The organism is Paraburkholderia sp. HC6.4b, from assembly GCF_014200875.1.
Lineage (GTDB): Bacteria > Pseudomonadota > Gammaproteobacteria > Burkholderiales > Burkholderiaceae > Paraburkholderia > Paraburkholderia tuberum.
Map to the genome: position 1 here is coordinate 1 of NZ_JACHDC010000028.1, position 56952 is coordinate 56952.

Annotated in this window: 48 protein-coding genes and 2 pseudogenes (1 of these 50 only partly in view); 24 read left to right on the forward strand and 26 right to left on the reverse strand. The window is 63.6% G+C overall.

The genetic code is table 11. The features are described from left to right. Positions 1–286: 286 nt before the first annotated feature. The gene (locus tag HDG34_RS33815; RefSeq protein ID WP_184066965.1) at positions 287–3703 is read right to left on the reverse strand and encodes an alpha/beta fold hydrolase; all 3417 of its coding nucleotides are present in this window, start codon (positions 3701–3703) and stop codon (positions 287–289) included. Positions 3704–3954: 251 nt separating this feature from the next. Continuing rightward, positions 3955–4746, reverse strand: coding sequence for a hypothetical protein (locus HDG34_RS33820; protein WP_184066968.1), 792 nt, complete (start codon positions 4744–4746; stop codon positions 3955–3957). Between the two features lie 564 nt (positions 4747–5310). On the opposite strand from HDG34_RS33820, the gene HDG34_RS33825 reads away from it, so the two are divergent. Then, entirely contained in the window at positions 5311–6324 is a 1014-nt protein-coding gene (locus HDG34_RS33825) for a DUF2515 family protein (RefSeq protein ID WP_184066971.1), read from the forward strand. A 2-nt stretch (positions 6325–6326) separates the two neighbouring features. Beyond that, entirely contained in the window at positions 6327–6944 is a 618-nt protein-coding gene (locus HDG34_RS33830) for a flagellar biosynthesis sigma factor (protein ID WP_184066974.1), read from the forward strand. A 7-nt stretch (positions 6945–6951) separates the two neighbouring features. Here HDG34_RS33830 and HDG34_RS33835 read toward each other — a convergent pair whose 3' ends face one another. Together HDG34_RS33835 and HDG34_RS33840 are read right to left on the reverse strand one after the other, a co-directional pair. Continuing rightward, positions 6952–7185 carry a hypothetical protein gene (locus tag HDG34_RS33835; RefSeq protein ID WP_184066977.1) on the reverse strand — a complete coding sequence of 78 codons (234 nt, stop codon included), beginning with the start codon at positions 7183–7185 and terminating at the stop codon, positions 6952–6954. Then, the gene (locus HDG34_RS33840) at positions 7155–8108 is read right to left on the reverse strand and encodes an integrase arm-type DNA-binding domain-containing protein (protein WP_409259689.1); all 954 of its coding nucleotides are present in this window, start codon (positions 8106–8108) and stop codon (positions 7155–7157) included. The genes HDG34_RS33835 and HDG34_RS33840 overlap by 31 nt, the downstream gene beginning before the upstream one ends. A gap of 413 nt (positions 8109–8521) precedes the next feature. Here HDG34_RS33840 and HDG34_RS33845 point away from each other — a divergent pair, with 413 nt between their 5' ends. Beyond that, a complete protein-coding gene (locus HDG34_RS33845; RefSeq protein ID WP_184066983.1) occupies positions 8522–10414 on the forward strand; it encodes a hybrid sensor histidine kinase/response regulator in 1893 nt (630 codons plus the stop codon). A 46-nt stretch (positions 10415–10460) separates the two neighbouring features. Here HDG34_RS33845 and HDG34_RS33850 read toward each other — a convergent pair whose 3' ends face one another. From HDG34_RS33850 to HDG34_RS33865, 4 genes are all read right to left on the reverse strand, one after another. Further along, positions 10461–11228: a response regulator transcription factor gene (locus HDG34_RS33850; protein ID WP_184066994.1), complete on the reverse strand. Its 768-nt coding sequence runs from the start codon at positions 11226–11228 to the stop codon at positions 10461–10463. Between the two features lie 256 nt (positions 11229–11484). Beyond that, positions 11485–11682: a hypothetical protein gene (locus HDG34_RS33855; protein ID WP_184067254.1), complete on the reverse strand. Its 198-nt coding sequence runs from the start codon at positions 11680–11682 to the stop codon at positions 11485–11487. Then, positions 11657–12661 carry a cytochrome d ubiquinol oxidase subunit II gene (gene cydB / locus HDG34_RS33860; protein ID WP_184066997.1) on the reverse strand — a complete coding sequence of 335 codons (1005 nt, stop codon included), beginning with the start codon at positions 12659–12661 and terminating at the stop codon, positions 11657–11659. The genes HDG34_RS33855 and cydB overlap by 26 nt, the downstream gene beginning before the upstream one ends. 24 nt (positions 12662–12685) lie before the next feature. Beyond that, entirely contained in the window at positions 12686–14110 is a 1425-nt protein-coding gene (locus HDG34_RS33865) for a cytochrome ubiquinol oxidase subunit I (protein WP_184067000.1), read from the reverse strand. Between the two features lie 624 nt (positions 14111–14734). On the opposite strand from HDG34_RS33865, the gene HDG34_RS33870 reads away from it, so the two are divergent. The 3 genes from HDG34_RS33870 to HDG34_RS33880 all read left to right on the forward strand — a co-directional run bounded on the left by HDG34_RS33870 (position 14735) and on the right by HDG34_RS33880 (position 18054). Beyond that, the gene (locus HDG34_RS33870; RefSeq protein ID WP_184067002.1) at positions 14735–15556 is read left to right on the forward strand and encodes an alpha/beta fold hydrolase; all 822 of its coding nucleotides are present in this window, start codon (positions 14735–14737) and stop codon (positions 15554–15556) included. Between the two features lie 359 nt (positions 15557–15915). After that, positions 15916–16710 (forward strand): NAD(P)-dependent oxidoreductase, encoded by a 795-nt coding sequence (locus HDG34_RS33875; protein ID WP_184067005.1) that lies wholly within the window; start codon positions 15916–15918, stop codon positions 16708–16710. Positions 16711–16755: 45 nt separating this feature from the next. Continuing rightward, complete coding sequence (locus HDG34_RS33880; protein ID WP_184067008.1) at positions 16756–18054, forward strand: MFS transporter; 1299 nt, start codon at positions 16756–16758, stop codon at positions 18052–18054. Between the two features lie 138 nt (positions 18055–18192). Here the strand turns inward: HDG34_RS33880 and HDG34_RS33885 are convergent, their stop codons facing one another. Both HDG34_RS33885 and HDG34_RS33890 read right to left on the reverse strand, forming a co-directional pair. Then, entirely contained in the window at positions 18193–18483 is a 291-nt protein-coding gene (locus HDG34_RS33885) for a contact-dependent growth inhibition system immunity protein (RefSeq protein ID WP_260321424.1), read from the reverse strand. After that, a complete protein-coding gene (locus tag HDG34_RS33890; RefSeq protein ID WP_184067047.1) occupies positions 18483–19316 on the reverse strand; it encodes an RNase A-like domain-containing protein in 834 nt (277 codons plus the stop codon). Before HDG34_RS33890 ends, HDG34_RS33885 begins: the two co-directional genes overlap by 1 nt. A 290-nt stretch (positions 19317–19606) precedes the next feature. Between HDG34_RS33890 and HDG34_RS39645 the strand changes: the two are divergent. Continuing rightward, positions 19607–19776: pseudogene (locus tag HDG34_RS39645) on the forward strand (IS5/IS1182 family transposase); the annotation flags it as partial. Between the two features lie 28 nt (positions 19777–19804). Here the strand turns inward: HDG34_RS39645 and HDG34_RS33895 are convergent. Together HDG34_RS33895 and garL are read right to left on the reverse strand one after the other, a co-directional pair. Next, the gene (locus HDG34_RS33895; protein ID WP_260321425.1) at positions 19805–20734 is read right to left on the reverse strand and encodes a 2-hydroxy-3-oxopropionate reductase; all 930 of its coding nucleotides are present in this window, start codon (positions 20732–20734) and stop codon (positions 19805–19807) included. Continuing rightward, complete coding sequence (gene garL, locus HDG34_RS33900; protein ID WP_184067053.1) at positions 20731–21531, reverse strand: 2-dehydro-3-deoxyglucarate aldolase; 801 nt, start codon at positions 21529–21531, stop codon at positions 20731–20733. Before garL ends, HDG34_RS33895 begins: the two co-directional genes overlap by 4 nt. A 232-nt stretch (positions 21532–21763) precedes the next feature. Here garL and HDG34_RS33905 point away from each other — a divergent pair, with 232 nt between their 5' ends. Beyond that, positions 21764–23347, forward strand: a complete 1584-nt coding sequence (locus HDG34_RS33905; protein WP_184067056.1) for an aldehyde dehydrogenase (NADP(+)) — start codon at positions 21764–21766, stop codon at positions 23345–23347. A 142-nt stretch (positions 23348–23489) separates the two neighbouring features. On the opposite strand, the gene HDG34_RS33910 is transcribed toward HDG34_RS33905, so the two are convergent. The 3 genes from HDG34_RS33910 to kdgD all read right to left on the reverse strand — a co-directional run bounded on the left by HDG34_RS33910 (position 23490) and on the right by kdgD (position 26921). Further along, on the reverse strand, positions 23490–24233 hold the full coding sequence (locus HDG34_RS33910) for a FadR/GntR family transcriptional regulator (protein WP_090806091.1): 744 nt from the start codon (positions 24231–24233) through the stop codon (positions 23490–23492). Between the two features lie 221 nt (positions 24234–24454). Next, positions 24455–25813, reverse strand: a complete 1359-nt coding sequence (locus tag HDG34_RS33915) for an MFS transporter (protein ID WP_184067059.1) — start codon at positions 25811–25813, stop codon at positions 24455–24457. Between the two features lie 190 nt (positions 25814–26003). Continuing rightward, positions 26004–26921 (reverse strand): 5-dehydro-4-deoxyglucarate dehydratase, encoded by a 918-nt coding sequence (gene kdgD / locus HDG34_RS33920; protein WP_090806087.1) that lies wholly within the window; start codon positions 26919–26921, stop codon positions 26004–26006. 255 nt (positions 26922–27176) lie between these two features. Between kdgD and garD the strand changes: the two genes are divergently transcribed. From garD to HDG34_RS33960, 8 genes are all read left to right on the forward strand, one after another. Next, entirely contained in the window at positions 27177–28766 is a 1590-nt protein-coding gene (gene garD / locus HDG34_RS33925) for a galactarate dehydratase (RefSeq protein WP_184067062.1), read from the forward strand. 100 nt (positions 28767–28866) lie between these two features. Continuing rightward, on the forward strand, positions 28867–29733 hold the full coding sequence (locus HDG34_RS33930; protein ID WP_184067065.1) for an NAD(P)-dependent oxidoreductase: 867 nt from the start codon (positions 28867–28869) through the stop codon (positions 29731–29733). Further along, a complete protein-coding gene (locus HDG34_RS33935; protein WP_184067068.1) occupies positions 29730–30659 on the forward strand; it encodes an SMP-30/gluconolactonase/LRE family protein in 930 nt (309 codons plus the stop codon). The genes HDG34_RS33930 and HDG34_RS33935 overlap by 4 nt, the downstream gene beginning before the upstream one ends. A gap of 612 nt (positions 30660–31271) precedes the next feature. Further along, positions 31272–32264: a TRAP transporter substrate-binding protein gene (locus HDG34_RS33940; protein ID WP_184067071.1), complete on the forward strand. Its 993-nt coding sequence runs from the start codon at positions 31272–31274 to the stop codon at positions 32262–32264. A gap of 177 nt (positions 32265–32441) precedes the next feature. Next, the gene (locus tag HDG34_RS33945) at positions 32442–32951 is read left to right on the forward strand and encodes a TRAP transporter small permease (RefSeq protein WP_035470962.1); all 510 of its coding nucleotides are present in this window, start codon (positions 32442–32444) and stop codon (positions 32949–32951) included. A 13-nt stretch (positions 32952–32964) separates the two neighbouring features. Next, positions 32965–34317 carry a TRAP transporter large permease gene (locus HDG34_RS33950; RefSeq protein WP_184067074.1) on the forward strand — a complete coding sequence of 451 codons (1353 nt, stop codon included), beginning with the start codon at positions 32965–32967 and terminating at the stop codon, positions 34315–34317. A 77-nt stretch (positions 34318–34394) separates the two neighbouring features. Continuing rightward, entirely contained in the window at positions 34395–35606 is a 1212-nt protein-coding gene (locus HDG34_RS33955; protein WP_184067077.1) for a porin, read from the forward strand. Between the two features lie 249 nt (positions 35607–35855). Beyond that, complete coding sequence (locus tag HDG34_RS33960; protein ID WP_184067080.1) at positions 35856–36410, forward strand: putative glycolipid-binding domain-containing protein; 555 nt, start codon at positions 35856–35858, stop codon at positions 36408–36410. Here HDG34_RS33960 and HDG34_RS33965 read toward each other — a convergent pair. From HDG34_RS33965 to HDG34_RS33975, 3 genes and pseudogenes are all read right to left on the reverse strand, one after another. Next, positions 36407–36994: a GNAT family N-acetyltransferase gene (locus tag HDG34_RS33965; RefSeq protein WP_184067082.1), complete on the reverse strand. Its 588-nt coding sequence runs from the start codon at positions 36992–36994 to the stop codon at positions 36407–36409. The two genes, HDG34_RS33960 and HDG34_RS33965, sit on opposite strands and share 4 nt — an antisense overlap. Positions 36995–37070: 76 nt before the next feature. Beyond that, positions 37071–37439: pseudogene (locus tag HDG34_RS33970) on the reverse strand (hypothetical protein); the annotation flags it as partial. 156 nt (positions 37440–37595) lie between these two features. Further along, a complete protein-coding gene (locus HDG34_RS33975) occupies positions 37596–38483 on the reverse strand; it encodes a DMT family transporter (protein ID WP_184008450.1) in 888 nt (295 codons plus the stop codon). A gap of 111 nt (positions 38484–38594) precedes the next feature. Between HDG34_RS33975 and HDG34_RS33980 the strand changes: the two genes are divergently transcribed. Then, complete coding sequence (locus HDG34_RS33980) at positions 38595–40034, forward strand: PLP-dependent aminotransferase family protein (protein ID WP_184067241.1); 1440 nt, start codon at positions 38595–38597, stop codon at positions 40032–40034. Positions 40035–40079: 45 nt separating this feature from the next. Here the strand turns inward: HDG34_RS33980 and HDG34_RS33985 are convergent, their stop codons facing one another. From HDG34_RS33985 to HDG34_RS33995, 3 genes are all read right to left on the reverse strand, one after another. After that, positions 40080–41153, reverse strand: coding sequence for a TAXI family TRAP transporter solute-binding subunit (locus tag HDG34_RS33985; RefSeq protein WP_184067085.1), 1074 nt, complete (start codon positions 41151–41153; stop codon positions 40080–40082). Between the two features lie 256 nt (positions 41154–41409). Then, a complete protein-coding gene (locus HDG34_RS33990) occupies positions 41410–42600 on the reverse strand; it encodes a hypothetical protein (RefSeq protein ID WP_184067088.1) in 1191 nt (396 codons plus the stop codon). Between the two features lie 431 nt (positions 42601–43031). Then, entirely contained in the window at positions 43032–44543 is a 1512-nt protein-coding gene (locus tag HDG34_RS33995; RefSeq protein WP_184067091.1) for an MDR family MFS transporter, read from the reverse strand. A 75-nt stretch (positions 44544–44618) separates the two neighbouring features. Between HDG34_RS33995 and HDG34_RS34000 the strand changes: the two genes are divergently transcribed. Continuing rightward, positions 44619–45431 carry a TetR/AcrR family transcriptional regulator gene (locus tag HDG34_RS34000; RefSeq protein ID WP_184067094.1) on the forward strand — a complete coding sequence of 271 codons (813 nt, stop codon included), beginning with the start codon at positions 44619–44621 and terminating at the stop codon, positions 45429–45431. 47 nt (positions 45432–45478) lie between these two features. Here the strand turns inward: HDG34_RS34000 and HDG34_RS34005 are convergent, their stop codons facing one another. Next, positions 45479–46210 (reverse strand): ribonuclease activity regulator RraA, encoded by a 732-nt coding sequence (locus tag HDG34_RS34005; RefSeq protein WP_184067097.1) that lies wholly within the window; start codon positions 46208–46210, stop codon positions 45479–45481. 515 nt (positions 46211–46725) lie between these two features. On the opposite strand from HDG34_RS34005, the gene HDG34_RS34010 reads away from it, so the two are divergent. After that, positions 46726–47250, forward strand: a complete 525-nt coding sequence (locus HDG34_RS34010; protein WP_184067100.1) for a response regulator — start codon at positions 46726–46728, stop codon at positions 47248–47250. Between the two features lie 148 nt (positions 47251–47398). Here HDG34_RS34010 and HDG34_RS34015 read toward each other — a convergent pair whose 3' ends face one another. After that, positions 47399–47998: a Fur family transcriptional regulator gene (locus tag HDG34_RS34015; RefSeq protein WP_184067103.1), complete on the reverse strand. Its 600-nt coding sequence runs from the start codon at positions 47996–47998 to the stop codon at positions 47399–47401. 260 nt (positions 47999–48258) lie between these two features. Between HDG34_RS34015 and HDG34_RS34020 the strand changes: the two genes are divergently transcribed. Both HDG34_RS34020 and HDG34_RS34025 read left to right on the forward strand, forming a co-directional pair. Beyond that, complete coding sequence (locus tag HDG34_RS34020; protein ID WP_260321426.1) at positions 48259–49500, forward strand: TrkH family potassium uptake protein; 1242 nt, start codon at positions 48259–48261, stop codon at positions 49498–49500. Beyond that, a complete protein-coding gene (locus tag HDG34_RS34025) occupies positions 49493–50185 on the forward strand; it encodes a TrkA family potassium uptake protein (protein WP_184067110.1) in 693 nt (230 codons plus the stop codon). The genes HDG34_RS34020 and HDG34_RS34025 overlap by 8 nt, the downstream gene beginning before the upstream one ends. Before the next feature lie 26 nt (positions 50186–50211). Here the strand turns inward: HDG34_RS34025 and HDG34_RS34030 are convergent, their stop codons facing one another. Continuing rightward, entirely contained in the window at positions 50212–50838 is a 627-nt protein-coding gene (locus HDG34_RS34030) for a glutathione S-transferase family protein (protein ID WP_018420840.1), read from the reverse strand. Between the two features lie 182 nt (positions 50839–51020). Here HDG34_RS34030 and HDG34_RS34035 point away from each other — a divergent pair, with 182 nt between their 5' ends. Then, entirely contained in the window at positions 51021–52688 is a 1668-nt protein-coding gene (locus tag HDG34_RS34035) for an ATP-binding domain-containing protein (protein WP_184067112.1), read from the forward strand. 40 nt (positions 52689–52728) lie between these two features. Here HDG34_RS34035 and HDG34_RS34040 read toward each other — a convergent pair whose 3' ends face one another. Beyond that, entirely contained in the window at positions 52729–53676 is a 948-nt protein-coding gene (locus HDG34_RS34040; protein ID WP_184067115.1) for a phosphoribosyltransferase, read from the reverse strand. A 270-nt stretch (positions 53677–53946) separates the two neighbouring features. Between HDG34_RS34040 and HDG34_RS34045 the strand changes: the two genes are divergently transcribed. Together HDG34_RS34045 and HDG34_RS34050 are read left to right on the forward strand one after the other, a co-directional pair. Further along, on the forward strand, positions 53947–54516 hold the full coding sequence (locus tag HDG34_RS34045; RefSeq protein WP_184067118.1) for a molybdopterin-dependent oxidoreductase: 570 nt from the start codon (positions 53947–53949) through the stop codon (positions 54514–54516). Continuing rightward, positions 54486–56333 carry a hybrid sensor histidine kinase/response regulator gene (locus HDG34_RS34050; protein WP_184067121.1) on the forward strand — a complete coding sequence of 616 codons (1848 nt, stop codon included), beginning with the start codon at positions 54486–54488 and terminating at the stop codon, positions 56331–56333. Before HDG34_RS34045 ends, HDG34_RS34050 begins: the two co-directional genes overlap by 31 nt. A 51-nt stretch (positions 56334–56384) precedes the next feature. Here the strand turns inward: HDG34_RS34050 and HDG34_RS34055 are convergent, their stop codons facing one another. After that, positions 56385–56952, reverse strand: partial view of a helix-turn-helix domain-containing protein gene (locus tag HDG34_RS34055; protein WP_184067124.1) — the 3' portion only. Its footprint extends 287 nt past the window's final position; only the last 568 of its 855 coding nucleotides appear in the window; its start codon lies off the right edge, out of view; it ends in the stop codon at positions 56385–56387.

Sequence of the window (56952 nt, forward strand, 5' to 3'; positions counted from 1 at the left end):
CGCCGCGCGTTCTTCCGCACTCAAATGCTTGTAGTTCTTCTTCATCGCAACACCCTACCTCATTCAAGGTGTTGCACTTGGAACTAGAGACTAAGGTGTAGCCCTGAACTTTGCGCCTCGGCTTTACGAGAGGGTCGATACTAACGTATTAATCGCGCCTCGTGATTTTGAGATAATGGTCGAACGAATCCACGCAATATTGCGACACGCCGGCTTCTATCAAAATCTCTTGTTTTATGCCTGGCTTTATTGTCCGAATGCGTGGCGCATCGGCAATGCAGCCGTGTCAATGCGCATTCAGATAGCCGACGATCAACGGATAAACATCGACCGCCGCGTTCTTGCCGAAGATGCAGTCGATATGCCCATACCCCGGGATCAGATGCCGCTCGTACGGCTGCTCGGGGAAGCGCTTGCGCAGCAGCTCGTAAGTGCGCGCGGTGCTGACCGGCAGATAGGTTTCGTTCTTCTCGCCGTGAATGAAGCCGATCGGCAAACGCATGCCCTCGAGTCCTTTCATGCCGTCCGCGCCGGTCAGATACACGTCGTCGCCGCGCGCATCGACGACCTGGCCCGCGCGCACCATCGTGGCCAGATGCTGGAACACGGCCATGTCGTGAATGCCGAACAGTTCCTGCAGATTCGCATGCAGCGCCTCGTTCAGCTTGTCGTGCTCGTAGAGCAGGCCATACAGGAACGTCGCGCGATGACAGATCGGATTGCCGCAGCCCTCGCCGTGATCGAGCGGATAGAGACGCAGCGCTTCGTCGAACAGATTCGCGGGCCACGAATCTTCCTGCGTATAGGCGGTGAGGTCGCGTATGCGCAGATGCTGCATCAGGTCGGGAATATGCAAGCCGGCCTTGATCCGTTGCAACGTGCCCGGCACCGGATGCGCGGACACCTGCGAAATCACCGCCGAGCGCACGCCGTCGAGTCCATGGAGAAGCGACATGCTGAGCGCGAGGCCGCCCAGGCAGTGGCCGAGTACCTGAATGTTCGGCGCGCCGGTCACTTCGCGAATCTTCGCGACGGCGGCGGGAATGTCCTCGCGCGCGACTTTGTCGACGTTGGTCGGCACGAGCACGCTCGGCAGTTCGATGCTGACGCGCAGATCGACGAGCCACACGTCGTAGCCCGACGCGTACAGATATTCGACGAGGTTGGTCGGTATCAGATCGGTCGAGAAGATGCGGCTCGATACGCCCGAGCCGTGGATCAGCAGGATCGGCTTCGCGGCTTTGCCCGCGGCCGGATCGCAGTAGCGCGTGAGCTTGAGCCGCGTGCGGTCGGGTGTGTCGAAATACGTGACCTGCGGCGCCGGCGCGCGCAGCGTGCGTTTCGCGCGCGGCGGTATGTACGGATCGTAGAACTGCAGCGGCGCGGCCACGCCGCCGTATTCGATGAACAGCACGCCCGCGAAGAACTTGCCGAACTTCAGCGTCCATTCGAGGCGCGTCTTCAGGTCGGGCGCGTGTGTGACTTCGAGCGTGCGCTGCTGCTTCAGGAAGTTTTCGGGCGTGATGATCAGCGTCGCGGTGCCGACGACGGGCGCATCGTCCTGCGCCGCGGCGCGAATCTCCGCATACAGCGTGTTGGTCTGCTCCCACAGGTTGATCGGCGACGTGCGCGTGATGATCTTCTTGCCGGTCAGATACCAGGTGTTGCCTTCGACCGCGTCGAGCGTCATCCGGTAGTTCATGTTGCGTTCGTCGAGGTCGGATTCGTCGACGACGAACAGGTTGAAGGTGCCGTCGCTGATCGTCAGCGGTTGGGCGGACAGGGCGGGGCAGGTCAGTGTGCCGGCGGTGCGCGCGAGGTGATTCGGGTTGCTCAGCATGTCGGCGAGATCGTCGGACTCGACCGTCAGCGTGAATTCGATCGGGCTCTTCGCGGCTTCGCCCGCCACGCTGGGCGTGTAGGTGCCGACCATCGTCTCGGTGAAGCGCAGGCCGATCTTCTGTGCGGGCGGCGCGGCGGCGGTGCCCTTCGACATGTAGTCGATCGACCAGTCGTGCGCTTTGGCCAGCAGCGCGCAATTGCGCTCTGCGAGCGCGGAGATGGTCAGGAGCGGATTGACGCCGAGTGACATCGGCATCACCGCGCCGTCCATCACGTAGAGGCCGTCGTGCACCGCGACGCCGGCCGTGCCGCTGAACACGCGGCCCAGATGATCGACCACGCCATGCGCGGCGTCCTCGCCCATGCCGCAGCCGCCGAGCGGATGCACGGTGACGGTGTGCCGGCCGGCGATCTTCGTCGAAATCGGGTTGCGCAGATATTTGCCGCCGAGCGGTTTGGTCGCCTCGATTAGCACGTTCTCGATGCTCTGGAAGATCGGCTGGCGTCCCGCGTTTTTCCATTCGATGCGCGCACGGCCTTTGTCGCCGACCGTGATGCGGCCGCTTTCGTCGTCGTGCGCCATCACGAGGTAGCTTTGCGTGTGATTCATCGCACCGTGGTACGGGCCGCGGATCAGGCTTTCGAGCGCACGCGCGTCATAACTCATGCGCTCGAGCAGCGACGGGGCCCCAGCCGCATCCACGCCTTCCAGCGGCGCGAGCGCGCCGAGCATGCCGACGAGCGCCTCGCCGACCGCACCGGCCAGCGAGCCTTCCTCGATCACATAGCCGTCCTTGACGTTTTTCTCGTCGGCGCGAATGTCGATCAGGCCGGTGATGGTCGGCCCGACCGGCGGAATCTGCCCCGGCTTGTGCTCGCCCCAGCCGACGCCGTTGATCGTGTCCCTGGTGTTGTACGCGAAGGCGAGCACGTCGCCGTTGCCGGTGAAATGCTGGCCGAGCATCTCCGACGTGCTCAAGCCCGCGTCGCGCGAGCGCAGCAGCAGCGCAGTCGAGCCGATCGTGCCCGCCGCGACGATGACGATATCGGCCAGCACGAACAGATCGGGCGCGTCGTAGCTTTCGCGGCCGAGCTTCACGAGCTGGAAGTTGACCTTCCATTGCTGCGTGTCGGGATCGCGCAGCACCGAATGCACGGCCGTGCCGGTGAAAATCTGCGCGCCGTGGGCGACCGCGTCCGGCAGATAGTTCATGTGGGTCGAATTCTTCGCGTCGTAGTTGCAACCGGAGTTGCAATCGCCGCAACCGACGCAGCGCTGCTGCTCGACGCCCGCCGCGTTCGGGCCGTCCTTGAACGTGACCGTGATCGGCGGACGGCTGAAGCGGTCGGCCATGCCGAGCGCCTGCGCCGATTTTTCGAGCGCCTGCAGCTTCGGCAGCGGCGGGAAGTCGTCGGGCACCGGCGACGGTGACAGCATTTTCCAGGCGAGCGCATAGCCGTCGTCGCGTCCGGCTTGGTCGGCGCGCAGCGCGGCCGGCCAGCGCGGGTCGTCCCACAGGCGCGGATCGGCCTCGAGCGCGACGTTCGCATTGATCAGCGACGTCCCGCCGAGCCCACAGCCCACCACCGCGTTGACGTCTTCGTTCACGTGCACTTCGATCAGCGCGAGCGGCGAACCGATCTGCGCCTCGGCCGTGTTGTACTGGATCTGCTCGGCGCCCTGCACGGGCGTGCGCGGATACTCGCCGGCCATGAATTCGCGGCCGCGCTCGAGCACGCACACGCGACGGCCCGCGCGCGCCATGCGGCTCGCGGCGATCGCGCCGCCGTAGCCCGAGCCGATCACGACCACCTCGTAATGCCGTTGCAGCGCCGTCGGCGCGCTCGATAAGCGGTTCATCAGGACCACCTCGTCTGTAATCGGATGCGGGAACGGAAGCTCGACTTCGGAACAAAGACGGCGTGCTGCGGGAGCTTTTTTATCGTAGGCGGAATATCGGCGCAAAAAAAGCGCGCCGTGGAGGGCGCGCCGAAGTCGTAGCGTGCGAGGTTCAGGGCGGCACGCCCGGCCGGCCGTTGCCGGGTGTACCCGGCCGTACGGGCATGCGCACTTATCGCGCTTCTTATGTGGCCTGGTGGTTATCCGAACTATTACGCGGCCACTTCATTGAATTCGCTATCGCTCGATTCCGCCGCGAGCAGATTCAGCGCAACCAGAATCGCCGCGCGATTGTCGACGTCGATCTCGATGCCGAGCGCGTCGGTGAGCCAGCGGCCGAGCTTGGTGTTGGAAAATTCCTCGGCGCCGGCCGTCTTTTTCATGGTGACGCCGAGTTTGACGGCGCGATAGTGATAAGAGGGCACCCGATGCCGAGCCGCGACCGCCGAAAGCCCGCCTTTGCCTTCGGAGCACCAGCCGAGGCTGCCGGCCAGCACGATCCGCTCGGGTTCGTCGAGCCCTTCGATGAACTCGCGCGCCGCGCGCCGCACGCGCTGTTCGTCGAGGCCGTATTGCAGCAGCACGCTTTCCACCGGGTCTTCGAGCGCGTGCGCGTGCAGATCGATTTCCTGCGCGACGCCCTCGGTCTCCATCGACACACTGCGCTGATGGCACGCGCTGCGCAGGCAGTCGATCAGATAGCGGCGGAAATACGCGCATACCGCGTAGCTGTTGGACGGTGCGCTGTCGGCGCGCGCGTTCGTTTCGGTGTGGCCGGGCGCGAGGCGCAACACCTTCGCGTAGATGAACTGAGCGACCAGTTCTTCCTTGTCCTCGCCGAGCGCCTGCAATTCGAGCGGGTGGTAGGTCCGCAACGCGCGCTTGACCAGGTCGACCATCGACACCATTTCGTCCGCTGAGAGCCGGGTGCGCCTGCGCCACAGATCGGGGAGGATCGCGTCGTCGAGTTGGCGGGCGAACTCGTAGCTCGGGACTGCGCCCATGGAAAACCTCCGTCGGTTGGCAGGGAGCGCGGCGAGCCGCGGCGCGTGGGCCGCGAGTCGAGGGAAGGTGGCTGAAATGCCGCGCTGAAACGTGAATGCAGTATGGTTCGCGGCAAGGCCGTCGCCTATATGGATTAAGTGTTAGCCGATGGGTAAACCGCCGGGTAAACCAGCCTGATTTTTAAGCGCGCGCAGAAAACCCTTGGACATCAGGCGCTTACGGCGATAGCTAGTCAGGCGAAGAACCTGAATTTCTCAGTAAATAGCGCTGGAACTGCTGCGCGCCATCGAGCCGCATCTCGACGCGGTTGTGTGTTACGCGAGCACGATGAACGAATACGAGCCAAACCGGATCGTGTACAGAATCCGGGGATTGCTTGCCATGCAACCGGAAACCTGTTCTCACGGCGAGGATTGGGATGACTGCCCTGACTGCCGTCACTGACAACTTAATTGTGATTTTTTGTTAAGTCGAACCGGTCTTGTAGACAAGTAACTTGTTGTAGGGTATTCGCATGAATGTTCGTTGTACGATTCAAATAACAAAAGGAAAGGCTGGCGAGCATGGCTAGACAGGGATGTGAAAACCCGAGATGTCCGATCTGTTACCCCAACTGGAAGGAGGAAGAGGCCGCCGCAAAAAAGCGAGCGGAAGATGACAAGCAGGACTGTATCGACTGCTGGCGCTTCTATCAGAAGCAGGCCGAAGCCATCGTTGCCGTAGACGATCCGATTGCACGCAACCGCCGTATCAACGCCGCCTATGCACAGTCGTGGCTTGATGATCATCGCTTCCAGTGGGCCGGGCTTGCTGCGTTCGCGTCGAAGCAGGTAGGTTGCGGGTTGTTGAACGCTGCCGAGTTGATTCACAAGTCCAATCAGCAGCGCAACGCCTATCAACAATGGGAACGGCAAAGCTCGCCTCTGGAAAGGCTGTCGCCATATGGATCGCCCCGCATGCCTGTGCCGGATCAGGCAACCGGCGAAGGCGCGACCAAGGTGTATCAGATGCTCGCCAAGGGCAATACGGCCTTGTTCCTCGACATCTGGCCGCTGCACATGTTCTATAAACGATTTGGGCTCCAGCGGTTCAAGCGGTGTCTCAAGGAGCGCGCGGCGCTGCGTGGCTCGGTCGTATGGCCGATTGCGGATAAAGTGCCTTTCGGCGAGCCGCAACTTGAAACCGTTCAGGGCTTTGAGGCAATTGATGCCGGTAACATCACGAAAGGTGTTGAACGGCTGGCATGGCATGAACAGGTCAATATCTTGCAGCCGGCTATGTACAACGATCCGATGTTTGCGATGCTGATGCGGGCTAATCAGTTCGCATGGGCGTTAAACATTCCGACTAGCTCGGCACGCGAGATTCAGTTGACGCTTGCGAACCAGTGCACTGTAACGGGAGCGAACGCCCAAATTGAAATTTTCAGTAAGCAGCCGCTCGCCAACCTTGCCGATCCTGGTCAGCGGATGGCGTTCGTAATGCGCGCAGCCCAGCGGTTTGACGACCTATTGCGCAACCCGACAGAGAAGCACATGGTCGAGAATTCCATCTTTCTAGCTGCGCATCCGAGATAGCTATGTCGCGTAAAAAAATCAGACGGCTCGTGTATCTGGGGTGCTTGGTGATTGGCTGCACTATCGTAGGGGGTATCTACGCGGTGACTAGACCTGCTGATGAAGTTCTACTGACGATCGGGGAGCCTTACGAACAGGTGCGCCAGCAATCGCGCTCGACCCTGCCGGCCGCCGAGCCGGGCGCGAATTGGGGCGGCGTAATCAACCGTCCGGCTAGGCTGCGTTTTACCGATCCTCAGTACGGGTTCTCGACCCCTGTTGCAAAGTTCATGGCTGTGAGCTACGACGAGCACGGTAAGGTCGATTCCGTTCGGATGTCACCACAGGTCACGATCTTGCCGCTCGACGAGACGATGGCGATTGTCTTGGACTTGCAGGAGCAGCTTCGTCGAGGCGGCTGGCGGCAGATTCTGGTTGAAGACTCCCCGCCCCTTGAGGACACGCCGACTGTGCGAGCTAAGATACGCGGATGCGCGGCCCCTACTGGCTATTGGCAGGCGGGCGACAAATATCAGCTTGGCCTGAACGTCCGTTGTTTCCGGACAGATTCTCATCCGGACTTAGAGCGTTACCTGATTACCTTGGATGTCGCTTCGCCTTGGCTGGAAGCCAATCGGTAACCAGAAATCACAGGGTGTGATCGAGTAGCAGCGTTTCGACGTCGAAGCTATCAACAGGCGTTGACAGTAGTGTGCCGAGGTAGTGCCCCAGGCGTTGCCAGGCATCGCACATTTCGTTGGCGTAGCCGTACTGCTGGTAGACGCGCACCAGTTTCGGATTGACCTCCTGTCGATCCCGCTGTGGCGCGACGTGGTTTAGACACCGCTCGATCACGACAGGGGAGATGCCGAGCGATTGCATGAAAGTTGCGCCGGTGCGTCGCAGATCGTGAGGTGTCCAGCCACCCCCGGAGAGTACGAGCGAATCCCACAGTGGAGATGGTTTGCGATCCATGTTCCGCTTGCGCGTCGATAGATCCATATTGCAGCCTCAGTGTCCTCGCCCAGCGGAGTGTGCCGCACGCGACCCCACGTTTCCCGGTCGGGAGTCTCACGGGTTGCCGCGACCTTCAAATTGAGGTCACGCACTTCGTCTTCGGAGAGGGTCCGTGTCCGCAAGGAGACGTACCCCTTGCCGAACAGGCGGTCCAGATCGATCAGTTCGGTAGGCAGCACATCGATGAGGTCACGCCACGGCTTGCCGCGCTTGCCCCATTTGAACATGTGGTGCAGCTCGCCAAAGTGAGCGAGTGCGGTCGGCTTACGACCCGATGAGATGATCGCTTGCAGCACTTCAAGGAGGATCGAATCACTTACGTCGTGTACACGTTTCTCCCCGAGTGACGGCAGGATGTTTTTCTCGAACGTGAGCTTGAGCCGCTTCTTGCATTTCCGGTTGACCCCGTGTTCCAGCCATGCGTCGCAGAGCTGGCGGAAGGTGGACCTCGTAATCTGTTCCTGTTCGACGCGGGCCGTATGCTCTGCAAGCAGCCGTTTTTCCAATGCCCGCTCGAGCGTGATCTGCTGGCGTACTGCTTGTTTTTGGCCGTTGGGATCAGCGCCAAGTGAGACACGAAGCTTGATGGCTTGATGTTTTTCGCGAATGGCGTTCAATGTGTCACGGGGCCAGGCACCCAGCGCCACTTCCTTCTGTTGCCCGTCGAACCGATAGCGATAGCGGAAGTGCACACTAATCGCGCCGGTTGCGGACACGTGAACCTTTCCTGCGACTCCATTGCCATCCCGGAGGACGCGTCCTTGGTCTATCGGCGTGAGTACGGCCAGTAGATTTTTCGGTCAATTCCCCCACAGCATTCCCCCACAGCGAACCGTTATGTCGGGGCAGTGTATAGAAGGCAGGAGTAAAACGGTAAACATGTTATTTGTTTTTAATCAACAGCTTAGTGTCTTTAAAATTGGTGCGACGCGACATAAAAACTCGCGATGGTAAACTCCCGGGTAAACCTTCCGGTGGATTGCTGACGATTCGTCTGAAGAGCGCGCATTCGCCGTAGAATAGACCGCGCGGGCGGCGCATTCGGTCGCCCGATTCGACCCGCGGTTGCCACGAAGTGCCGGAGCGCCGCCGCTTCGTCAGTGTTTCGTCTCAACGAAGTTGCCATGCCCGCGCGATAAAGCTGCGTGGGATCGGCGTAAGCGCTAAAGCGCTCACGCCGATCGACAGAGGAGACCGCCCCATGCGGGCCGACCCGATCCAGCGTGCCATCGACGAAGACCTCGTGCGCGTGCTCTACGCGCAGGATCCGATCGCGTTCTTTTCGCACTGGTTTTCGATCGCGGTGCTAGTGGCGATCTACTGGCCGCATGTGCCGGCCCCGCCGCTGTTTATCGCGTGCTTCGTTTTTTATGCGCTCGCCAATTGCGCGGGCCTGGCGCTGTGGATTTGCAATCGCCGCTATCCGCAGCTCGTCTCGCCGCGCGACTGGATCTATCTGCACGCGCTGCGCGGCGTGCTCCTCTATAGCGGGCCGGGCTTCGCGGTGTGGTTCGCGTTCCAGAGTCCGCAAACCGATCTGCCGTTATTGCATACCGTACTGCTGGTGACGCTCGCGGCCGGCGTGTTCATGTCGAATGGGTTCGATCTCCTCAATTTTTCGACCTCGATTCCGTTTCTGCTGCTGCCGTCGATCGTGCTGCATTTCGGCTCGCATACGTTCGATCGCACGATTCTCGCGATTGTGCTCGCGTTCTTCTTCTGCGCGATCAACGTCTACGCGATGAGCTATCGCAAGCTGTTTCGCCAGGTCGTGCAGGCGCGTGTCGATCAGCAATACCTCGCGGAATCGCTGGCCGCGCAAAAGCGCGTCGCCGAAGAAGCGAGCCTCGCGAAGACGCGCTTTTTCGCGGCGGCAAGCCACGATCTGCGTCAGCCGCTGCATGCGATCGGCCTGCTTGCGGCATCTCTGAACGATCCGGCGGCGACGCCCGCGCAGCACGCGAAGACGGCCGGGCACATCGTCTATAACGTCGAGGCGCTCAATCAGCTGTTCAACCAGGTGCTCGATCTCGCGCGGCTCGAAAGCGGCGTGACCCAGGTGATCCGGTTGCACTTCCGGCTCTCCGAGCTGTTCGAACGGGTCGGTAGCCAGTATCGTCCGCAGGCCGCGGCGAAGGGGCTCGCACTGCGCATCGCGCCTACGACGATGGTCGTCTACGACGATCCGGTGCTGCTCGAACGCGTGGTGAGCAATCTGCTGTCGAACGCGGTGCGTTATACGGAGCAAGGCGCGATCTGGCTCGGCTTCCGGCGCGCGGGGCGACAGAAGGGCGGCTATATCGAGGTGCGCGATTCGGGCGTCGGCATGGCGCCGCAAGAGCACGAGCGCATTTTCGAGGAGTTTTACCAGGTCGAGAATCCGCAGCGCGACGCGCGTCAGGGGCATGGGCTCGGGCTGCCGACCGTCAGGCGGCTCGTCGGCCTGCTCGGCGGCGAGTTGCAGCTGCGCTCGGCGCCGGGGCGCGGCTCGGTGTTCCGCTTTGCGGTGCAGGCGGGTGACGCGAGCGGCATCGTCGCGAGTCTGAACGATTCGGTCGCGGGCGGCCCGGCCGCGCAGGGGCGGCGCGTGCTGTGCATCGACGACGAGCCGTCGATACTCGAAGGCCTCGCGAGTCTGCTCGAGCGCTGGGGCTGCGACGTGCGCGGCGCGCGCGACGAAGCCGGCGCGCTCGCCGCGCTCGCGGACGGCTTCGTGCCCGACGCGGTGCTGTGCGACTACCAGCTCGCCAATCACCGCACCGGCGCGCAGGCGCTGAGCGCGATACGGGGCGTGCTTGCGCGGGAGGGGCACGGCAATGTGGTGACGCTGCTGATCACCGGCGATATGGCGTCGGCGGAGCTGACGGCGCTCGCGTTGCAGGGGATTCCGGTGCTGCACAAGCCGGTGACGCCGGCGCGCTTGCGGCGCACGCTGGAAATGCTGTGGCAGCAGGCGGAGCTCGATCAGGGGCGGCCGGCGGGTGCGGTGGTGTTGGGGGGCGGAGCGCCGGACGACCCACCGCCATCGCCCGCCGCGGCCGGCTCGCCGCAAGCCGAAGCGGGCTCAGGCGCGCAAAGCGAAACGCAGCCTTAGAGGCTGGAAACCAAGACGGGTTGGGCTTGCGGCGCAGCACAAAGCGCTACAACGTCTTCCCGGCCTCCAGCCATCCATTGATTACGGCGATCGCCGTCGACCGGTTATGCACACCAAGCGCCCGAAAGATCACCGACAGATGCACCTTCACCGTGCCTTCGGCGACGCCGAGATCGCGCGCGATCATCTTGTTGGTCCAGCCGCGATGCACGAGCCGCATGATGTCCTGCTGACGTGGTGACAGGTTCTCCAGCAGATGCTGCTGATGCGGCTGCAGCGACGGTACCTGCGTGACCGGTTCGAGCTGCGGGACGGTGCCGGGGCCCGGCCCGCGGACGGCTTGCGCGGCGGCGCCCGGGGCCGGCACACGTGCCGATCCATCCGCATCGGTGCCCGCCCGCGTCTCGCGCGAGCCGAGCAGACTCAGCGCCTCCATCGGCACATAGGCACCGCCGGATAGCACCAGTTCGATCGCCTTCAGCATCACGCTGGCGGGCTGGCGCTTGGGGACGAAGCCGAGCGCCCCGGCCGCGAGCACCGCGCGCATCTCGTCGGGCGACTCCTCGGCGGACAGCACCACTACCGGCAGCGCCGGATTCGCCTTCAGCAGCGTTTCGAGCGACGTCGCGCCGCTCATGCCCGGCATATGCAGATCGACGATCGCCAGATCGTGATTCGCGTCGGGGCGCGCGGCGGTCGCAAGGGTTTCCCAACTGTCGGCTTCGTCGAACTGGGCGTCGGGATCGAAGCCGCGCAGCATGCCTTTGACGCCTTGCCGGATCAGTTCATGGTCGTCGGCTACAAGAAACTTCATGATGTCTCCGCGAGTCGAGCCTGTCCGTTGAGGGCTGCCGCCGTTGCACATGCCGCAGTTGCAGGCTGCGCAGTTGCGCTGCGACGCGCGTGGCCGGCTGCCGGCATCGTTCGATGCGCTTCGTGATGTTAAGGCAGGTCTCCCGCGCATAGGTTCCGGCTTGCTACGTAGACGAGCCGCGCGCCCCGTTTTTGAAGCGCTGACGCGCACGATCCGGAAGGTTATGCCCGCCGGATCGACACGGGTTCGCGCGCCGCTATCTGACCGCGAACAGCGTCGCATTCATCAGAAGCTTGAAGGCGAAGCCGAGCGACATCGCTGCGGTCACGCCGAAACACCATAGCGCGATGAACCAGAGCCAGCCCGGCAGTTTGCGGCTGGGCGTTGCGGCAGTGGCGGTGGGAGCCGACGCACTGGCACCCCGCGTTTCAGTGATAGTGATGTTGGTCGCCATGACGCACCTTGCCTCGAAAGACCCAGTAACCCATCGTCGTATAGGCGACGATGATCGGCAGGATCACCGCCGCGCCGGCCAGCGTGAACGTCTGGCTCGAGCGTGGCGCGGCGGCTTCCCATAGCGTGATGCTCGACGGAATCGCATACGGCCACAGACTCACGAGCAGCCCGAGATAGCCGAGCAGCACGATCGCCAGCGCGAGCACGAACGGCGTGTTGTGATGGCGCGCGCGCACCGCGCGATGCATGAAGAACGCGCAGATCGCGACGAGGAACGGCACCGGCAGCAGACGGTAGAAGATCCCGTCATGGAACCAGCGTTGCGCGATGCCCGCGTCCATCAGCGGCGTCCATAGGCTCACGAGCGCGACGAAGCCGAGCAGCACCAGCGTCAGCGGCCAGACCACGCGATGCAGCCGTCGCTGCAGATCGCCCTCGGTCTTCGCGACGAGCCAGCAGCAGCCGAGCAGCGCGTAGGTCGCGACGAGTCCGAGGCCCGTCAGCAGGCTGAACGGCGTGAGCCAGCCGAACGCGTCGCCGGCATAGGCGCCATCGGCGACCGGAATGCCTTGCAGGAACGCGCCGAGCACGATGCCCTGGAAGAACGCCGCGCCCGCCGAGCCGCCGATGAACGCGAGATCCCACAGATGCTTCGTGCGCCGCGACTTCGCGCGGATCTCGAACGACACGCCGCGAAAGATCAGGCACACGAGCATGAACACGAGCGGCAGATAGAGCGCCGACAGCACGGTCGAGTAGACGACAGGAAACACCGCGAACAGCGCGGCGCCGCCGAGCACGAGCCAGGTTTCGTTGCCGTCCCACACTGGCGCGACCGTGTTCATCATCAGGTCGCGTTCCTTTTCGTCGGGGAAGAACGGAAAGACGATGCCGATGCCGAGGTCGAAGCCGTCCAGCACCACGTACATGAAAAGGCCCAGCGCGATGATCGCGGCCCATACGACGGTTACGTCCATTTTTTCTTTCTCTCGAAGCGTAGGTTAGACGGCGTCGATCATCCGATCGGCGGCGGACAGCGGGCGGCGCGCGGTCTGCGCGGGCGTCGGCTGCGGCAGGCCGTGGGACATGTCGTGCGACTCGCCGCCAGGCAGCGCGGGACCGGAGCGCATCAGCTTCAGCATGTAGTAGATGCCGGTGCCGAACACGAGGAAGTAGACGGCCACGAACGTCATCAACGACAGACCGACCTGCTGCGTGGTCAGCGGCGACACCGCCTGCGACGTGCGCATCACGCCGTACACGACCCACGGTTGACGGCCCGCTTCGGTGGTGACCCAGCCGGCCAGCAGCGTGATGAAGCCGCTCGGTCCCATCGCGACACACAGCCGCTGGAACCACTTCGCTTCGAACAGGCGCCCGCGCCGGCGCAGCACCCAGGCCGCGATCGACATCGCGATCATCAGCACGCCGAGGCCGGCCATGATGCGGAAGCTCCAGAACACGACGGTCGAATCCGGCCGGTCCTGCGGCGGAAATTCCTTCAGACCGCGGATTTCGCCGTCCCAGCTATGCGTGAGGATCAGGCTGCCGAGGTGCGGCACCGACACCGCGTAGCGCGTGGTCTCCGCCTTCATGTCGGGGATGCCGAACAGGTTCAGCGCGGTACCGCCTTTTTCGGTATCCCACAAGCCTTCGATCGCCGCGATCTTCGCCGGCTGATACTTGCGCGTATTGAGGCCGTGCTGATCGCCGACGAATGCTTGGATCGGCGTGAGGATCAACAGCAGCCACAGCGCCATCGAGAACATCTTCTTGACGGCGGGATCGCGCCGGCCGCGCAGCAGATGCCACGCGCCGACCGCCGCGACCACCAGCCCCGCGACGATGAACGCCGCGAGCGCCATATGCGCGAGCCGGTAGGGGAACGACGGATTGAAGATGATCTTGAACCAGTCGAGCGGCACGACATGACCGTCGACGACTTCGAAGCCCTGCGGCGTCTGCATCCAGCTATTGGACGCGAGAATCCAGAAGGTCGAGATCAGCGTGCCGATCGCGACCATCAGCGTTGCGCCGAAGTGCGCGCGCGGACTCACGCGCTGCCAGCCGAACAGCATGATGCCGAGGAAGCCCGCTTCGAGAAAGAATGCGGTCATCACCTCGTACATCAGCAGCGGACCGGTGATCGGCCCGGCGAAACTCGAGAAGCCCGACCAGTTGGTGCCGAACTGATAGCTCATCACGACACCGGAGACGACGCCCATGCCGAAGGCCACCGCGAAGATCTTCGACCAGAACAGACAAAGATCTTTGTAGTAGGCCTTGCCGGTTTTCAGCCAACGCCATTCGAGAACGGCGATGAAACTGGCGAGACCGATGCTGAGCGCGGGGAAAACGATGTGAAAAGAAACGGTGAACGCGAATTGAATGCGCGCGAGATCGAATGCCGATAGTGCGGAGTTCATGATCCTGTTGTGCGTGATGGCCCGCGTGAGCGGACTTACGCGCGTCGACCGATGTCGGTGCGCACTGCGCTGGGCAGATGGCGCAAGAGTAGGGGATCGAAACAAAAAGTGTTGCGATGCGATGTGCGTCAAAAAACCGCCTTGTTTTATGCGAAATACGCTTATCGATGAGGCAAGCCGTTGTTGAATATCAAGTTTCTTTTGGCGGCTGATACGTGGCCGTGTGTGCCTCGGCGCGTGAGCTGCGTCAATCGACCGCGCTGCAGCAATGCGTTTCGCGCAGCCTTGCGCGGCAAGGTCGCGGGCGGTGTCTGTCGCCAGCCGACAATCGATCCATCCAAACCGACTTCGTCGGTGGGCGTGCTGGTCAGGCGATTTTTTTACTTCTACGATGCACGCTGCCGCGTGGCCGTTTCAGCTTTTTCTCTTCAGTATTCGTTGCGCATTATCCGTTCGCGATTCGTTTGGTGTTGATGTTATTTCGCGGCGGAATTTCTCAATAGGTCATGACTCATTGCCGCATTCGCACGGCGTTCTGTCATGCGTCGCGCGCATACTTCGTGAGCAGCTTGCGCTTCATCCACCTGCCGGCGACGGCAGACTTCATCGACAAGGAGTCAGCAGATGAGCACGATCAGGACGAAAGACGGTACCTCGATTTTCTACAAGGACTGGGGCCATGGACGCCCGGTCGTGTTTTCGCACGGCTGGCCGCTGACCGCCGATGCGTGGGATGCGCAGATGCTGTTTCTCGGCAGCAAGGGCTTGCGCGTGATCGCGCACGACCGGCGCGGTCACGGCCGCTCGGAGCAGCCGTGGGACGGCAACGAGATGGACACCTACGCCGACGATCTCGCCGCGCTGATCGAACATCTCGATCTGCAGGACGCGACGCTGGTCGGCCATTCGACAGGCGGTGGCGAAGTTGCGCATTACATCGGCCGGCATGGCACGGGGCGCGTCGCGAAGGCTGTGCTGATCGGCGCAGTGCCGCCGCTGATGCTGAAGACCGCCGATAATCCGCTCGGCCTGCCGATCGACGTGTTCGACGGCATCCGCAAGGGCGTCGCGGACGATCGCTCGCAGTTCTTCAAGGATCTGGCCGTGCCGTTCTACGGCTACAACCGGGAGGGCGCGAAGGTGTCGCAGGGCGTGATCGATTCATTCTGGCGCCAGGGCATGGCCGGTTCGATCAAGGGGCTATATGACTGCATCGAGCAGTTCTCCGAAGTCGACTACACCGAAGATCTGAAGAAGATCGACGTGCCGACCCTGGTGCTGCACGGCGACGACGACCAGATCGTGCCGATCGACGCAGCCGGCCGACGCACCGCGGAGATCGTCCAGAACGCAACGCTGAAGGTTTATCCGGGCGGCCAGCACGGCATGTGCACGGTGGAGGCCGACAAGGTCAATGCCGATCTGCTCGAATTCATCGGCGCCTGAGCGAACGTAACGAAGTGATCCTTTGAGGGCGCGGGCGGCATACGGACGCCGCTCGCGTCGGACGCCACGCGCCCGCTGGCGTCGGGTAAATCCACTCCTGGAACAAAAATCCACTTCAAGTTATACGATGTCGCACGAACGCGATGTTCCTATGCCTTTGTTTTTTAAAGAGGTAGGAAACTGCCACACAGTAATTTAAGGGTAAATGCGGAGTTGAAATCTGCTTGTCCATCGTCGATAGTACGTTATCGTACAACTTGAGTGTGTTATGCGACGCGCGCAGCGCGATTTCGCCGGCCGCTCAGATCCTCTGTCTGTTCTCTGAAGACCTCGCGCGCGGCGCAGTAAAAGGAACCCCTATGAAGAAGATTGCCCTGAGTGGCGCCGGCGGCCAGCTCGGCTCCGTGGTACGTGCTGAATTCGTCGCGCGCGGCGTGCCGTTGCGCTCGGCCGCGGGCTCCAAAGTACTGACGCCGCTCGTCGACGGCGAAGACGTGATGAACGGCGACCTGCGCGATCCGGCGGTGGTCGACCGTCTGCTGAACGGCGTGGACGTGCTGATCCATTTCGCCGGCACGAGCGTCGAGCGTCCGCTGCCCGAGATCATCGAGAACAACCTGCGCGGCCTCGTCGAAGTCTACGAAGGCGCGCGCCGCAACGGCGTGAAGCGCATCGTGTTCGCGAGCTCGAACCACGCGATCGGCATGTACCCGGTCACCGAGCATCTGAGCCTCGACTGCGAACTGCGCCCGGACGGCTTCTACGGCCTGTCGAAGGTGTGGGGCGAAGCGCTCGCGCGCATGTACTGGGACAAGCACGGCATCGAAAGCGTGTGCGTGCGGATCGGCAGCTGCCTCGAGCGTCCGACCGAGCAGCGCCATCTGAGCACCTGGTTCGGCCACAAGGACCTGATGCATTTCCTCGAGCGCTGCATCGAAGCGGAAGACGTCGGCTTCCTGACCATCTGGGGCGTGTCGGCCAATACGCGCAGCTGGTGGGACAACAGCGGCGCCGCGCGCCTTGGCTACGAGCCGAAGCAGAACGCCGAGGACTACGCGCAAGACATCCTGTCGCGCCCGAATCCGCTCGATGAGCTGTGCCAGCGCTACCAGGGCGGTAGCTTCGTCGGCATCGACTATTCGCGCAAGGCTTAAGTCCCGTTCGGTTTGACGGGCATTGCAACACGAGGAGTAGCAGCAATGAAGATCAAGGGTATTCGCTGGTGGATGGTCGCGCTGGTCGCGGCCGGCCTGATCATCAATTACCTGGCGCGTAACACGTTGTCGGTCGCGGCTCCGACGATGATGAAGGAGCTGAACATCACGACCGAGCAGTATTCGCACGTGGTCGTGGCGTGGCAGCTCTGCTATGCGTTCATGCAGCCGGTCGCCGGTTTCGTGCTCGACACGATCGGCACCAAGGTCGGCTTCGCGGTGTTCGCGCTGGCGTGGTCGGTGGCGTGCGCGGCGGCGGCATGGGCGACGGGCTGGCGCAGCCTCGCAGTGTTCCGCGGGATCCTGGGTCTCGCCGAATCGGCCGGGATTCCGGCTGGCGTGAAGGCAACCAGCGAGTGGTTCCCGGCGAAAGAGCGGTCGGTTGCGATCGGCTGGTTCAACATTGGCTCGTCGATTGGCGCGCTGCTTGCGCCGCCGCTCGTCGTGTGGGCACTGTTTCACGGCCGCTGGCAACTCGCGTTCGTGATCGTCGGCGCGGCGGGTATCGTATGGAGCGTGCTGTGGATGACCATCTACAAGCATCCGCGCAACCAGAAGCTGCTGGCCAACGCGGAGCGCGACTACATTCTGAGCGGCCAGGAAGCGAAGCATCACGATGACATCAACGCGCCGGAGCGCAACTGGCGCGCGATGCTGGCGAGCCGCGATTTCTGGGCGATCGGTATTCCGCGAATTCTGTCCGAGCCGGCCTGGCAAACGTTCAACGCGTGGATTCCGTTGTACATGATGACCGAGCGTCACATGAACCTGAAGGAAGTCGCGATGTTCGCGTGGATGCCGTTCCTCGCCGCCGACATCGGCTGCGTGCTCGGCGGTTATCTGAGCCCGCTGTTCCACAAGTACGCGAAGGTGTCGCTGTTCACGTCGCGCAAGATGGTGTTCGTGGTCGGTGCGTTGTTGATGATCGGGCCGGCGTGCGTCGGTCTCGTCGAGAGCCCGTACATGGCGGTGGCGCTGCTGTGCGTCGGCGGCTTCGCGCACCAGACGTTGTCGGGCGCACTGTACGCGATCACGTCGGACATGTTCGGCAGGCACGAGGTCGCGACCGCGACGGGCATGGGCGGCATGGCTGGATATCTGGGCGCCGCGGCGTTCACCGCGCTGTTCGGTGTGCTCGTCACGCAGATCGGCTATAGCCCGCTGTTCGTCGTGCTGGCGGTGTTCGATCTGATTGCCGCGGTCGTGGTCTGCCTGATGGCCAGGAGTTCGGAAAAGATGCCGGAGCCGAAGTGGGCGTCGGCCGGTGCGGTGACGGCGAAGTAAGGCGAAGTGCGGTCGGCTTTAGTGGGCCGATGTTGTGAAAGAAGCGGCGCCCATGAGTGGGCGCCGCTTCTTTGTCGGTTTTGCGGCCGTTTGCAGGATGGCGCTGTTGCGCCGTGAGCGTTGCAGCCGGCAAGCAGATTAGTCGCCCAGCAGACGTTTTAATTCGTCAAAGAAGGATGCGGTAGTGTATCCCCACAATTTCGGATGGAAATTAAATCCATAATCTTCGTAAAACTTTTGGTCAAGATTTTCGCCTGCTTCTTTTTTATATTTATCTATTTCGCGCAGCGTCTCTGCAATTTCTTCTGTAGAACTGTCTCCCTTGAAGCACGATACAACCTGCTCCAGAGTGTCACCCCAGAGATCGCTGTCTTGGTTGAGATATCCCCCGAACAGGACATAGAACTGGGGATATGATTCTTCGTTCATCATTTCAGTAGATAAGACGTCAAAATGTAATATGGCATTCCATTGTATTTCTCATATTTCAACACAACCTGAACCATACTCATACCCTTTACTTGCCCGGTTTCTCGGTTAATTCCATAACCTACAGTTTTTCCAACGTTATGGAATAGAGTTAACGCATGTCTCGGATTTGATTGAGCCCAACTCCTGATTTTCAGTGTGTTGGATTCCATAACCTTGGAGATCGCCCATTCCGCCGTCGGTAAATCCCGAAACGACGATACTACGTCTCTTTTTGGTTCCAGGCGCAGCCTCTCGCGCAGTTGCGCCTCAGTCCGCCCGACATGCTTTTCGATTGTATGCCCGCCGATCCGGCTACCGTCCTTCGCTTCGTGCTCCATCAGTCTGATCCGGCCCATCACGATCTGCGAAGTCCGTACAGCCTTGATCGAACCAGCAAAGCCAAACGGCACGACCATATCGAGCCACAGACCGATATTGTTCGCCATATCGGGACTGGCATTCATCGCTTCGGCGAGTTTCGTCGTGCCCTGCTGGGTTAGCGTCGCCGTATCTCGCGCCGTCCAGATCTGACGCAAGCCAGCGGCCGCTGTGTCCGAGCCGTGAACGCCGAACACAACGCATCCGGCCTTGCTTGCCATGGTCGGTTCTGGCATCACACACAGCGCGCCGGCCCCGACCATTTCCAGCAGACCGCCGACAAGTTGCAATCCGCCCCATAGCCGGTTGGAAAGCATTTCGCTGTGGCTGATCGATTGGCGGGTCAGCACCGCCGCCAGTTGTGGCGCACTGAGTACGACGCGCACGCCATCCGAATCCTGGTTATATGACACTCCGGACTCCTCTGTCGTTGTTGGGGCCATCAAGCTAACAGCCGGGTACAGAGCGAGGGAATGGGCGAAGGATGATTCTTGTGCCAGCCCGTGCGTCCCGATGGTTCGCTCGATCGGACGTTAGTTGGATCGGATGGCGCAAGGGCATGGGGCGAATGCCATGGCAGCCCGGCCACTACCCACGCCGTACGCTTTGACAGCCGCAAGAGGGGCGCGTAGCTCGCAATAAAATTGCGAAAGCATCGGCCGTTAATGAGGAGACGAAAGGTCGCGAGCTATGCTCACGCGTTGATGGTCATACGCTGGTTAGAAGCGCTGGATCAGGCGGCAATTCAGAGCGATGCCGCGGCGGAAGCCGTTATGGTCGACCGTGAGAAGAGCATCGCTCCCGATCAGACGACGAATTGCGATCGAGCCGGCCATCGGTCACATGCGGACAGACGGAAAACCCGATCGCAACTGTGAAGTGGCGCCGTGCAACAGCGCGCTTACGCGCTCTTCTGACCGATCTCGTGATTCGCGAGCACTTCGAGCGCGCGCACCATCGCCGAGTGGTCCCACGCCTTGCCGCCGTGCGCGACGCACGCGTTGAACAGCGCCTGGCAGGTGGCGGTGTTCGGCAGCGACACGCCGAGCGCCTGCGCGGTCGACAGCGCGAGGTTCAGGTCCTTCTGGTGCAGTTCGATGCGGAAGCCCGGATCGAACGTGCGCCTGGTCATGCGCTCGCCGTGCACTTCGAGAATGCGCGACGATGCGAAGCCGCCCATCAGCGCCTCACGCACGCGCGCCGCATCGACACCCGCCTTCGACGCGAGCAGCAGCGCTTCGCCGACCGCCTCGATGGTCGCCGCGACGATCACCTGGTTGGCGACCTTGCACACCTGGCCCGCGCCGACCGCGCCGATCAGCGTGACGTTCTTGCCCATCATGTCGAACAGGGGCTTCACGCTGTCGAACGTGGCCTGTTCGCCCCCGACCATGATGGTCAGCGAGCCGGCCTTCGCGCCGACTTCGCCACCGGACACCGGCGCGTCGAGATAATCGGCACCGGATTCGCGCACGCGCGCCGCGAAATCGCGGGTCGCCATCGGCGAGATCGAGCTCATGTCGACGACCGTCTGGCCGGCGCGCAGCGCGCTCGCGAGGCCGTTCTCGCCGAACAGCACGCGTTCGACGTCCGGCGTGTCAGGCACCATGATGAAGATCACGTCCGCGTTGGCGGCGACCGCGGCGGGGTTCTCGCATGCGACGGCGCCGGCCTGCGTGAGCTCGGCGGGCACGCCGCTACGCGTAAAGGCGGCGAGCGACACGCCGTTTTTCAGAAGGTTGGCGGCCATGGGCTTGCCCATGATGCCGAGTCCGATAAAGCCTGCTGTTTGCATGGAATGCTCCGAAGATGTCGTGGCGGCCGCGTTCAAGCCTCGCCCGCCGGTTTCTGCATGAAGTGTTTCTGTGCCGCCTGCGCGGCGCCCTTGAGCAACCCGAGATCCGCGCAGACCGCGACGACGCGCGCGCCCATCGACAGATATCGTTCCGCGTCGGCCTGCAGCGGCGCGAGAATGCCGCTCGACTTGCCGGCCGCCTGCGCGCGGGCGACCACATGCGCGATCGCCTGCTGCACGTCCGGATGGCTCGCATTGCCGAGGTGGCCATACGACGCCGCGAGGTCGGACGGACCGATGAAGACCGCGTCGATGCCGTCCACCGCGAGGATGCTGTCGATATTCTCGACCGCCTTGCGGCTTTCGATCTGCGCGATCACGCAGACATTGTCGTTGGCGATCGCGAAGTAGTCGGACACGGTGCCGTAGCGATTGCCGCGATGGCCGACCGACACGCCGCGAATGCCCTGCGGCGGATAGCGTGTCGACGCGACCGCGCGGGCGGCGTCGTCGGCGCTGTCGACGAAGGGCACGAGGAAGTTCGAGAAGCCGCTGTCGAGAAAACGTTTGATCACGACGCTGTCGTTGGCCGGTGGTCGGACGACCGGTGCGCTGCCGCTGTCCTTGAGCGCCATCAACTGCGGGATCAGCGTGAGCACGTCGTTGGGCGCGTGTTCGGCGTCCAGCAGCATCCAGTCGAAGCCGACCGTGCCCAGCAGTTCAGTGGCGATCGGGCTGGCGAGCGACGCCCAGCAGCCGATCTGGGTTTTTCCCTCGCGCACCGCGCGCCGGAAGCGGTTGGGCAAGGATTCGTAAGGCGTGACGGCGGGCATGCGGTGTCTCCTCGAACTGCGATGGATCGGGAAAAGCTGCGACAATGCTAAACCGCGAAATGCGAGTTATAAGTCGTCGTACGACCAGCTGTAGATTAGCACCGCACGGCCCGGTTGTAATGGCCGAGTATACCCGTATGCGCCTGTCAGACAAGCGTTTCGGGTTGCATAGGGCCCCCGCGATGTTGTAGGATGACCTATATCTTCAGCCTTCATTAAAGGAAAGTCAAAAATGCCTATTACCGGCGAAATGCTGATCGGTCGCAAAGCCGTGCGCGGCGAAGAAAAACCGCTGCGCGCGTTCAATCCTGCCACGGGTTCCGAGATTGCCGAGCCGGTGTTCGGCAGCGGCACCGTCGAGAACGTCGCGCAGGCCTGCGCGCTCGCGCAACAGGCGTTCGACGCCTACCGTCAACTGCCGCTCGCAGTGCGCGCCGAGTTCCTGGACCGTATCGCTGACGGCATCACCGCGCTCGGCGACGAGCTGATCGAGCGTGCGCAGGCTGAATCGGGACTGCCGAAGGCGCGTCTGGAAGGCGAGCGCGGCCGCACCACCGGCCAGTTGAAGCTGTTCGCGCAGACCGTGCGCGCGGGCCAGTGGCTCAACGCTACGCTCGATTCGCCGCTGCCGGAGCGCAAGCCGCTGCCGCGCTCGGATCTGCGCATGCAGAAGATCGCGCTCGGTCCGGTCGCGGTGTTCGGCGCGAGCAACTTCCCGCTCGCGTTCTCGGTAGCGGGTGGCGACACCGCCGCGGCGCTGGCTGCTGGCTGCCCGGTCGTCGTGAAGGCGCATCGCGCTCACCTCGGCACGTCGGAGCTGGTCGGTCGCGTGATCCAGCGCGTCGCGCAGGAAATGGATCTGCCCGAAGGCGTGTTCTCGATGATCGTCGGCGCGGGTAACTCGGTCGGCGAGGCACTGGTTGCGCACCCGGCCATCAAGGCGGTCGGCTTCACCGGTTCGCGTGCGGGCGGCACTTCGCTGATGCGCGTCGCGGCGGCGCGTCCGGAGCCGATCCCGGTGTACGCGGAAATGAGCAGCATCAACCCGGTGTTCCTGCTGCCCAACGCTCTTGCGGCACGCGGCGACAGCATCGCGCGCGGTTTCGTCGACTCGCTCGTGCTCGGCGCGGGCCAGTTCTGCACCAACCCGGGCCTCGCCATCGCGATCGACAGCGACGCGCTGAAGGGCTTCGTCGCGACGGCATCGGAAGCGCTCGCGGCGAAGCCGGCGCAGACCATGCTGACCTCGGGCATTCACGCCGCGTATGAAGACGGCGAAGGCAAGCTGGCCGCAACGAAGGGCGTCGAAGTCGTGGCACGCGGCGTCGCCGCGACCGGCCCGACCCAGGCTTGCGCGGCGCTGTTCGTGACCGACGCGCAGACGTTCCTCGCGAACCCGGCGCTCGAAGACGAAGTATTCGGCCCGGTGTCGACGATCATCCGCTGCAAGGACGAGCAGGAAATGCTGAAGGTCGCCGAACACTTCGCCGGCCAGCTGACCGCGACGCTGCAGATGGACAGCGCCGACGTGGCCGCTGCGAAGAAGCTGGTGCCGATTCTCGAGCGCAAGGCCGGCCGGATTCTGGTCAACGGCTTCCCGACCGGCGTCGAAGTGTGCCACGCGATGGTCCACGGCGGCCCGTTCCCGGCAACGTCGGATAGCCGAGCGACCTCGGTCGGCACCACGTCGATCGACCGCTTCCTGCGCCCGGTCTGCTACCAGGACTTCCCGGCCGAGCTGCTGCCGGAAACGCTGGCTGACGGCAATCCGCTGGAACTGTGGCGTCGTCGCGATGGCGAACTCACGCGCGGTTAATCGCGTGACGCCGTCCTGCACGGATGCGTGCCCGGGCCGGTCGGCCGGGCGCGGACCGAAGGGAAGGGCGGACGCAATCGCAAGATAAAAAAATGGCCGGGAGATTCCCGGCCATTTTTTTCGCCCGCGAGCTTCGTGAGAATCAGCTGTTCGCTTCGCTCACTTCATTCGCGCGACGCAGCCGCTCGCGGCTATTCGACAGATGCATGCGCATCGCCGCGCGTGCGCCTTCGGCGTCGTGCCGGCTGATCGCCTCGAGGATGCTTTCATGCTCGAGGTTCACGAGCGACAGATACGCATCAGGATCGGCGCGCGCGATGCCGGCCGAGTCGAGCCGGTTGCGCGGAATCAGCGCGCTGCCCATTTGCGACAGTATGTCGACGAAATAGCGGTTGCCGGTTGCGCGTGCGACCGAGATGTGGAACTGCAGGTCGGCCTGCACGCTGTCGAGCCCGTTGTGGCGCGTGGCCTCGATCGCGTCGAGCGCGGTGCGCATGCGCGCGAGGTCGTCCGGTTTCGCGCGTTGCGCGGCGAGACCGGCGCATTCGGTTTCGAGGCTGATGCGCAGCTCCAGAATGCACAGCACGTCGCGCAGCGTGGTGGCGGGCACCATGTCGATGCCGAGCTTTTCGCGCTGCGGCTCGAGCACGAAGCTGCCGATGCCGTGCCGCGTCTCGATGACCTTGCCTGCCTGCAGGCGCGAGATCGCCTCGCGAATCACCGTGCGGCTCACGCTGAGTGTGCTCATCAGCTGCGATTCGGTGGGGAGTTTGTCGCCCGGCTTCAGCAAGTTGGCCGCGATCTGCTCGGTGACGTAGTTGACGACGAACTCGGCAAGATTGCGAGCGCGTCGTGGCGGTGCCGCGGATGCTAGTGGTGTAGCCATCGAAAACGCTCCTTGTTTGAAAGATCGCTGGGAATCGTGCATTTTTATTATATCGTCGTCTGACGACTGATTATAGAAGGCCGGCTCGTTTCCGGCGCAAATGTCACGTATATCGGCGCAGGCCGGAAGTTTGGCGCCTCGGCGCGAATAGATCGCGCGAGGCGCCGGGTCGGTCGGCCGGAAGTACGATAACCGCGACGATAACCCAGCCTATAACGGGCTCACGCCGGACGCAACTCGACCCGCCGGATGTCCTTGACGATCACCAGATAGCTGATCACGGTCAGCAGCGCGTTCGCGCCGACGAACACCAGCGCGCCATTGAACGAGCCCGTGCGCGCGACGAGATAACCGATCACGATCGGCGTCACGATGCCGGCGATGTTGCCGAACATGTTGAAGATCCCGCCGGACAAGCCGAGCGCTTCCTTCGGCGACGTATCGGCGACGACCGCCCAGCCGAGCGCGCCGATGCCCTTGCCGAAGAACGCGAGCGACATCAGCGCGACGACGACCCAGTCGGTCGACACGTAGTTGCAGCCGATGATGCAGGTCGACAGCAGCATGCCGCCGACGATCGGCACCTTGCGCGCGACGGTCAGCGAACAGCCGCGGCGGATCATTCCGTCCGACAGCACGCCGCCGAGCACCCCGCCGAGAAAGCCGCAGATCGCCGGCAGCGAGGCCACGAGGCCCGCATGCAGGATCGTCATGCCGCGCGCCTGCACGAGGTAGATCGGAAACCACGTCAGGAAGAAGTAGGTCAGCACGTTGATGCAGTACTGCGCGAGATAGACGCCGAGCAGCATGCGGTTGCTGAGCAACTGACGCACGAGCGTCCAGCCGCCGGCCTTCGAAACATCGTCCGGGCGCGTCTTGCGCGCACCGCTGACGAGGCCGCCGCCTTGCTCGATGTACTCGAGCTCGGCGCGCGACACGCGCGGATGGTCGGCGGGATTCTTCATGACCTTCAGCCACGTCAGCGCGAGCAGCAGCCCGGCCACGCCCAGTACGACGTAGACCATTTCCCACCCGAACGCGTGCGTGAGCCACGCCATCAGCGGCGTGAACACGACCGCGGCGAAGTATTGCGCGGCGTTGAAGATCGCCGACGCGGTGCCGCGCTCGTTGGTCGGGAACCAGCTCGCGACGACCTTCGCGTTCGCCGGGAACGCCGGCGACTCGGCCGCGCCCATCACGAAGCGCAGCGCGAACAGGCCGGTAATCGCCGCACCGGCGCTGCCGAGCAGGCCGACCGAGCTCTGCAGCAGCGTGAATAGCGACCACGAGAAGATGCTCGCCGCGTACACGCGGCGCGCACCGAAACGGTCGAGCAGCCAGCCGGCCGGCAGTTGCGACAGCACGTAAGCCCAGCTGAATGCGGAAAAGATATAGCCCATGCGGATCGCGTCGAGGCTGAACGCGGTGCGCATTGCGGAACCGGTGACGGACAGCGTCGCGCGGTCGGCGTAGTTGAGGGTGGTGATCACAAAGATCAGCAGCAGGATCCCGTAGCGGACCTTGGTGCGTGCCGCGCTAGCAGCGGCGTCGGTGGAACTGGCCGAGCGGCTCAAGTCCATGGGTCATCTCCTGTATTGTCGGGCGAGGTGTAGTCTGCACACCGGGTGGCCCGCAGACCACCTGCCTGTCGGGCAAACACACGAACGCCCGGCGACGTTGCGGTGCCGGGCGTTCGCCACGCGGCCGTCTAGGCGGCCCTCATCGATGAGGCTCGCGAGCTACTTCGCTCGAAGCCCTGACGCCGGTGCCTTACTGCGGTCCGAGCTTCTTGATCAGCGCGTCGAGCTGTTCCATTTCTTCCGGCGTCAGATCGGTCAGCGGTGCGCGCACCGGACCTGCGTCGTGGCCGACCAGCTTCGCGCCAGCCTTGACGATGCTGACCGCGTAGCCGGCACGGCGGTTGCGGATCTTCAGGTACGGCAGGAAGAATTCGTCGATCAGCTTGCCGACCGTCGCGTGGTCGTCAGCGGCGATCGCGCGGTAGAAGTCCATCGCGGTCTTCGGAATGAAGTTGAACACCGCCGACGAGTACACCGGCACGCCCAGCGCCTTGTAGGCGGCAGCGTAGACTTCCGCGGTCGGCAGGCCGCCGAGGTACGAGAAGCGCTCGCCGAGGCGGCGGCGGATCGTCACCATGTTTTCGATCTCGCCCACGCCGTCCTTGAAGCCGATCAGGTTCGGGCAACGGTCTGCCAGACGCTCGAGCATGTCGGCGTTGAGCTTTGAATTCGCGCGGTTGTAGATGATCATGCCCATGCCCGGAACAGCCTTGCAGACCTCTTCGGCGTGCTCGGCGATACCGTCCTGGCTTGCTTCGGTCAGGTAGTGCGGCATCAGCAGGATGCCGTGCGCGCCGAGGCGCTGCGCTTCCTTCGCGTAGGCGATCGCCACGCGGGTCGGGCCGCCGGCGCCGGCGAGGATCGGTACCTTGCCCTTGCAGACCTCGACCGCGGTCTTGACTACTTGCGTGTAGTCGTCTTGCGTCAGCGAGAAGAATTCGCCCGTGCCGCCGGCGACGAACAGCGCCGATGCGCCGTACGGAGCGAGCCATTCGAGACGCTCTGCGTAGGTGTCGGCGCGGAAGTCGCCTTTAGCGTCGAAGTCGGTGACGGGGAAGGACAGGAGGCCTTCCGAAACGATCTGCTTGAGTTCCTGCGGTGTCGTCATGATCAAAGTATCCAGGCGTCGGATTGGGTCGTTGTTGGTTCCAACCAGTACAACGGACGTCGTACTAGTAGAAAATCTTTGGAAATCAGATTTCTTATACGTCATCGTACAACAACAAATCCGGTAACTCAACGGGGTTTTCACGGCATAATTCACGCTATAGGGTAAATACGGAACATCCGGGCGAAACTTCACGTTGTAGGATGACGTATGATTAATGGCGAAGCAGGTCTATCACGCCTCAAGGATCGATCAATGGAACAAACTCCGCTCTACATCCGCGTTCATCCCAATGACAATGTCGCGATCGTCGTCAACGACGGCGGTCTGGGCGAGGGCGCGGTATTTGCCGATGGCCTCAGGCTGCGCGAGCGTGTGCCGCAGGGCCACAAGGTCGCGGTGGCCGATCTCGCCGAGGGCGACGAGGTCATCCGCTATAACGTCGTGATCGGTTATGCGCTGAAGCCGCTGCCGAAGGGCAGCTGGATCAACGAACATGTGATCCGCATGCCGAGCCCCCCGGGACTCGAAGACCTGCCGATCGCCACCACCAAAGCGCCGGACATGCCGCCGCTCGAAGGCTATACGTTCGAGGGCTACCGTAACTCGGACGGCTCGGTGGGCACGCGCAACATCCTCGCGATCACGACCACCGTGCAGTGCGTCGCCGACGTCGTGCAACACGCGGTCACGCGCATCAAGGCCGAGCTGCTGCCGAAATATCCGAATGTCGACGATGTCGTCAGCCTCGGTCACACCTACGGCTGCGGCGTCGCGATCGACGCGCCCGACGCGATGGTGCCCATCCGCACCGTGCGCAACATCGCGCTGAACCCGAACTTCGGCGGCGAAGTGATGATGGTGAGCCTCGGCTGCGAGAAGCTGCAGCCCGAGCGTCTGATGCCGCCGGGAACGATTCCGATCGCGGCGGCGGCGGTCGTCGACGACGTCGCGGACATCGGTGATGTCGCGCTGGAGCAGAACGGCGACGTCGTGGTGCTGCAGGACGAATCGCACGTCGGCTTCCAGTCGATGATCACGTCGATCATGAGGATGGCCGAAGGGCATCTGAAGCGCCTGAACAACCGCCGTCGCGAAACCTGTCCGGCGTCGGATCTGGTGATCGGCGTGCAGTGCGGCGGTAGCGACGCGTTCTCGGGCCTGACCGCGAACCCGGCCGTCGGATTCGCAACCGACCTGCTGGTGCGCGCCGGCGCGACCGTGATGTTCTCGGAAGTCACCGAAGTGCGCGACGGCGTCGATCAACTGACCGCGCGCGCGGCCAATGCGGACGTCGCACAGGCGATCATCCGCGAGATGCAGTGGTACGACGATTACCTGAAGCGCGGCGGCGCGGACCGCAGCGCGAACACGACGCCCGGCAACAAAAAGGGCGGCCTGTCGAACATCGTCGAAAAGGCGATGGGCTCGATCATCAAGTCGGGCAACTCGGCGATCTCCGGCGTGCTGTCGCCGGGTGAGAAGGTCAACCAGAAGGGCCTGATCTACGCGGCCACGCCGGCCAGCGACTTCATCTGCGGCACGCTGCAGGTCGCCTCGGGCATCACGCTGCACGTGTTCACGACCGGCCGCGGCACGCCGTACAGCCTCGCCGAAGTACCGGTCATCAAGGTCGCGACGCGTTCGGACCTCGCGCGTCGCTGGCACGATCTGATGGACATCAACGCCGGCACGATCGCGACCGGCCAGTCCAGCATCGAGGAGGTGGGCTGGGAACTGTTCCGCCTGATGCTCGAAGTCGCGAGCGGCCGCAAGGAAACCTGCGCGGAGAAGCTGGGACTGCACAATGCGTTGACGCTGTTCAACCCGGCGCCGGTGACCTGAGCAGGCACCGTGCCCCGTCAATACTCAGGCGAGCGCCGGTCCAGCCGGCGCTCGCTTTTCCATTCAGAAGACCCGCTCGCAATCACAACATCCAAGAGACATGACCGATTTGAACGTTGACCGCTCCGCGGCAAAGAAACCCTTCCGCCGTCTGCTGCTCACCGGCGCCGCGGGCAACCTCGGCAAGCAACTGCGTCCCGCGCTCGCGCAATGGGCCGACATCGTGCGCGTGTCCGATATCGCTGCGCTCGGCGAAGTCGCCGCGCACGAGGAAGCGGCCGTCGTCAATCTCGCCGATGAAGCAGCCGTGCACGCGCTGCTCGAAGGCGTGGACGCGGTGGTGCATCTCGGCGGCATCTCCGTCGAAGCGCCGTTCGAAGACCTGCTCGAAGCGAACATCCGCGGCCTCTACAACGTGTACTCGTCGGCGCAAAAGCATGGCGCGAAGCGCATCATCTACGCGAGCTCGAATCACGCGGTGGGTTTCCATCCGGTCACGTCGGTTCTCGATACCGAAGTGCCGCTGCGTCCGGACGGCATGTACGGCGTGACGAAGTGTTTCGGCGAATCGCTGTCGCGCTACTACTTCGACCGCTTCGGTCTCGAGACCGTGTGTTTGCGGATCGGCTCGTCGTTCGAGCAGCCGAAGACCGCGCGCATGCTCATCACGTATCTGAGCTACCGCGATTTCATCGAGCTCGTGCGCTGCTCGCTGTTCACGAACCGAGTCGGTCACGCGATCGTCTACGGCGTGTCGAACAACCGCATCTCGTGGGTCGACAACACGAACGCCGCGTTTCTCGGCTACCGTCCGCAAGACAGCTCGGCGCAGTTCGAACACCTGTTCCCACCGAGCGCCCCCGACACGCGCTTCGACGACCCGACCCAGCTGTACCAGGGCGGCCCGTTCGTGCTAGCCGGTCCGATGGAGCCGAAGCGGGAGCCTAAGCGGGAGCCTAAGCAATGAGCGCGAATCCGCAAGTGGAGCGCTTCGAAGCGGCCGGTCCGTTGCCCGCGGCCACCGGTGAAAGCCCGGTCTGGCGCGCGGCCGAGCAGGCGCTGTACTGGGTCGACATTCCGGCGAAAAAGATCGTGCGCGGTTCGCTCGATACAGGCAAGCGCACCGAATGGCTGCTGCCGGAGCAGGTTGCCTGCATCGCGTTCGATCACGCCGGCACCGTGCTCGCCGGCTGCGAGACCGGGTTGTTCGCGGTCTCGCTCGCGGACGCGTCGAAAGCGGCGAGTGGCGAGCCGCTGACAGCGTCGCTGCGCAAGCTCGCGGCGCCTGAATTCCCGCACGGCGGAATGCGTTTCAACGACGGCCGCTGCGACCGGCAAGGGCGTTTCTGGGCCGGCACGATGGTGATGGATATGGCCGCGGCGATCCCGGGCGGCGCGCTGTACCGCTTCGACGAGAAGGGCGTGCTGTCAGCGCCGGTCGTCGATTCGCTGATCACGCAGAACGGCCTGGGCTGGTCGCCGGACGGCACGACGATGTATCTGTCCGACTCGCATCCGCTGCGCCGGCTGATCTGGGCGTTCGACTACGACGTCGACAGCGGTGAGCCGCGCAACCGCCGCGTGTTCGCCGACCTGCATCACTATTCGGGCCGTCCGGACGGCGCGGCGGTCGATGCCGACGGCTGCTACTGGATCTGCGCGAACGACGCCGGTCTGCTGCTGCGTTTTACGCCGCAGGGTAAGCTCGACCGGCAGGTTCCGGTGCCGGCCATCAAGCCTGCCATGTGCGCGTTCGGCGGCCGCGATCTCGATACGCTGTTCGTCACCTCGATTCGTCCCGCCAACGGCGCGAGCGAGCACGACGGCCACGTGTTCGCGCTGCGGCCCGGCGTGAGCGGGCTGCCTGAGCCCGAATTCGCAGGGCAACTGTAACGTTGCTTGCATGAAGCATGCGCCGGGACGAAGTTTTTCTCCCGGCGTTTTCATTTTTCAGGACCATTCGTATGGCCCTTTATTTGTCACTCGTCGTACAACGTGTTGTGTGAAGACCACGCCGGCACGTATTTCTTAAGCAAAAATACCACAGCTCCGCAGACTGTACCGATTCCGTCCCCATCCAATGCCGGACGGCGCGGGACCCTGTGGCATGCCACGCCGGTCATCCGTGCCGGCGCTTTTCTTGATGCGGGTAAATACCGTCTGTACAAGATAAAACCCCTTTTATAGACTTCGTATGTTGTCGTACAACATATAAGTCCAAACAAATGGCTTTCTGTGTTCGTGTGACAGTGCAATTCGGTGGGTTTTCAAGGCATTCGTGCCGCCGCGGTCGATGCGGCATGCATGTCCGAAGCCGGCCGGCGTGATTGAAGTAAGTAGTCGAGTTGTCGACTGGAGTGCTGGGTCAACTGTGCCGGGGAAGTCGCACAGCCAGTACGGCCAACGCTCGCACCTGCGAAGGCAGTGAGCGTGAAGCCGGAGACGCGTCAAAACCATGTCACATCCGCTGTTGCTGGGATGGTCTATTTTTCAAGGAATGTCACGATGAACAAGAAGTTTGCCTCTTCCCATATTTCGATGATCGTCGCGGCCGCGGCGTTGGCGTTCAGCACGATGTCGGCTGAAGCGCGCGTGTTCCGCGTCGCCGATGTGCACGGCGACACCTTCCCGACCAACATGGCCGTGAAGTACATGGGCGAGGAGATCAGCAAGGCGACCGGCGGCAAGGACTCCGTGAAGGTGTTCGGCAACAGCGCGCTCGGTTCGGAAAACGACACGATCGACCAGGTCCGTATCGGCGCGCTCGACATGGCCCGTGCCAACGGTGCTGCGTTCAACGAAATCGTGCCGGAATCGATGATCCCGTCGCTGCCGTTCCTGTTCCGCGACGTCGACCATTTCCGCAAGGTCATGTACGGCCCGGAAGGCCAGAAGATCCTCGACGCCTTCACCGCGAAGGGCATGATCGCACTGACGTTCTACGAGAGCGGCGCACGCTCGATGTACGCGAAGAAGGCGATCAAGTCGCCGGCTGACATGAAGGGGCTGAAGGTCCGCGTGCAGCCGTCCGACCTGATGGTCGACGAAATCAAGGCAATGGGCGGCACGCCGACCCCGATGCCGTTCTCGGAAGTCTATACGGGCCTGAAGACCGGCCTCGTCGACGGCGCCGAAAACAACCTGCCGTCGTACGAAGAAACCAAGCACTTCGAAGTCGCTCAGATCTACTCGGAGACCCAGCATTCGATGACGCCGGAAGTGCTGGTGTTCTCGAAGAAGGTTTGGGACACGCTGTCGCCGCAAGAGCAGCAGATCATCAAGAAGGCCGCGGCTGACTCGGTGCCTTACTACGAGAAGCTGTGGACCGCGCGCGAAGCCGACGCACAGAAGGCCGTCACGAAGGGTGGCGCAACGGTCATCGCGGCTTCGCAGATCGACCGCGCGGCTTTCGTGAAGGTGATGCAGCCTGTGTGGGCGAAGTACGAAAAGACCCCGCAAATGAAGCAGATCGTCGACGAGATCGAAGCAATCAAGTAAGTCACGCGTCCCGGACGCAATCAGCAATAGCAACGCTTGTCGCAACAGCGGCGTGAATGGTCCCGCGAGGAAACTCGCGAGACCTTCCGCCGCGCGATTTCGCGCGCGCGTGCGGATCGTGTCGCATCGGGACGGCTGAATCTCAAGCATAGGTCGGTCGTAAGCAAGGACAGGGTCATGAGTTTCCTGAAACGCCCAAATGATTTTCTTTTTCGCGTGCTGCTGGTCGTGGCGTCGCTTAGCCTCGCCGTGCTTTGCCTGCTCGTGATTTATAGCGTGGTGATGCGCTACGTGTTTAGCGACGCGCCCGATTTCGTTGAGCCCATCGCATTGCTGCTGGTGATCCTGATCGCGATGTTCGGCGCCGCGCTGAAGGTTCGCGAGGGCGGTCACATCGGACTCGACTCGCTCGTCAAGAAATTGCCCGAGAAAGGCCAGGTGATCGCGAAAGGGATTCAGCACCTGTGTCTGGTCGCTTTCGCGGTGGCGGTCTTCGTCGGTTGCCTCGAGATGGCGGAAACCACGATGGGCGACCGCATTCCGATCATCGGCGTGCCGGAAGGCGTGCGCTACTGCATCCCGATCTTCGCGAGTGTGTGCATCGCGTTGTTCTCGATCGAGCATCTGCTCGAGCTCTTCGCGGGGAAACGGGAAGAGCCGGCGCTCGAACTCTCCGCCACGGAATAAAAGTAGAACCATCATGGAACTTGCCCTTCTTGCCGCCAGTTTTCTAATCTTCCTCTTCCTCGGGGTTCCGGTTTCATTCGCGTTGGGCCTGTCCTGCGTTCTGACGTACCTGTTCGAAGGCTTGCCGACCGCGACCGCGATGCAGTCGATGATCTCGGGCATGAACGGTTTCTCGTTCCTCGCGGTCCCGTTCTTCATCTTCTCCGGCGAGCTGATGCTCCATGGCGGCATCGCTGACCGCATCCTGCGTTTCGCGCAGGCCTCGGTCGGCCATTTCCGCGGTGGCCTCGGCATGGCCAACGTGGTCGCCTGTACGCTGTTCGGCGGCGTGTCGGGTTCGCCGACCGCGGATACGTCGGCCATGGGCGGCGTCGTGATCCCGCTGATGAAGCGCGAAGGTTATAGCGCCGCATACGCGGTCAACGTGACCACGCACTCGTCGCTCGCCGGCGCGCTGATGCCGACGTCGACCAACATGATCATCTACGCGTTCGCCGCGCAAGGCGTGAGCGGCGTGCTGAACGGCAAGCAGATGAGCGGCGTGTCGATCGGCGATCTGCTGTTCTCGGGTCTGTTGCCGGTGCTGTGGGTGATGGGCCTCGTGCTGATCGCCGCTTACTGGCAGGCCGTCAAGTTCGGCTATCCGCGCCGTCCCGACGGTTCGACCGAACTGCAGCGTTTCCCGGGCTGGATGGCGGTGCTGCGCACGTTCATCGGCGCGGTGCCGGGTCTGATGGTCATCGCGATCATTCTGTTCTGCGTGGCGCGCGGTATCGCCACCGCGACGGAGGCGGCCGCGATCGCCGTGGGTTATTCGCTGATATTGACGATCGTCGTGTATCGCTCGCTGTCGATGAAGAAGCTCGGCCATGCGCTCGGCAAGGCCGCGAAAACGACCGGCGTGGTGCTGCTGCTGATCGGTGTGTCGAACATGCTGCGCTACCAGATGGCCTATCTGGAGATCCCGGAGGCGATCGAGCGCATGCTCGACGGCGCGACCTCGCTGCCGTGGCTGATGTTGTTGTACATCAACGTGATTCAGGTGTTCCTCGGTACGTTCGTCGACATGGCGGCGCACATCCTGATCACGACCCCGCTGTTCCTGCCGATGGCCATGCACAACGGGGTGGGCCCGGTTCAGTTCGGCATCATGATTCTGCTGAACTGCGCATTGGGTCTCGTGCATCCGCCGATTGGCTCGGTGCAGTTCATTGGTTGCGCAATTGGCAATGTGTCGATAGGGGAAACTACTAAGGTGGCTTGGCCGTATTACCTCGCTATCTTCTCGGCCATCAATATTGTCACCTATGTCCCGTGGTTCTCGACCTGGTTGCCGAGCATCATCAACGGTCACCCGGTGTTCTGATCCAAATAAAACGTCTTACCCACACTCAGCGGCGCTCGCATAGGCCGCATTAGAAAGTTTTTAACAGAGGAGTAACAATGAAAAAGACTCTCTTAGCTTCTGCCTTGGGGTTGGTCGCCCTGGGCGCACATGCGCAAAGCAGCGTGACGCTTTACGGTATCGTCGATACGGGCCTGGGTTGGCAGAACAGCTCGGCGTCGCTGACCACGGCGGCGAAACCGCAGACCGTCGCTGGCAACTCGCAGGTCAAGATGATCAACGGCATCTGGGCAGGCAGCCGTTTCGGTTTGAAGGGCTCGGAAGATCTGGGTGGCGGCACGAAGACGATTTTCCAGTTGGAAGAAGGCTTTAACAGCGCAACTGGCGCGCAAAGTGTGTCGGGTCTGGCATTCAACCGCCAGGCATGGGTCGGTCTGACGAACGCTCAGTTCGGTACGGTGACGGCAGGCCGCGGGTACACCTCGTACTACACGCTGCTCTCGCCGTATAGCCCGACCACGTGGCTGACCGGTGCATACGGTGCGCATCCGGGTGATATCGACTCGCTGGATACGACGTTCCGGGTGAACAACCAACTGGTTTATACGTCGCCGAGCTTTGCCGGTCTGACGGTTAGCGGTTCGTACGCACTGGGCGGCAACGCGGGCAGCTTCGCAGCCGGCCAAACCTGGAGCGTTGCGGCACAGTACCTGAACGGCCCGATCGGTCTCGCGGCAGGTATCCAGCGCATTGACAACGCGGCGACCGTTGGCACCCCCGCGTGGAATTCCACGGCGTCGAACAACGGCTCGCAGCCGTCCGTCTCGGCAATCAACAACGGCTTCCAGACCGCAGCGAAGCAGCAGCGCATTGCGGTGACGGGTGGTTACGCGTTCAACTCGCAGTGGGACGTTTCGTTCGCATACTCGAACGTTCAATACGCTGCGGGCCAGGCTTCGCTGTTCCACGACACGCAGATCTGGAATACCGGTGGCGCAGTGCTGCACTGGAAGCCGATCTCGGTGCTGGACCTGGCCGCTGGCTATAGCTACACCCGTGCAACGTCGTCGAACGGCATTCAGAGCACGGCTAGCTACAGCCAGTTCAACCTGTCGCAGTACTACTCGCTGTCCAAACGCACCGGCCTGTACGCACTCGAAGCGTATCAGCGCGCTAGCGGCCAGACGCTGTCGGGCAACGGCAAGTCCATCATCAACGCAGTGGCAAGCATCGGTGACGGCCAGAACGGTTCGCCGTCCTCGTCGCGCAGCCAGACCGCGGTTGGCGTGGGTATCATCCACAAGTTCTAAACAGTTACTGAATAGGTGGCGGCACGTTGTTTTGCCGCCACATCGACGCGTTTTTTTTCGCGTCGTCAGTCTCGCAAAGCTGCGCACATTACGTGCGCAGCTTTTTTTTCGATGCTTCATTTTGATGCATCGCAGGCGCTGGTCTCGCCAGCGGTGCCAGATCTGGGTTGGGAGTGCCTCGCGCGCGGGCTTTCGCGTTACGATGAGAGCCCGGCGCGCTTTCCTGCGCCGTTTCGCGAGGAGACGCCGATGCGTGAATTACGATGGGCTTCGGAAGAGGGCGATGGCATCGAACATCTGGTATTCGATGCGCGCGACGATGGCTTCGCCGTTGAAAGCGTCGTGGTCGGGCAGCGCTACGGCAAGGCGTACGGGCTGCATTACGCGGTGCGCTGCGACGCGCGCTGGCGCACGCGCTACGCGCGGCTGAAGGTCGTCGGCGGCGGCGAGCTGGAGCTGCATGGCGATGGCGACGGCCACTGGCACGACGGGCACGGCCTCGCGCTCAGCGCGATCGAAGGCTGTATCGACATCGATATCGCGGCGACGCCGTACACCAATACGTTGCCGATCCGTCGGCTGCAACTGGCGCAAGGCGAACGTCAGCCGATCGAAGTCGCGTATATCTCGACGCCGGACTTGCAGGTCACGCGCGCCGAGCAGGCCTACACGTGCATCGAGTTGAATGGCGAGTACCGCTACGAAGGCATTTTTCGCGAGTTCACCGCCAATTTGCGCGTGGATAGCGATGGTCTCGTGATCGACTATCCGACCTTGTTCACGCGTTTGCCGCGCGCGCGTTAGGTTGTGCGTTCGGCGTCGCCTGCTGCGTTCGAGTCGTCGTCGGGCCCAGTCGATGCGCCGCGGCCGAGCGGGCGTTGCATCAGCGTCGTGTCGAGCCAGCGGCCGTGCTTGTAGCCGACAGCCTTCAACGTGCCGGTCAGCTCGAAGCCGAGTTGCGCGTGCAACGACAGTGAGCCGCCGCTGCCGCCATCGGCGATCACCGCGATCATCTGACGCCACGGTCCGGTCTCGCAACGTTCGATCAGCGCCTGCAGCAGCACGCGTCCGATGCCGCGTCCGCGATACGCGTCGTTGACGTAGATCGAGTCTTCGATCGTGTTGCGATAGGCGGCGCGCGGGCGATACGGCGTCGCATAGCAATAGCCGGCCACGTCGCCGTCGATCTCCGCGACCATATATGGCAGTCCGTGGCTGCGCACGCCTGCGAGCCGCGCGCGCAGATCGTCGACGGACGGCGGGGTTTCTTCGAACGATGCGACACCGGTCAGCACGTGATGCGCGTAGATCGCCTGGATCGCGGGGAGGTCGGCTTCGCTGGCGTCGCGGATCAGCGGGGCGTCGAGCGGAGGGCGGGGTGAACTCATGCGGGGTCCTGTCGTGGCGGGCGCAGTTTGGCGGAAGTCTTCACTATGCCTGTCGCCGGGGCGGATTTGAAGCGGGTCAACGATCGAATTGATCGAACTCGCTCTGCAGCTCGCGATTACGCGCCACGCGTTCGTCGATAGCCGGTCCACGCCGTTCGAAGACCGCCGAGTTCAGCGAATCGACGTAGGAACCCGACATGCCGTCCGAATAGAACACGCGCGGGCGGATGTATTCGAGATAGCTGTAGAACGCGTTGCTGATGCCGCGCGTCGATTGGATGCCGAGGATGTAGACCGCATCGGCGTTCGCCATGCGCTCGGCGACGCGCGCGAAGGCCGGCGAGCGCGCGAGTTCATACAAGTGCCGGATCGCGCCGATCTCGAGTTCGAGCGATTGGGCGAGCGCGGCGTCGCGCGGCGAGGAGCCGTCAGCGACGCTCGGTTCATGAAGCTCACCGGTTTGCGCGCAGTCGCTCGGGCCACGACGGAACGCGGCGCGGGGCGCTGGTTGTGCCAATCTGCGAAATGATGACAGATCGATCCACGGCTCGCGCAATTCGATCCTGAAAAAGTCTGTTCGCCGTGCGACGGTCGAGCCGCGTCAGACCGGCCGCCGCACCGGCGCGGCGCGCGAAAAATGCCGTGCGCCAGCCACGCAGGCGACCACGATCACGGTGACGATGATCATCGATGGCGGTACCTGCTCGTGCAGCAGCACGCCGGCGAGCAGCAGTCCGAAAAACGGCTGCAGCAGCTGCAGTTGGCCGACCGCCGCGATGCCGCCGAGCGCGAGCCCGCGATACCAGAACACGAAGCCGATCAGCATGCTGAACAGCGACACGTACGCGAGTCCCCACAGCGCGGCGGCGCCGACACCGTCGAACGACACGGGCCGCGTCCACCATGCGAGCGGCAGCATCAACGGCAGCGACAGCACGAGCGCCCACGAAATCACCTGCCAGCCGCCGAGATGACGCGACAACCGCGCGCCTTCCGCGTAGCCCAGCCCGCACACGACGATCGCCGCGAGCATCAGCGCGTCGCCGAGCGGCGAGGCGTCGATGCCGTGACGCAGCGCGAACGCGGCCACCGCCGCGCTGCCGAGCGCCGAGAACAGCCAGAACGCCGGCTGCGGCCGCTCGCCGCCGCGCAACACTCCGAAGATCGCGGTGGCGAGCGGCAGCAGGCCGATGAACACGACCGCATGCGCGGCGCTCACATGACGCAGCGCGAGCGCGGTCAGCAAAGGAAAGCCGACCACGACGCCGAGCGCGACCACGACGAGCGGCAGCAGATCGCGCCGCTCCGGGCGGGTCTCGCGGAACACCAGCAACAGCAGCAGACCAAGGATGCCCGCGATCGTCGCGCGCGCCACGGTCAGAAACACCGGATCGAGGCCCTGCACGGCAAGCCGCGTGGCCGGCAGCGAGCCGCTGAAAATCAGCACGCCCGCGAAACCGCTGAGCCAGCCGTTGGTGGTTTTGTCCATGGCAAACATCCCTGCGCTGAAAGAGTCTCATGATGCGCGCCGCGGCCGTAAACGTTAAGCTACAGATCAGTACAGTTCGTACAAACTGTACCGAACATGGGAGCAGTACAGATGGCGGGAAGCGAGAACAACGAGACGGTGCCGGGCACGCGTGTCGGCCTCGTGATGAACAATCTGCGGGAGCGTATCGCGAGCCGCTCGCTGATGCCGGGCGCCCGCGTGCCGTCGATCCGCGCGATGACCGACACGCTCGGCGTGTCCAAGTCGACCGTGGTGGAAGGCTACGACCGTCTCGTTGCGGAAGGGGTGATCATCGCGCGGCGCGGCTCGGGCTTCTTCGTGTCGGGCCATGCGCCGCCGCTCGCGCTCGCCGATCTCGGGCCGCGGCTCGATCGCGAGGTCGATCCGCTGTGGCTCACGCGGCAGTCGCTGGAGACCGGCTCGAAAGCGCTGAAGCCCGGCTGCGGCTGGATGCCGGCTTCGTGGTTGCCGGAAGATGGCGTGCGGCGCGCGCTGCGCGCGGTTGCCCGTGATCCGCAATCGCTGCTCGCGGATTACGCGAGCCCGGCGGGCTTGCCCGCGCTGCGTCAGCAGCTTGCGTGGCGGCTTTCCGCGCACGGGGTCGATGCGCCGCCCGAGCAGATCCTGCTGACCGACGGCGGCACCCATGCGCTCGATCTCGTGTGCCGCTTCCTGCTCGAACCCGGCGACACGGTGCTGATCGACGATCCTTGCTATTTCAATTTTCAGGCGTTGTTGCGCGCGCATCGCGTGCGGATCGCGAGCGTGCCGTACACGCCGCAGGGACCGGATCTCGCGGCGTTCGAGCGCGTTCTGGTCGAGCAGCGTCCGCGGCTCTACGTGACGAACTCGGCGATCCACAATCCGACCGGCGCGACGCTCGCGCCGGCCGTCGCGCACCGGCTGCTGAAGCTCGCCGGCGAGCACGATCTGCTGATCGTCGAGGACGACATCTTCGCGGACTTCGAAGACGAAGCCGCGCCGCGCCTTGCCGCATTCGACGGCCTCGCGCGCGTCGTGTCGATCGGCAGCTTTTCGAAGACGCTGTCGGCGGCGGTGCGCTGCGGCTATATTGCGGCACGCGCCGAATGGGTCGAGCCGTTGATCGATCTGAAGCTCGCGACATCGTTCGGCAATGGTCAGCTCGCGGCGAGCGTCGTGCATCGGATGCTCGTCGACGGTACCTATCGGCGTCATCTAGAGGCGATGCGCGCGAAGCTGGCCGATGCGATGGGAGAGACCATCAGGCGTCTCGGCTATGCGGGCCTCGATATCTGGACACGGCCGCGCGCGGGCCTGTTCGTGTGGGCGCGCTTGCCCGGGGCGCTCGATGCCGCCGACATCGCCCGTCATGCGCTGACGGCGGGCGTCGTGTTCGCGCCGGGCAACGTGTTCAGCGCGTCGCAAGCGGCGGCGGGCTTTCTGCGTTTCAACGTGTCGCAATGCAATCGCCCGAAGGTGTACGAGGCATTGCAACGGGCGATGCAAGCGTGCACGGTGTCGGCCGGCGCGGGGCGCGAGCGGGTCTGAGACGAACTCAGGCGAAGCAGGCGTTCGCGGTCCCCCGCTACAGCGTTATTTGCACAGCAGAAGCATCCGTTCTTCTTCCGAGCAAGGCGTGTGCGGTTTCGGCGCGGGTTGCGCGGCCGCCGCGCTGATCGCCGCGCTGCGGTTCGCGAGACACGCGCGCAGATGCTTCTCGACCGGACCGTAGTACTTCCACCCACGAACGAGCGTCGGCAATTCGAGCTTCACCTGTTTCCATTTCGGATGGCCATGCTCCTGCAGATTGTCGAAGTTCGCGCACAACGAGTCGGCGAAATGATTCAGATTGCTGACTGTGTCGCGCAAGCCGTAATCGTAGGTGACCAGAAATGCTTTGACGGTCAGACCCGGCACGTCTTCCTTCAACCAGCCTGGGTAGCTGCTTTGGTGGATCGTAGTCGGAAAGTAGGTCTGCTTCGCGCGGTTCGTCTCCGGCGCGTTGGGATCGACGGGCAACAGACGCAACTGTGACAGCAGGTCGGGTTTCATGTCGTTGAACAGCTTTGCCGGCTGCCCGACCACGATGATCGCGACGTCGATCTTCTTCACGATCAGCGCGGCGAGCGCGTCCTCGTTGCTCAGATGCACGACGTTCTGCTCCGGAATCGGCTGGCCGAACATCAGGCGATAGAGCGTCGTCGCCGACTGCGCGGTGCCGCTGCCTAGCAGGCCGACGCTGATGGTCTTATCCTTGATGTCGGCGAGCGTTTTCAGCGGCGAATCCGCCCGTACGACGACGTTAATTTCCTCGTCGTAGAGCGGCATGATCAGTCGCAGCGGCCGGATCGTCGTGCCCGCATCGGGGTTGCCCGAGTTGGCCATGTCGATGAACGCCTGGTACACGTCGGACTGCACGAGCGCGAGCTTCACGCCGGGCTCGAAACGCATGCGCTGCACGTTTTCGGCCGAGCCTTTCGACGCCACCACTTCGAGGTCGATGCCAACCGGCTGGGCCACCCATTTCGACAGGTCATTGCCGATCTGGATATATGTGCCGCGCTCCGGCCCGGTGACGATCTTGTAGTGCGCCGGTTCCGCGCCGGCCAGCGAACATACGACCAGTACCACCAGGCCCAGCCAGCCCGCGAGGAGTCTCTTCAGCATGATCTTTCTACCTATCGGTCAGGTTGATCCCGCTTCACGCGTGGCGCGTGGAAGCACCAGTGATCCGGTTGCCCTGTCATGTTCAAACTGCTGCCAGGGTCGCTCCGTCTGTTTCCGCTCAGAGCACACACGATAATGTGCGAATCGGCACAGACGGCGGCCATTTGATCTGGTATGCGAAGCAATGTTTTTGCGCGACGGCGCAGCAGTTTGCGTCTCCGGGACCAGGTTCGGACCGTCGCGTCGCGCGTGAGCGCTAGTTGCTCCGCGGCGTCGCGGTTCTCACGACGCCGACGTTCGTTGCAGTCACGACCCGTTCGCCGTGCGCTTGCATGCCGACGGGCAGCGGTGCCTGCGCTTGCGCTTGCGCGAGCGGCGCGCCCGGCGCGGCATCCGTCGTCGCCGCATGCGGCGGAGTCAGCGGCGCCCAGCCGGTCTCGCGAATGACGCGCTCGAGGATCACTTTCGCCGCGTCGTTGCCGCTGTCGATCGCGAGCGCCTCGTTCGCATGCTGACGCGCGCACGGCCACGACTGCTGCGCGACGCAGGCCTGCGCGGCCTGTAGCGCAGTATCGCGACGCTGGACGAGCGGCCGCATCTGATCGGCCAGACCCTGCGCGTCGCTGTTTCCGGGTTGTAACGTTTGCGCGGCGGCGAGAGAGGCTTGGGCGGCGGACAGATCGTTCGCGCGGAACGCTGTCTTCGCGACCTGCAATGCTTGTCCGGCGTCGTGGAATTGCGGCGCGGGCCGCATGGGCGTCGCGGCCATCGGCGGCGCGGCAGGCGGCGCAGCTGGTGTCGCTGGAATGACAGGAGCCGCGGGCACGACGGGCGCGGGCTTCGCCGCCAGTGCGGTCACGGGCGGTGGCGCAGGCTTGGCCGCGGCCGGCGCGTGCATGGTCTGTGCTTGAGCAATCACCGGGGCGGACACAAGCGGCGCGATCATGCCGGTCGTTGTTCTGGCATCCGGCGTAATCTGCTCCACGCCTTGATCCTCCGATTCGCCGCCGTCGCTGAATAGCGTATAAGCGACATACGTCAGGCCGATTGCGACAACCGCGCCGATCACGTACAGCACGCGCCAAATCGTCTGCGCAGTGTTGGGCGGCGCATACATCGGATCTTCGTAAGGTGGGATAGTGGTGTCGGTCGACACGAGCGCCGTGTGCATGACCGGCTCGGTCTGCAACAGGGGTTCGGACGCCATCGCGGCAGCGGCGATGGCGGGCTCGTCCCGTCTGCCGAGTTCGTCGTCGAAACGGGGCAGGGGCTTGTGCGTGGCGCTCGCACGGCTGCCTGGAATACCGGTGCGGATGTGCGGATCGTCCTGGTCGAACGGATGCGCAGCGCCACAGTAGGGGCAGGCGTCGACTTGTCGGTACAGTGCGCCACCGCAGCGTTTGCAGGGCGTGGGGAAAGTTTGGCCGGTTGCTGTCTGGGTGGACATGCCGTGGACCCACCTTTGGAAAACGATGCCGTAAAGGCATGCTTCGGATCGTGTAGAGGCAGGAGCCTTGTCCGCGGAATCACGATCCACATGCGCCGGAAGTCGTGGAGACGTAGGCAGCGGCTGCGTTTCCACGGGTTCCAATATGTGGCGTTTCACGGGGGACGTCAACGCGGTTGGTCCCTGGATTGTGTGCGCTACCGCTCATTCGGAGGTATGAAGAAACCCTGGCCATACATTCGAAACGAGTGTATGTGTCTGTTGTTTCACGACAAATGGAAGGTACCCGGAAGCATCGCGCTGCATGAAGCGAGCGCGACAAAAAAACAACGAGGCCGACGCGTCGTGCGTGCGGCCTCGTGATCAACCTGCTATCTGGCGCTTGCCGGTACGCGTTTACATCAGCTTCCCGATCAGGCGTCGAAGTACGCTCAGTGCTTGCGCAACGGATGATCCTTCAGCAGCCATGCGAGCACGAAGGCGAGCACCACGACGCATGCGGCCGACAGATACACGGTGTGCAACGCACCCGCGAACGCATGCAGATAGTCGTTGCGCAATGCTTCGGGCAGCTGATGAATCGCTGCGGGACCCAATGCCTGCGGAAGTTCGGTGTCGGGTGGGATCAGCTTTTGGAGGCGTCCGGCGAGGCCGTTCGAGAATACCGCGCCGAAGCCGGCCACGCCGATCGAGCCGCCGATCGAGCGAAACAGCGTGACGCCCGATGTCGCTACACCCATATGCTTGAACTCTACGGTGTTCTGGACCGCGAGGACCAGCACCTGCATCACCATGCCGAGGCCGCAGCCGAGCAGACCCATGTACAGATACATCACATGAATCGGCGTATCGATCTGCAGGCGCGCGAGCAGCAGCATCGCCACGGAGACGAGGAACGTGCCCATGATCGGGAACAGCCGGTACTTGCCGATCTTGCTGATCACGCGGCCCGTCACCATCGACAGGATGAACAGGCCGCCCATCATCGGCAGCATCTGCATGCCGGCTTGCGTCGGCGTGGAGCCCTTCACGACCTGCAGATAGAGCGGAATGAACGTCACGGAGCCGAACAGCGATACGCCGATGATGAAGCTCACGAGGCTGCTGATCAGAAACGTGCGCTGTTTGAACAGTCCGAGCGGCATGATCGGTTCGAGCGCGCTGCGTTCTTCGTGAATGAATCCCCAGATCGCTGCGAGGCCCATGCCGAGCGTGAACCACAGTTGCGGCGACGACCACGGCAGGATCGTGCCGCCCTGACTCGTGAACAGGATGATGCAGGTCAGCGCGCCGGCGAGAAACGCGGCACCCATGTAATCGATCGTGTGCTTCACGTGGCGCACGTGCGGCTTGAACACCGCGCCGATCACGATGAGCGACAGGATGCCGAGCGGCAGGTTGATGTAGAAGATCCAGCGCCACGTCAGATGCTCGACCAGAAAGCCGCCGAGCAGCGGACCGATGACGGTGGCAAGACCGAAGATGCCGCCGAACACGCCTTGGTAGCGGCCACGCTCAGCGGGCGGAATCACGTCCGCGATCGCCGCCATCGTCACGACGAGCAGGCCGCCGCCGCCGAGCCCTTGCAGCGCGCGCAGCACGATCAACTGACTCATGTTCTGCGCGATGCCACACAGCGCCGAGCCGACGAGAAAGATGACGATCGCCGTCTGCAGCACGATCTTGCGGCCGAACAGGTCGCCGAACTTGCCGTACAGCGGCACGACGATCGTCGAACTGAGCAGGTAGGCGGTCACGACCCACGACAGGTTATTGAGCCCGCCCAGTTCGCCGACGATGGTCGGGAGCGCGGTCGAGACAATCGTCTGGTCCAGGGCGGCGAGCAGCATGACCAGCAGCAGCGCCGGAAACAGCAGCCGGATCGGCGGATGGTCGGCCGCGGGCGCGGGGTTGACTGACAGGGTCGTAGCGGGTTGTTCCATGGCGGCAACGCGTTGAAATTAATTAACTGAGAGATTAATATATGTGACATCGCCTCTCACGTCAAATTCAATGCAATGACAAGGATCTCGCCTGACGACGCCGCGGCGCACAATGCCGTGGCAGATACGGGGCCGCCCGCGCGGATGGCCGCGAAAGAGCGCGACGCGTCGAAGCCCAAACTCACGGCAGCGGCAACGGATATTCATGCCGCGAATATCGGCAGCAGCGCACCGGCTGGATCGGCCGCCCGCCGCCCCGGCCGGCCGTCGGGCGCCGCGCGCGGTCCCGCGCAGCGTGCGCGCTTGCTCGACGCCGCGCTGACGCTGTTCGCGAGGCAGGGCATCGTCGAGACATCGCTGGGTGAGATCGCCCGCGAGGCCGGTGTCACGCCCGCGATGGTGCACTACTACTTCAAGACGCGCGATCAACTGCTCGATGTGCTGATCGACGAGTGTTTCGTACCGTTGCGCGCGAGCCTCGGGCTGTCGTTTCAGGAGAATCCCGACGATCCGGTCGCGGCAATCACGCAACTCACGGAGCGGCTCGTGCAGATCGCGAGCGACAACCCGTGGTTCGCGTCGCTGTGGGTGCGCGAAGTGATCAGCGACGGCGGGCTGCTGCGCCAGCGCATGCATGAGCGCTTTGGTTTCGCGCATCAGAACGCGTCGCTGCTGGCGATCGCGCGCTGGCAGAAGGAGGGGCGCCTGAATGCATCGCTCGAACCCGCGCTCGTGTTCGTCACGCTGCTCGGCATGACGATTCTGCCGCTTGCCACCTCGAAGCTGTGGCGCAACGATCCGTTGCGCCACAGTATCGGCGGTGCGGAGATTGCGCGGCACGCGGTGGCGTTGCTGTTGCAGGGTATCGGGCCCGGCAAGGGCGATTGAACTGGCGCCCGTGTGGCGCACCGGTCGCCGCGTCGTTTGAAAGGGCCCTAGATTTTGCGATTTTTCTTCCACTCGTCGAACGCCGCCTTCGTCTCGTCGTTCGGCGGATAGGTGCCGGGCAGCGCGGCGCCGGCGCGAATCCTTTCGGTGAGAAACGCCTCGAGCTGTTCCTGTCCGGCGGCGGCTTGCGCGACGTCGCTGGCCATCTTCAGCGGAATTACCACAACTCCATCCACATCGCCGACGATCACGTCGCCCGGAAACACCGCGACTCCACCACAGCCGATCGGCACGTTGATATCGACCGCGTGATGGCGGATCAGATTGGGCGGCGCGCTCGCGCCGGCGCAAAACACCGGCATGTCGAGCGCGGCGATCGTCGCGCTGTCGCGCACCGGGCCGTCGGACACCATCCCGGCAACACCGCGCACCTGCAAACGAAGCGACAGAATCGAACCGAACGACGCGCTGCCGCGCTCGCCGCGGCAATCCTGCACGAGCACGTGGCCCGGCGCAATGGTCTCGACGCATTTGCGTTGCGCGTATTCAGGGTCCGCGAATAGCTCCAGTACGTCGATGTCTTCGCGCGATGGGATGTTGCGCAGCGTGAACGCCGGCCCGACCAGATTCGCGCCGCGCCGCGGACCGAGCGGCGCGACGCCCTGCATGAAGGTGTTGCGCAGACCGCGCTTGAATAGCTGCGTGGTCAGCGTGGCGGTGCTGACGTGACGAAGGATGTCGAGCGTCGCGGCGGAAAGCGCGGGCGATGTGGCGGACATGGTGTCGGTTGACCTCGGGTTGAGATGAGGGGGCATCGGTAGGCGCGCATGCGCGCCCACGATGATAGCGCCGCGACACCACCGGTTAGCAGGCCAGCGCCATTCATCGCGCGACATCGGCAACCGCGACCGAGCCCTTCTTTACGTGACGCGAACCGCTGCAACGAGGCACGCGACGTGCTTGTAGTCTCGTCGGATGCGAGCGACGCAAAACGAACGGCAGCGCCGCGTTGCGCAAACAATACGAAGGACAGAATCGATACCGGGCGGAGAAGGCCGTACGAACGGGGTTCGTACGAACCGCGCCGGAACATCGGGTGCCGGCGATCGGCGAGCCGCGGAAAAACTGCGGACACTGAGCAGCTAAATCGCGGTGCGCGTCGAGCGCCGTTTTTTCATCGACGTGCAATTTTGGCGCGTTACCGTGCGCAAGCGTTGTACTCGGGAAGATGTTGCGCAATGTTTTACAAGCGCGGACCTGTCTGCAACACGGCGTGCGAAATCGGGTCGGAACCATGGATAGCAACACCCTGGCCGCGCGAATCGGCGGCAATCAGCAAAGTGAAATACAAAGTGAAACCTCCGCCCCCTCGGACGGCCTAACCGGTTTTTCAGAGCAACAACATACGATGAACGCAGCAATGAGGCTCGATCAGGCCACGATCGTGCTGGTGGAGGACGACCCGGACAGCCGGGAATCGTTGACCTTGTTACTCGAGGCGGAAGGCGCGAAGGTTTGCGCGGTCGCCGATGCGGAAGAGGGCGTCGTGGCGGCGATGCGGCTGCTTCCCGACGCGGTCGTCTGTGACCTCGACTTGCCGGCCATGGATGGCTTCTATCTGATCCAGCGGCTGCGCGACCACGAGATTTGCGGCGGTCATTCCCCTTCGGTGGCGGTGGCCCTCACCGGCCATACCGACGACGCATACCGCCTGCGCAGCATCGGCGAAGGCTTCCAGCATTTCATGACCAAACCTGCGTTACCCGAAGCGCTCGTGACGCTGCTGCACGACGCGATCGACGCCCGCGCGGCGGGTTGATCGACGCTTCGCAGCGGCTCTCGTGGGAGCTGGTTTTAGACAGGACAGGCCGGCGCGCGGCGGGGAGATGTCGTTTCTCGAAGCAGCGCACGGCCATTGACGCTTTGCAGCGCGTCACACAGCGTTGCGCACCCAATGTGGCGCGCCGCTATTTCGCCGCGGCCACCGGCGCGGCCGCGCTGGCCGCTTTGGCCGCCTGACAGGCGGCACACAATCCCTTCAATTCGATTTCGTCGCTCGCGAGCCGATAGCCCGCGTCCTCGATCTGCGCGACGAGGGCCTGACGCAGCTTCGGTTGATGCAATTCGGTGACGCTGCCACATTGCTGGCATACGACGAGAATGCCGTGTTGGCATTGCGTCAGATCATGGCAGACCGTGAACGCATTGATCGATTCGATCCGATGCACGAGCCCCGCCGACAGTAAAAAATCCAACGCGCGATAGACGGTCGGCGGCGCCGAGCCGGCGTGGATCTGGCGCATTTCGTCGAGCAGCGAATAGGCCTTGGTCGCGCGTCCCGAGTTCAGCAGCAGTTCGAGCACCTTGCGCCGGATCGGCGTGAGTTTTTCGCCGCGTTCGCGGCAATATTCCTCGGCGAGTGCGAGAGCCGCTTCCTGCGACGGGCCATGTGCGTGCGACGACTCGTGCACGTCGTGATGCGCTCGATGATCGTGTGCATCGGCGGCGGGGGCGGCAGGTGTGGGAGCGACCGGACGGCCGGTCGCGGCGGGCTTGGCGGTTTTCATGCGTCGATTATAGAGGCAGGGGGATGCAAGTGCCGCGCCGGTCGAAGCGTCGAGAGAATCGGGATTCCCCAGATTTGGCTTACAACTGACAACAAACGAAAAATAGGGTCTTTACTGGCAAAAAATGCCTATTCTTTGTCAGTCAGTCTCTGAATGTGTTTGATGGGATCTCGATGAGACAACTGCTTCACCCATCGCGGGCAGTAGCCTTAGCCTTTCTCTTTGCGATTGCCGCAGGGACGCTCCTTTTGAGGTTGCCCTTGTCGCAGGCCAAAGGTGAGGCAGCGCCGTGGCTGAGCGCTTTTTTTACCGCTACCTCCGCGGTCTGCGTGACCGGACTCGTCGTTGTCGATACGGGCACCTACTGGTCAAGCTTTGGACAGTGGGTCATCCTCGGCCTGTTTCAGATTGGCGGTTTCGGCATGATGACCGCAGCCACCTTGCTGGGACTCATGGTCAACCGGTCCTTGCCGCTGCGAGCGAAGCTGATCACCCAGGTCGAGACGCACACGCTCCGTCTCGGGGACATCGGCAGCGTGGCGCGCCTGGTGCTCGTCGTGACGCTCGTCACTCAACTGACCACGGCACTCTGGCTGACGGTCAGGCTTCATCTCGGGTACAACATCCAATGGGGCGAGGCCGCATGGAGTGGATGGTTCCATGCGGTCTCCGCGTTCAACAACGCGGGCTTTTCAATTCACCCGGACAGTCTGATGCGCTATGCCGCCGACGCGTCGATGCTGGTACCGGTGATGGTCGCGATTGTCGTCGGCGGAATCGGGTTTCCGGTTCTGTACGATCTGCGGGAAAAACTTCGGGGTGCCCGTCGGCTTTCATTGCACACCAGGCTCACTTTAGTGGTCACGGGGGTGCTGCTGCTCGGCGGATTTCTTGCGTTGCTGCTGTTCGAATGGACCAATCCAAAAACCCTGGGTCCGATGCCGTTCGGAGAGAAGCTCCTATCGGCAGCGTTCGCCTCGGTATCCGCGCGCACGGCGGGTTTCAACTCGCTCGACATCGGCGCAATGCGTCATGAAAGCTGGGCCCTGCATTTCTTCCTGATGTTCGTTGGCGGGGGCAGCGCGGGAACGGCAGGGGGTGTCAAGATCGGCACCATCGCCATTCTGACCTTGCTGGTGATCGCAGAGATCCGCGGGCTTGGCGATATCGAAGCGTTTGGGCGCCGTGTCAGCGCGTCGGCGCAGCGGCAGGCGATTACCGTCGTGGCGCTGGGCGCCGTGATGATCACGGTCGGCACACTGATCATTCTGCACATCACCGATTTCCCTACCGATCAGGTCATCTTCGAAGTTATTTCGGCGTTCAGTACGGTCGGTCTGTCCACGGGTATCACGGGTGATCTGCCTGCGCCGGCACAGTTCGTGATCATCGCGCTGATGTACGTCGGCCGGGTTGGAACCATTACCTTTGCAACGTCGTTAATACTGGTTGAGCGGCGTGCGCAATATAGCTACCCCGAGGAGCATCCAATTGTTGGCTGACCTGTTCAAGATTTCGCTCTCTTTTTCGAAAGGCGACAGTGTGGTCGTCATCGGTTTGGGGCGGTTCGGCTGTGCCGTGGCCCAGTCGCTGCTTCGGCTGGGCCATGACGTGATGGGAATCGACCGGGACGAGCAGCAGGTGCAGTTATGGGCGGACCGGTTGACGCATGCCGTCCAGGCCGATTCGACCAACGTGAATACCCTGCGCCAATTGGGTGTTGCGGACTTCCCTCATGCGATCGTGGGCATTGGAAGCGACCTTTCGGCGAGCCTGATGACCCTGATGGCCCTAACGGAACTTCAGATCAAGGACATCTGGCTGAAGGCGGTGACCACGGAACACGCCCAGATTGCCCAGCGCATCGGCGCGCATCACGTGGTTTATCCGGAAGCGGAAATGGGTGAACGGATCGCTCACCTGATCACAGGCCGAATCGTGGACTACATTGAATTCGGCGAAGGATTTGCCGTCGCCGCGATTCATGCCCCGGCGCCGACACACAACCGTCCGCTCGCAGATTGCGGCGTTCTGGAGGCGTTCGGTGTGATGGTCATGGCCGTCAGGCGCGCTGGCGAAGAGTTCCAGCACGCGGGGCCTGACACGGTTGTTGTGCCGGGGGATCTGCTGATCGTGTCGGGCCCCGCGAGCAAGGTTGAAGAGTTTGCGGGTCGCGCGAATAGCTGAACCGTTTGGGCCGACCCGCGCCATGCTCAGGTCAACGGGAAATCCACATACTTCTTGAACCCGGAACGCGTCGTGAGACGCGAATACCAGCGCTCCAGATTCGGCAGCGGCGGCCGCTGCAAACCGTCGAGGCCGAACCAGCGCTTCGCGTACGCGCCGATCACGATATCGGCGAGCGTAAACTTGTCACCTTCGAGAAAGAAGCGGCCCTGCAGATGCGTGTCGAGCAGGCGCCACAGGACGGTGACCGCCTTCGCGTCGGCGGCGAGTTTGGCGGCGTCGCGCTCGGCCTCGGGCGTGCGCACGAGGGTCCAGAACACGGGACGTTCCACTGGCTGCAGCGTCGACAGCGACCAGTCCAGCCAGCGGTCGATGCTCGCGCGCAGTTTCGGGTCGGCCGGATACAGCAGGCTCGATTCGCCGTATTGCATCGCCAGATAGCGCAGGATCGAGTTGGATTCCCACAGCACGAAGTCGTCGTCGACCAGCGTCGGAATCTTGCCGGTCGGGTTCATCGCGAGATAGTCGGGTTCGTTGTTGCGGCCGAATTGCAGGCCCGCGTCGATGCGGTCGAACGGCAGCACGAGTTCGTCGCAGCACCACAAGACCTTCTGGACGTTGACCGAATTGGCGCGTCCCCAGATCGTAATCATCCGGTAAATCCTTTTCTCTTACGGTTGGCAAGCCGCGCGGCGTGCGCGGCGTTCAGCCTGTAACGATACACGATGCGCGCGCCTTTGCGCGACGGGCCGCCCGGCCGACATTGCGTTGCGTACAATGACCGCACTCCGGATTGCCCGCTGAAAACACGCATCCCAACTCATTGAGGCACCGCATGGCCCGCATTGTTCCCGACGACTGGAAGAGCCTCGAAGCGACCGGCGCGGCGGCGCGCGAACGTGAAACGATCGCGCTGCTCGAAAAGGCACTGCCCACCGACTACACCGTCTACCACGGCGTGCATTGGACGCGCCTGAACCAGAACTTCTCCGTGTTCGGCGAGGCCGATTTCGTGATCGTGAGTCCCGCCGGGCGCCTGCTGATCATCGAGCAGAAGACCGGCTTTCTGCGCGAAACGCCGAAGGGGCTCGTCAAGGTGTATCTGCAAACCGAACGAAACGTCGCGATCGCGCTCGCCCATACGATCGAGAGTCTGCACCGGCGTTTTACCGCGGCGTTCGGCGCGGGCGCCTATTTCATCGAGGAACTGCTGTACTGTCCCGATCACATCGTCAAGGATGCGGCGATCGCCGGCGTGAATCCCGCGCGCATCGTCGACGCTACGCGGCGCGAGCGTCTCGCGGCGATCGTCCGCGAAGCGCTGCCGGCCGATGAACCGCGGCTTCCCTGCGCGGCGAAAATCCACCACTTTCTCGCCGACGAACTCGCGTTGACGCCCGACACGAGCGCGCTCGTCGGGCAGGCGGGCACGCTCGTCACGCGCCTTTCGGGCGGACTTGCGACATGGGCCCGGCGGCTCGAATTCGCGCCGTTCCGTTTGCGCGTGATCGGCACGGCGGGCTGCGGCAAGACGCAACTCGCGGTGCAGGTGATGAAGGACGCGGTCGCGCGCGGCGAGCGGCCGTTGTACGTGTGCTTCAACCGGCCGCTCGCCGATCACATCGCGCGGGTCGCGCCGCCGGAGGCGAAAGTCGCGAACTATCACCAGCTTTGCGACTGGATCGCGCGCGACGCGGGCCGCGCGCCCGATTTCCGGTCGGCGCAGGTGTTCGATCAACTGGAGGCCGTATTCGCCGACACGCCGATCGAACCGCGCTGGCAATTCGACGTACTGATCGTCGACGAAGGGCAGGATTTCCAGCAGCCATGGTTTGCCGCGCTCGAGCGGCTGCTGCGGCCGGGCGCCGCGTGGTGGTGGCTCGAAGACCCACTGCAGAATCTGTACATGCGTGAGCCGGTCTCGTTGCCCGGCTGGACCACGCTGAGAGAAACCACCAATTACCGCAGTCCTCGCGACATCCTCGATTATCTGCGCGACGTGCTGGGCGCGTCGGTGCCGCTGGCCGCGGCACTTACGTCGGGCAGTCCGTTCGACGGCTCCGAGGTTTCGGTGTCGGTCTACGACGAAGCGCAGGGCGCCGAAAGCAGTATCGACGCAACCAAGCGCGCCATCACGCAGGCGCTATCGCTCGGTTTTCGCAAGCAGGACATCGCGGTGCTGTCGTTCCGCGGCCGCGAGGGCTCGGCGATGAGCGCGCTCGATCATCTCGGACCGCATCGGCTGCGCAGTTTCACCGGCAAATACGATCTGTTCGGCAACCCGGAGTATCGTGAAGGCGACGTGCTGTTCGAGTCGATCTACCGCTTCAAGGGGCAGGCGGCGCCGTGCGTGATCTTCACCGAGATCGACTTCGACGCGTTCGACGAACGCAGCGCGCGCAAGCTGTTCGTCGGCGCGACGCGCGCGACGATGAAGCTGATCGTCGTCGCGTCGCAGCGGGCCGCGCGGCATTTGCAGTTGCGCGAGGCGAAGGACGGGTAGCGGCGGCGTTCGGGCGCTGCGCCCACAAGGAACGTTGCGCTCAACTCCACGCCCTTGCGCTCACCAAAATCCCCGTGCGCGTCAGCGCATCCCACCAGATCACGCGCAGCAGCGGCGCTTGCTGCGCGATCAGCAGCGCCTGCACCGGATCGCTTTCGACGAAGTGCGTGACACCCGCGCGCAGCGCCGCGCTCGCCTTGTGCGCGGCCGCGCCGGCGGGGCTGTCGTCGTGCAGGCCGGGCGTGCGCATCGCCAACTGCATGTGAGCGAAGCCGTGTCGCGCGAGCCACGCTTCGGTGCGCGCGCGATCCATCTCCGGGCGGCCCGTGATGATCGTGCGCACCTGCTGCAGGTCGAGGCCGGGCAGCACCTCGAACGGCAGCAGCGCGTCGCGCTCGGCGAGCGCGGCGGCGAGGTCCTCGTCGTAGCGCGCGAGCGGTACGTCGGGCAGCAGGATGCCGTCGAGGTCGATCGCGTAGGCCGCGTACTCGTGGTCGTTGGCCATCGCGGGCGCGGCGCCGGCTTCGACGCGCGCCCAGTCGTCGCGGTAGCGCTCGGTGTACGCCTGACGCTCCCATGGAAAGAGGGCGAAGTAGCCGCGCGCATCGATCGCGTAGTCGGGCTGCGCGCGGCTCAGATCATCGACCGCGGCGGTCAGGGTTTTGACTTCGAGCCCGTGCGCCTGAAGAAACGCGATGCAATCGACGAGCGTAAAACCGCGTCCCGCGATGTCCTCGCACAACAGCACTTTCGATCCGGCGGGCGGGATCGGCAGCGTCGAATCCCATGCGACCGCGCGCGTCTGGCGGTCGTAGCGCAGGAACGCGACCGGCGCGCCGACCGCGTGCGACACCATCAGCGCGAGCGGCGCGCCGCCGCGCAGAATCCCGAGCGCCATCGAGAAATGCTCGGCGAGCAACGCGGGTTGCAGCGATTCGATCCAGTGATCGAGCTGTTCGTACGTCAGAGGCAGGACCGGCTTGTTCATGACTATCGAGGCGCCGCGTGGCGCGATGGAAGGCGATGGTCCGCGGGGATGCGCGCGCGGCGCGCGCTGACGCACTGGCGCGACATCGCGGGTCCCCGTTTTTGAGTCAGCGCATTTTGGCGATATTATGCATGCGGGTCAAAGGTCGCGTGTCGGGGTGGCACGCGTTTGACGGCACGGTACGGCGCAACACTTCGCGTGGCATGAGATCGGCTGACCGTGGCGCCGCCCGCGGTCCGGCGAATCAACGAAATCGGATAAAAAAAGCAAATGGCCAATCTGATTGCAACGCTGTGCAACGCAGCCAGCGGAACCGGTGTGCCCTGGCGGATGCGCTGGCTGACGGGGCTGGCGGGACTGATCGTCGGGCTTTCCGTCTGTTGCGCGCATGCGCAGCCGGGCGCGCGGCAGTCGCCGGCGCTGGCGCTCGACGTGCAGGGCAAGATCGCCAATACCAACGACGCCGCGCATCGCAGCTATCACTTCAACGAGGCTCAACTGCTCGCGCTGCCCGTGCATACGATCACGACCTCGACCACCTGGACGCCGCGCTCGACGTTCACCGGGCCCAGGCTCGCCGACATCCTGAAGGCCGTCGGCGCGTACGGCACCCAGATCGAACTCCACACGTTCGACGACTACACCTACACCGTGCCGGTGTCGGACTGCGAACGCTACGGCGTGATCGTCGCGTACAGCATGAACGGCCGGCGCCTGAAACTCAGCGACTTCGGGCCGCTGTTTCTGATCTATCCGCGCGACGCTTTTCCAGATGAACTGACTGGCGCGGTCGGCGACTCGAAATTCGTATGGCAGATCAAGGCCCTCATCGTCAAATAGCGCGCCGTCCGTGGCGGCGCGTGTTGAACGTGCTGATCTGGCTGATGGCGCTCGCGGCGCCCGCCGGCGCGATCGGCTATCTGCTCTATGCGAACCTGTTGAACCCGCGCGCGACCGAGCAGCTGACCGGTACCTACGACGGTTTCTACTGGGACGCCGCGCAACTGCAGATCGCGTACGCGCGCTTCGAGAACCAGCTGCTGCTGTATCAGTCCGGTGCCGACGACGATTATCAGCAGTTGCAGCTGCGCTTCCAACTGCTGCAATCGAAGCTGCGCGTGATGGCCGGCTCGACGCAGCGGCTCTCCGCGCAGCTCGCTCTGTTGCAACGGCAGCTCGACGAAATCAAGACGCTCGAGACTGTGCTCGACGACATCCAGCCCGAGATCGAGGTACTGCAGCGCGACCGTGCGCGTGCCGCGCGGATCGACGCGCAGCTGCGCCAGCACTGGAGCGAGGTCAACGATCTCGCGCTGTCGCGCCGTTTCGCCGATGTCGCCGACCGCGAGGCGATGAACCGCGATTTCATCGACAAGCGCCGCTTTCTGTTCGCGGGCGGTCTGGTGCTGCTATTGCTGTCGGCGGCGGCGACGCTGCTGCTCGTGCTCAACGGCCGGCGCCGCACGCGGCTCATGCGCCAGCAGCGCGCGGCGCTGGAAGCCGAGCATCAGGCGAGCCGCGCGGCGCGCGAGGCGAGCCTCGCGAAGGATGCGTTTCTCGGCATGATCGGCCATGAACTGCGCACGCCGCTGCATGCGATCGTCTCGTCGGTGGAACTGCTCGGCTTCACCTATCACTCGGAGGCCGACCGCAAGGTGATCCAGCGGCTCGAAACCGCGGCGCGCCATCTCGAGGCGCAGATGAAGGACCTGACCGACTACGCGCGCCTTGGCGCCGGCAAGCTCGAACTGCGGCACCAGCATTTCGAGCCGCGCGAGCTGCTGGCGTCGATCGTCGATGAACACACGATGTCCGCCAGGACGCGCGGGCTCGAGCTCGAAAGCGAGGCGAGCGGCGCGAGCGGGCTCGTCGAGTCGGACCCGCACCGCATCCGGCAGATCGTCAACAACCTCGTCACCAACGCGATCCGCTACACCGAGACCGGCACGGTGCGCGTCGAACTGCGGCAAGAGCCGGCGCTGCTGGTTTTCGTCGTCAGCGATACGGGGCCGGGCGTGCCGTCCGAACAGATCCCGCTGATCTTCGAGGAGTTCACGCAGCTCGACGCGTCGCGCACGCGCCGCTTCGAAGGCGCGGGGATGGGGCTCACGATCGTGCAAGGGCTCGTGAAGCTGTTCGGCGGCACGGTGGATGTCGCGAGCACGGTCGGCGAGGGCACCAGCTTCACGGTGACGATCCCGGTCGTGCCGGTCGCAACCGTCGAGCCGGCCGAGGTCGCGGAGCAAGCCGAGCCGGACGGCGCGCAGCCGTGCGTGCTGATCATCGACGATAACCGGCTGATCCGCGAGTCGCTCAGCGAAATGGTCGCGCACATGGGCTACGACTCGCTCGCATTCGGCAATGCCAACGACGCGCTCGCGTGGCTCGACACCCACCGCTGCGAAGTGGTGCTGCTCGATCTGCACATGCCGGAGCGCGATGGCTACACGTTTCTCGAAGACTTCGCGACGCGCGACGGACCGTCGGCGGGCGTGCCGGTGATCGTGGTCAGCGCGTACGCGCCGGAGGTCGTGCGGAATGGCGAAAGTGGCGCGACTGGTGTGCCGTCGGTGTTCGAGGCGCTGTTAAAGCCAGTCCATTACGAGGATCTGAAGCACGCCCTGCAGCGGGCGCTGGCGGCGCGGCATCAGGCGTGAGCGCGTGAAGGCGGCGCTGCCGCGAACGGGGCGCGCATCGGCGCCCGCGCTTTAGGGGCGGTTCAGCCGCTTCGACAGATCGGCGACGAGGATCGCCATGCGCGCGGGCTTCTCGTAGCACGCGACGTCGAAATCGCGGATCACCTCGCTGATCTCCGATTCGCTGGCCTTGCCGGTCAGCAGTTCGCCGGTCAGCACGAAGATCGGCGCGTCCGGGTTCTCCGACGCGCGCACCGCGCGAATCGCGGCCGCCGAGGTCTGCGAGCCGAACAGCCAGTCGATGATCACGCCGTCGAACACCTGCGTCTGCAACTGCTCGCTGAAGGCCGCGAGCCCATAGATCGCGACCGCCGTAAAGCCGCTGCGCTCCAGATAATCGCGCAGGTTATCGGCGCTTGCACGATCGTCGTCGACCACCGCGATGGCCGGCTTGTCGGTCTCGGCGCGGCGCGGATAGATCTCGATCTTGTGGACTTCGTACGCGCTCTGATACAGCGCGCCATCATGACGCGAGACGCGCCATTGACCGAGCCGCGAATAGGCGACGAATTCCGGGCGGCTACCCGGTTCGAGCGCCGCGCCGACCCACGCGGTGCAGGCGATTTCGGTCGCGCCGATG

Excerpts from the sequence above, each read along its gene's own strand:
- HDG34_RS33815 (WP_184066965.1), bottom strand. The coding sequence starts at position 3,703 with ATGAACCGCTTATCGAGCGCGCCGACGGCGCTGCAACGGCATTACGAG.
- HDG34_RS33820 (WP_184066968.1), bottom strand. The coding sequence starts at position 4,746 with ATGGGCGCAGTCCCGAGCTACGAGTTCGCCCGCCAACTCGACGACGCG.
- HDG34_RS33825 (WP_184066971.1), top strand. The coding sequence starts at position 5,311 with ATGGCTAGACAGGGATGTGAAAACCCGAGATGTCCGATCTGTTACCCC.
- HDG34_RS33830 (WP_184066974.1), top strand. The coding sequence starts at position 6,327 with ATGTCGCGTAAAAAAATCAGACGGCTCGTGTATCTGGGGTGCTTGGTG.
- HDG34_RS33835 (WP_184066977.1), bottom strand. The coding sequence starts at position 7,185 with ATGCAATCGCTCGGCATCTCCCCTGTCGTGATCGAGCGGTGTCTAAAC.
- HDG34_RS33845 (WP_184066983.1), top strand. The coding sequence starts at position 8,522 with ATGCGGGCCGACCCGATCCAGCGTGCCATCGACGAAGACCTCGTGCGC.
- HDG34_RS33850 (WP_184066994.1), bottom strand. The coding sequence starts at position 11,228 with ATGAAGTTTCTTGTAGCCGACGACCATGAACTGATCCGGCAAGGCGTC.
- HDG34_RS33855 (WP_184067254.1), bottom strand. The coding sequence starts at position 11,682 with ATGGCGACCAACATCACTATCACTGAAACGCGGGGTGCCAGTGCGTCG.
- cydB (WP_184066997.1), bottom strand. The coding sequence starts at position 12,661 with ATGGACGTAACCGTCGTATGGGCCGCGATCATCGCGCTGGGCCTTTTC.
- HDG34_RS33865 (WP_184067000.1), bottom strand. The coding sequence starts at position 14,110 with ATGAACTCCGCACTATCGGCATTCGATCTCGCGCGCATTCAATTCGCG.
- HDG34_RS33870 (WP_184067002.1), top strand. The coding sequence starts at position 14,735 with ATGAGCACGATCAGGACGAAAGACGGTACCTCGATTTTCTACAAGGAC.
- HDG34_RS33875 (WP_184067005.1), top strand. The coding sequence starts at position 15,916 with ATGAAGAAGATTGCCCTGAGTGGCGCCGGCGGCCAGCTCGGCTCCGTG.
- HDG34_RS33880 (WP_184067008.1), top strand. The coding sequence starts at position 16,756 with ATGAAGATCAAGGGTATTCGCTGGTGGATGGTCGCGCTGGTCGCGGCC.
- HDG34_RS33885 (WP_260321424.1), bottom strand. The coding sequence starts at position 18,483 with ATGAACGAAGAATCATATCCCCAGTTCTATGTCCTGTTCGGGGGATAT.
- garL (WP_184067053.1), bottom strand. The coding sequence starts at position 21,531 with ATGCCCGCCGTCACGCCTTACGAATCCTTGCCCAACCGCTTCCGGCGC.
- HDG34_RS33905 (WP_184067056.1), top strand. The coding sequence starts at position 21,764 with ATGCCTATTACCGGCGAAATGCTGATCGGTCGCAAAGCCGTGCGCGGC.
- HDG34_RS33910 (WP_090806091.1), bottom strand. The coding sequence starts at position 24,233 with ATGGCTACACCACTAGCATCCGCGGCACCGCCACGACGCGCTCGCAAT.
- HDG34_RS33915 (WP_184067059.1), bottom strand. The coding sequence starts at position 25,813 with ATGGACTTGAGCCGCTCGGCCAGTTCCACCGACGCCGCTGCTAGCGCG.
- kdgD (WP_090806087.1), bottom strand. The coding sequence starts at position 26,921 with ATGACGACACCGCAGGAACTCAAGCAGATCGTTTCGGAAGGCCTCCTG.
- garD (WP_184067062.1), top strand. The coding sequence starts at position 27,177 with ATGGAACAAACTCCGCTCTACATCCGCGTTCATCCCAATGACAATGTC.
- HDG34_RS33930 (WP_184067065.1), top strand. The coding sequence starts at position 28,867 with ATGACCGATTTGAACGTTGACCGCTCCGCGGCAAAGAAACCCTTCCGC.
- HDG34_RS33935 (WP_184067068.1), top strand. The coding sequence starts at position 29,730 with ATGAGCGCGAATCCGCAAGTGGAGCGCTTCGAAGCGGCCGGTCCGTTG.
- HDG34_RS33940 (WP_184067071.1), top strand. The coding sequence starts at position 31,272 with ATGAACAAGAAGTTTGCCTCTTCCCATATTTCGATGATCGTCGCGGCC.
- HDG34_RS33945 (WP_035470962.1), top strand. The coding sequence starts at position 32,442 with ATGAGTTTCCTGAAACGCCCAAATGATTTTCTTTTTCGCGTGCTGCTG.
- HDG34_RS33950 (WP_184067074.1), top strand. The coding sequence starts at position 32,965 with ATGGAACTTGCCCTTCTTGCCGCCAGTTTTCTAATCTTCCTCTTCCTC.
- HDG34_RS33955 (WP_184067077.1), top strand. The coding sequence starts at position 34,395 with ATGAAAAAGACTCTCTTAGCTTCTGCCTTGGGGTTGGTCGCCCTGGGC.
- HDG34_RS33960 (WP_184067080.1), top strand. The coding sequence starts at position 35,856 with ATGCGTGAATTACGATGGGCTTCGGAAGAGGGCGATGGCATCGAACAT.
- HDG34_RS33965 (WP_184067082.1), bottom strand. The coding sequence starts at position 36,994 with ATGAGTTCACCCCGCCCTCCGCTCGACGCCCCGCTGATCCGCGACGCC.
- HDG34_RS33975 (WP_184008450.1), bottom strand. The coding sequence starts at position 38,483 with ATGGACAAAACCACCAACGGCTGGCTCAGCGGTTTCGCGGGCGTGCTG.
- HDG34_RS33980 (WP_184067241.1), top strand. The coding sequence starts at position 38,595 with ATGGCGGGAAGCGAGAACAACGAGACGGTGCCGGGCACGCGTGTCGGC.
- HDG34_RS33985 (WP_184067085.1), bottom strand. The coding sequence starts at position 41,153 with ATGCTGAAGAGACTCCTCGCGGGCTGGCTGGGCCTGGTGGTACTGGTC.
- HDG34_RS33990 (WP_184067088.1), bottom strand. The coding sequence starts at position 42,600 with ATGTCCACCCAGACAGCAACCGGCCAAACTTTCCCCACGCCCTGCAAA.
- HDG34_RS33995 (WP_184067091.1), bottom strand. The coding sequence starts at position 44,543 with ATGGAACAACCCGCTACGACCCTGTCAGTCAACCCCGCGCCCGCGGCC.
- HDG34_RS34000 (WP_184067094.1), top strand. The coding sequence starts at position 44,619 with ATGACAAGGATCTCGCCTGACGACGCCGCGGCGCACAATGCCGTGGCA.
- HDG34_RS34005 (WP_184067097.1), bottom strand. The coding sequence starts at position 46,210 with ATGTCCGCCACATCGCCCGCGCTTTCCGCCGCGACGCTCGACATCCTT.
- HDG34_RS34010 (WP_184067100.1), top strand. The coding sequence starts at position 46,726 with ATGGATAGCAACACCCTGGCCGCGCGAATCGGCGGCAATCAGCAAAGT.
- HDG34_RS34015 (WP_184067103.1), bottom strand. The coding sequence starts at position 47,998 with ATGAAAACCGCCAAGCCCGCCGCGACCGGCCGTCCGGTCGCTCCCACA.
- HDG34_RS34030 (WP_018420840.1), bottom strand. The coding sequence starts at position 50,838 with ATGATTACGATCTGGGGACGCGCCAATTCGGTCAACGTCCAGAAGGTC.
- HDG34_RS34035 (WP_184067112.1), top strand. The coding sequence starts at position 51,021 with ATGGCCCGCATTGTTCCCGACGACTGGAAGAGCCTCGAAGCGACCGGC.
- HDG34_RS34040 (WP_184067115.1), bottom strand. The coding sequence starts at position 53,676 with ATGAACAAGCCGGTCCTGCCTCTGACGTACGAACAGCTCGATCACTGG.
- HDG34_RS34045 (WP_184067118.1), top strand. The coding sequence starts at position 53,947 with ATGGCCAATCTGATTGCAACGCTGTGCAACGCAGCCAGCGGAACCGGT.
- HDG34_RS34050 (WP_184067121.1), top strand. The coding sequence starts at position 54,486 with ATGGCAGATCAAGGCCCTCATCGTCAAATAGCGCGCCGTCCGTGGCGG.